Source organism: Acinetobacter tianfuensis (assembly GCF_003611465.1).
Taxonomy (GTDB): Bacteria; Pseudomonadota; Gammaproteobacteria; order Pseudomonadales; family Moraxellaceae; genus Acinetobacter; species Acinetobacter tianfuensis.
Window position 1 is genome coordinate 1 of sequence record NZ_RAXV01000016.1, and the last position, 57671, is coordinate 57671.

General features: G+C 44.6%; 48 protein-coding genes. 30 read left to right on the plus strand and 18 right to left on the minus strand.

From position 1 onward, the window contains the following. Nucleotides 1-209: hypothetical protein (locus D7V32_RS08555; protein ID WP_147394214.1), on the minus strand; the 209-nt coding region annotated here is incomplete at its 3' end. 146 nt (nucleotides 210-355) lie between these two features. Further along, nucleotides 356-613: a sulfurtransferase TusA gene (gene tusA, locus D7V32_RS08560; RefSeq protein ID WP_120402471.1), complete on the minus strand. Its 258-nt coding sequence runs from the start codon at nucleotides 611-613 to the stop codon at nucleotides 356-358. Between the two features lie 336 nt (nucleotides 614-949). On the opposite strand from tusA, the gene D7V32_RS08565 reads away from it, so the two are divergent. Together D7V32_RS08565 and lnt are read left to right on the plus strand one after the other, a co-directional pair. Further along, nucleotides 950-1789: an HlyC/CorC family transporter gene (locus tag D7V32_RS08565; RefSeq protein WP_120402472.1), complete on the plus strand. Its 840-nt coding sequence runs from the start codon at nucleotides 950-952 to the stop codon at nucleotides 1787-1789. Then, nucleotides 1786-3345, plus strand: coding sequence for an apolipoprotein N-acyltransferase (gene lnt / locus D7V32_RS08570; RefSeq protein WP_120402473.1), 1560 nt, complete (start codon nucleotides 1786-1788; stop codon nucleotides 3343-3345). The genes D7V32_RS08565 and lnt overlap by 4 nt, the downstream gene beginning before the upstream one ends. Before the next feature lie 59 nt (nucleotides 3346-3404). Here lnt and D7V32_RS08575 read toward each other — a convergent pair whose 3' ends face one another. From D7V32_RS08575 to gspF, 4 genes are all read right to left on the minus strand, one after another. Further along, entirely contained in the window at nucleotides 3405-3743 is a 339-nt protein-coding gene (locus tag D7V32_RS08575; protein ID WP_120402474.1) for a tRNA-binding protein, read from the minus strand. 185 nt (nucleotides 3744-3928) lie between these two features. Continuing rightward, nucleotides 3929-4264 carry a hypothetical protein gene (locus D7V32_RS08580; protein WP_120402475.1) on the minus strand — a complete coding sequence of 112 codons (336 nt, stop codon included), beginning with the start codon at nucleotides 4262-4264 and terminating at the stop codon, nucleotides 3929-3931. A 284-nt stretch (nucleotides 4265-4548) separates the two neighbouring features. Further along, nucleotides 4549-4986, minus strand: coding sequence for a type II secretion system major pseudopilin GspG (gspG, locus tag D7V32_RS08585; protein ID WP_120402476.1), 438 nt, complete (start codon nucleotides 4984-4986; stop codon nucleotides 4549-4551). 40 nt (nucleotides 4987-5026) lie between these two features. After that, entirely contained in the window at nucleotides 5027-6232 is a 1206-nt protein-coding gene (gene gspF, locus D7V32_RS08590; protein ID WP_120402477.1) for a type II secretion system inner membrane protein GspF, read from the minus strand. 149 nt (nucleotides 6233-6381) lie between these two features. On the opposite strand from gspF, the gene D7V32_RS08595 reads away from it, so the two are divergent. The 11 genes from D7V32_RS08595 (at nucleotide 6382) to D7V32_RS17770 (ending at nucleotide 16083) form a co-directional block, all read left to right on the plus strand. Beyond that, nucleotides 6382-8604 (plus strand): primosomal protein N', encoded by a 2223-nt coding sequence (locus D7V32_RS08595; RefSeq protein ID WP_120402478.1) that lies wholly within the window; start codon nucleotides 6382-6384, stop codon nucleotides 8602-8604. Between the two features lie 39 nt (nucleotides 8605-8643). Continuing rightward, the gene (locus D7V32_RS08600; protein ID WP_120402479.1) at nucleotides 8644-10497 is read left to right on the plus strand and encodes a monovalent cation:proton antiporter-2 (CPA2) family protein; all 1854 of its coding nucleotides are present in this window, start codon (nucleotides 8644-8646) and stop codon (nucleotides 10495-10497) included. A gap of 50 nt (nucleotides 10498-10547) precedes the next feature. After that, nucleotides 10548-11423: an Hsp33 family molecular chaperone HslO gene (gene hslO / locus D7V32_RS08605; protein ID WP_120402480.1), complete on the plus strand. Its 876-nt coding sequence runs from the start codon at nucleotides 10548-10550 to the stop codon at nucleotides 11421-11423. Between the two features lie 255 nt (nucleotides 11424-11678). Next, entirely contained in the window at nucleotides 11679-12134 is a 456-nt protein-coding gene (locus D7V32_RS08610) for a DUF2147 domain-containing protein (protein ID WP_120402481.1), read from the plus strand. A 304-nt stretch (nucleotides 12135-12438) separates the two neighbouring features. After that, the gene (locus tag D7V32_RS08615) at nucleotides 12439-12903 is read left to right on the plus strand and encodes a DUF2147 domain-containing protein (RefSeq protein WP_120402482.1); all 465 of its coding nucleotides are present in this window, start codon (nucleotides 12439-12441) and stop codon (nucleotides 12901-12903) included. Between the two features lie 176 nt (nucleotides 12904-13079). Then, nucleotides 13080-13541 (plus strand): DUF2147 domain-containing protein, encoded by a 462-nt coding sequence (locus D7V32_RS08620; protein WP_120402483.1) that lies wholly within the window; start codon nucleotides 13080-13082, stop codon nucleotides 13539-13541. Between the two features lie 141 nt (nucleotides 13542-13682). After that, entirely contained in the window at nucleotides 13683-14651 is a 969-nt protein-coding gene (locus tag D7V32_RS08625; RefSeq protein WP_120402484.1) for a DnaJ C-terminal domain-containing protein, read from the plus strand. A 10-nt stretch (nucleotides 14652-14661) separates the two neighbouring features. Further along, on the plus strand, nucleotides 14662-15000 hold the full coding sequence (locus D7V32_RS08630) for a chaperone modulator CbpM (RefSeq protein WP_120402485.1): 339 nt from the start codon (nucleotides 14662-14664) through the stop codon (nucleotides 14998-15000). A gap of 84 nt (nucleotides 15001-15084) precedes the next feature. Beyond that, complete coding sequence (locus tag D7V32_RS08635) at nucleotides 15085-15342, plus strand: YdcH family protein (protein WP_120402525.1); 258 nt, start codon at nucleotides 15085-15087, stop codon at nucleotides 15340-15342. 291 nt (nucleotides 15343-15633) lie between these two features. Next, complete coding sequence (locus D7V32_RS17765) at nucleotides 15634-15891, plus strand: DUF2147 domain-containing protein (RefSeq protein ID WP_322898857.1); 258 nt, start codon at nucleotides 15634-15636, stop codon at nucleotides 15889-15891. Beyond that, entirely contained in the window at nucleotides 15892-16083 is a 192-nt protein-coding gene (locus D7V32_RS17770; protein WP_322898858.1) for a DUF2147 domain-containing protein, read from the plus strand. A gap of 42 nt (nucleotides 16084-16125) precedes the next feature. Here D7V32_RS17770 and D7V32_RS08645 read toward each other — a convergent pair whose 3' ends face one another. The 6 genes from D7V32_RS08645 to D7V32_RS08670 form a co-directional block, all read right to left on the minus strand. Next, the gene (locus D7V32_RS08645; protein ID WP_120402486.1) at nucleotides 16126-17370 is read right to left on the minus strand and encodes a magnesium transporter CorA family protein; all 1245 of its coding nucleotides are present in this window, start codon (nucleotides 17368-17370) and stop codon (nucleotides 16126-16128) included. A gap of 140 nt (nucleotides 17371-17510) precedes the next feature. Continuing rightward, the gene (gene pnp / locus D7V32_RS08650; protein WP_171407624.1) at nucleotides 17511-19598 is read right to left on the minus strand and encodes a polyribonucleotide nucleotidyltransferase; all 2088 of its coding nucleotides are present in this window, start codon (nucleotides 19596-19598) and stop codon (nucleotides 17511-17513) included. Nucleotides 19599-19855: 257 nt separating this feature from the next. Beyond that, nucleotides 19856-20125: a 30S ribosomal protein S15 gene (gene rpsO / locus D7V32_RS08655; protein ID WP_120402488.1), complete on the minus strand. Its 270-nt coding sequence runs from the start codon at nucleotides 20123-20125 to the stop codon at nucleotides 19856-19858. Nucleotides 20126-20901: 776 nt separating this feature from the next. Further along, on the minus strand, nucleotides 20902-22611 hold the full coding sequence (gene recD, locus D7V32_RS08660; RefSeq protein ID WP_120402526.1) for an exodeoxyribonuclease V subunit alpha: 1710 nt from the start codon (nucleotides 22609-22611) through the stop codon (nucleotides 20902-20904). 90 nt (nucleotides 22612-22701) lie between these two features. Continuing rightward, nucleotides 22702-26808 carry a UvrD-helicase domain-containing protein gene (locus D7V32_RS08665; RefSeq protein ID WP_120402489.1) on the minus strand — a complete coding sequence of 1369 codons (4107 nt, stop codon included), beginning with the start codon at nucleotides 26806-26808 and terminating at the stop codon, nucleotides 22702-22704. Between the two features lie 3 nt (nucleotides 26809-26811). Then, the gene (locus D7V32_RS08670) at nucleotides 26812-30603 is read right to left on the minus strand and encodes an exodeoxyribonuclease V subunit gamma (RefSeq protein WP_120402490.1); all 3792 of its coding nucleotides are present in this window, start codon (nucleotides 30601-30603) and stop codon (nucleotides 26812-26814) included. A gap of 174 nt (nucleotides 30604-30777) precedes the next feature. Between D7V32_RS08670 and D7V32_RS08675 the strand changes: the two genes are divergently transcribed. Further along, complete coding sequence (locus D7V32_RS08675) at nucleotides 30778-31281, plus strand: hypothetical protein (protein WP_120402491.1); 504 nt, start codon at nucleotides 30778-30780, stop codon at nucleotides 31279-31281. Nucleotides 31282-31328: 47 nt separating this feature from the next. Here the strand turns inward: D7V32_RS08675 and pap are convergent, their stop codons facing one another. Continuing rightward, nucleotides 31329-32750 carry a polyphosphate:AMP phosphotransferase gene (pap, locus tag D7V32_RS08680; protein ID WP_120402492.1) on the minus strand — a complete coding sequence of 474 codons (1422 nt, stop codon included), beginning with the start codon at nucleotides 32748-32750 and terminating at the stop codon, nucleotides 31329-31331. Nucleotides 32751-32959: 209 nt separating this feature from the next. Here pap and D7V32_RS08685 point away from each other — a divergent pair, with 209 nt between their 5' ends. From D7V32_RS08685 to D7V32_RS08720, 8 genes are all read left to right on the plus strand, one after another. After that, a complete protein-coding gene (locus D7V32_RS08685; RefSeq protein ID WP_120402493.1) occupies nucleotides 32960-33664 on the plus strand; it encodes an FFLEELY motif protein in 705 nt (234 codons plus the stop codon). A gap of 168 nt (nucleotides 33665-33832) precedes the next feature. Next, entirely contained in the window at nucleotides 33833-34777 is a 945-nt protein-coding gene (gene ubiE, locus D7V32_RS08690; RefSeq protein ID WP_120402494.1) for a bifunctional demethylmenaquinone methyltransferase/2-methoxy-6-polyprenyl-1,4-benzoquinol methylase UbiE, read from the plus strand. Nucleotides 34778-34799: 22 nt separating this feature from the next. After that, nucleotides 34800-35468, plus strand: coding sequence for a ubiquinone biosynthesis accessory factor UbiJ (locus tag D7V32_RS08695; RefSeq protein ID WP_120402495.1), 669 nt, complete (start codon nucleotides 34800-34802; stop codon nucleotides 35466-35468). 18 nt (nucleotides 35469-35486) lie between these two features. Continuing rightward, on the plus strand, nucleotides 35487-37106 hold the full coding sequence (locus tag D7V32_RS08700) for an ABC1 kinase family protein (RefSeq protein ID WP_120402496.1): 1620 nt from the start codon (nucleotides 35487-35489) through the stop codon (nucleotides 37104-37106). 340 nt (nucleotides 37107-37446) lie between these two features. Further along, on the plus strand, nucleotides 37447-39000 hold the full coding sequence (locus tag D7V32_RS08705) for a hypothetical protein (protein WP_228200190.1): 1554 nt from the start codon (nucleotides 37447-37449) through the stop codon (nucleotides 38998-39000). A 67-nt stretch (nucleotides 39001-39067) separates the two neighbouring features. Next, nucleotides 39068-40171: a hypothetical protein gene (locus D7V32_RS08710; RefSeq protein ID WP_120402498.1), complete on the plus strand. Its 1104-nt coding sequence runs from the start codon at nucleotides 39068-39070 to the stop codon at nucleotides 40169-40171. Nucleotides 40172-40329: 158 nt separating this feature from the next. Further along, complete coding sequence (locus D7V32_RS08715; RefSeq protein WP_120402499.1) at nucleotides 40330-41412, plus strand: patatin-like phospholipase domain-containing protein; 1083 nt, start codon at nucleotides 40330-40332, stop codon at nucleotides 41410-41412. Between the two features lie 80 nt (nucleotides 41413-41492). Continuing rightward, nucleotides 41493-41810, plus strand: a complete 318-nt coding sequence (locus D7V32_RS08720; protein ID WP_120402500.1) for a hypothetical protein — start codon at nucleotides 41493-41495, stop codon at nucleotides 41808-41810. 51 nt (nucleotides 41811-41861) lie between these two features. Here the strand turns inward: D7V32_RS08720 and D7V32_RS08725 are convergent, their stop codons facing one another. Continuing rightward, nucleotides 41862-44225, minus strand: a complete 2364-nt coding sequence (locus tag D7V32_RS08725; protein ID WP_120402501.1) for a Tex family protein — start codon at nucleotides 44223-44225, stop codon at nucleotides 41862-41864. Between the two features lie 343 nt (nucleotides 44226-44568). On the opposite strand from D7V32_RS08725, the gene ompR reads away from it, so the two are divergent. The 3 genes from ompR (at nucleotide 44569) to D7V32_RS08740 (ending at nucleotide 48762) form a co-directional block, all read left to right on the plus strand. Beyond that, on the plus strand, nucleotides 44569-45333 hold the full coding sequence (ompR, locus tag D7V32_RS08730) for an osmolarity response regulator transcription factor OmpR (RefSeq protein WP_120402502.1): 765 nt from the start codon (nucleotides 44569-44571) through the stop codon (nucleotides 45331-45333). 244 nt (nucleotides 45334-45577) lie between these two features. Next, nucleotides 45578-47038, plus strand: a complete 1461-nt coding sequence (locus D7V32_RS08735) for an ATP-binding protein (protein WP_120402503.1) — start codon at nucleotides 45578-45580, stop codon at nucleotides 47036-47038. Nucleotides 47039-47244: 206 nt separating this feature from the next. Further along, nucleotides 47245-48762: an acetyl-CoA hydrolase/transferase family protein gene (locus D7V32_RS08740; protein ID WP_120402504.1), complete on the plus strand. Its 1518-nt coding sequence runs from the start codon at nucleotides 47245-47247 to the stop codon at nucleotides 48760-48762. 67 nt (nucleotides 48763-48829) lie between these two features. Here the strand turns inward: D7V32_RS08740 and D7V32_RS08745 are convergent, their stop codons facing one another. Further along, a complete protein-coding gene (locus D7V32_RS08745) occupies nucleotides 48830-49216 on the minus strand; it encodes a hypothetical protein (protein ID WP_120402505.1) in 387 nt (128 codons plus the stop codon). Between the two features lie 371 nt (nucleotides 49217-49587). On the opposite strand from D7V32_RS08745, the gene D7V32_RS08750 reads away from it, so the two are divergent. The 5 genes from D7V32_RS08750 to D7V32_RS08765 all read left to right on the plus strand — a co-directional run bounded on the left by D7V32_RS08750 (nucleotide 49588) and on the right by D7V32_RS08765 (nucleotide 54251). Then, the gene (locus D7V32_RS08750; RefSeq protein ID WP_120402527.1) at nucleotides 49588-50274 is read left to right on the plus strand and encodes a DsbA family oxidoreductase; all 687 of its coding nucleotides are present in this window, start codon (nucleotides 49588-49590) and stop codon (nucleotides 50272-50274) included. A gap of 454 nt (nucleotides 50275-50728) precedes the next feature. Beyond that, on the plus strand, nucleotides 50729-50902 hold the full coding sequence (locus D7V32_RS17280; RefSeq protein WP_171407621.1) for a hypothetical protein: 174 nt from the start codon (nucleotides 50729-50731) through the stop codon (nucleotides 50900-50902). A gap of 346 nt (nucleotides 50903-51248) precedes the next feature. Then, nucleotides 51249-51428 (plus strand): hypothetical protein, encoded by a 180-nt coding sequence (locus tag D7V32_RS08755; RefSeq protein ID WP_120402506.1) that lies wholly within the window; start codon nucleotides 51249-51251, stop codon nucleotides 51426-51428. A gap of 14 nt (nucleotides 51429-51442) precedes the next feature. After that, nucleotides 51443-53029, plus strand: coding sequence for a hypothetical protein (locus tag D7V32_RS08760; protein ID WP_120402507.1), 1587 nt, complete (start codon nucleotides 51443-51445; stop codon nucleotides 53027-53029). Nucleotides 53030-53120: 91 nt separating this feature from the next. Beyond that, entirely contained in the window at nucleotides 53121-54251 is a 1131-nt protein-coding gene (locus D7V32_RS08765; protein WP_120402528.1) for a hypothetical protein, read from the plus strand. A 128-nt stretch (nucleotides 54252-54379) separates the two neighbouring features. Here the strand turns inward: D7V32_RS08765 and htpG are convergent, their stop codons facing one another. The 3 genes from htpG to D7V32_RS08780 form a co-directional block, all read right to left on the minus strand. After that, on the minus strand, nucleotides 54380-56299 hold the full coding sequence (gene htpG, locus D7V32_RS08770; protein WP_120402508.1) for a molecular chaperone HtpG: 1920 nt from the start codon (nucleotides 56297-56299) through the stop codon (nucleotides 54380-54382). A gap of 100 nt (nucleotides 56300-56399) precedes the next feature. Then, complete coding sequence (locus D7V32_RS08775; protein ID WP_120402509.1) at nucleotides 56400-56741, minus strand: lysozyme inhibitor LprI family protein; 342 nt, start codon at nucleotides 56739-56741, stop codon at nucleotides 56400-56402. 157 nt (nucleotides 56742-56898) lie between these two features. Further along, nucleotides 56899-57501, minus strand: a complete 603-nt coding sequence (locus tag D7V32_RS08780) for an OmpW/AlkL family protein (protein WP_120402510.1) — start codon at nucleotides 57499-57501, stop codon at nucleotides 56899-56901. Between the last annotated feature and the right edge of the window lie 170 nt (nucleotides 57502-57671).

Consider the following 57671-nt stretch of genomic DNA (forward strand, 5'->3'; position numbering starts at 1 on the left):
GTACCAATAAATTGTTTCAGCGGAATGAGTGCATTGGTGGAAAGGCAAATCAGGGTTGCCTGCACGCCTTGGTTTAAGCCATGCTCACCATCAATACGCTGAATAAAGAGTTCTTCATTCAAAGCAGGATTGGAAAATTGCACATGTATGGCGCGTTTTTGGGCAGACAAACCCAATTGTTCTAAAATTTTAACAATCGTATTTAGCATTATTTCAATCTTTTCGAATTATTTTTGTATATTTAATCGGCAATATTCTAAGAGCTAGCGCCAACTTAAACTAGCTCTTATGCAAATAAAAATGTATCTGATTTAAAAATCATTATAAAAACAAATTATTAAATTACTCAAAAACTTTAGCCTTTCTGCACTAAGTAACGAAACTCTTTATTGCCATTCTCATCCAGTTTTTCTTCTTGCAGCAGCAGCTCATGCCCTAAGTGCATACAGAATTTTGGAATATCCCACGATGTCGAATTATCCGTTGCAAATACTTCAACAACATCCCCTGACTTTGATTTACGGATCGCCTGATGAAGCATCATCACAGGCTCAGGGCAGCGTAAACCGCGGGTATTTAACTGGATACTTGGCGTAATGGCTGAATCAGACATTGCAGGACTCTAAATAATAAAACTGGCCTAGTTTAACATAGCCCAATAAAATTCCAGCATGCGGTCTATTGGACACCGAAGGAGTATGCCTGATCCAGCAGGCCATCTTTCATTTCAAAGCAGTTCGTTTCAGCCTCAAGGCGTTTATCCGCGCAATTAAGCGCCCATTTTGCTGCTATTCTTTACTATTTTTCAGCATCCTAGCTGCATGTAACCATGCTGTAAAATTTGACCTCACCATTCTAAAATCGCAAGGAATATGCATAGACAACTGTATTTTCTACGGTATGATGAAATCACGTTTTTTTTAGATATTAAGAGTCTTCAGGAAAGATCATGCACGAGGAATCAGGCCCGTCGTGGGGCATGCGCGGCTTACGTAAATGGCTAGGCACTGCACCAGAGACACGCGACGAACTGTTAAAATTAGTACAAGATTCACGTCGTTTCTTAGAACCCGATACTGTCGCAATGATTGAAGGCGTTTTTGACCTTCCTGCGACAAAAATCCGCGAAGTGATGACACCGCGTACTGCAATGATCAGCTTGCAGGAAAATGATGAATTGCTGGATATCCTGCATGTGCTGATCGAATCAGCACATTCACGCTTCCCTGTATTCTCTGCAGATCAGCCTGACAACGTTGTCGGTATCTTACTGGCAAAAGACTTGTTGCCCTTCCTCACTGAACCTTCTGCCAAAGTAGATATTCGTGCGCTAATGCGTCAGCCGCTGTTCGTGCCTGAAAGCGCGCGTTCAGATCAGGTGCTGCGTATGCTGAAAAATACCCAGACACATATTGCAGTGGTTATTGATGAATATGGTACAACGTCAGGTTTAGTCACTTTAGAAGATATTTTGGAAGAAATTGTCGGAGAAATTGAAGATGAACACGACAATCTGGATGAAGAAGCAGACTATATTGTTCCAGATGCCGACCCTAAAACAGCAAATACTTGGCTGGTTCAAGCGCTTACACCAATTGAACACTTTAACAATGTTTTAGATGCTGATTTTTCAGATGATGAAGTGGAAACTGTAGGCGGCCTGCTGCTTCAGGAAATTGGTTTAGTCAGTGATTTGCAAGGACAAGTGATTGAGCTTGAAAATTGGGAGTTCACCATTTTGGAAGCAGATGCCCGCACTATTCATCTGATCCGAGCTGTCCGTAAATGAGAACCTATTTTCAGAAGCTGTTAACCCCTTCAGAACAACAAAAGCAGCTTCCGTTGATTTACCCGCTGTTCATTGCGCTGCTGGCAGGCGCAATTTTCAGCTTTGCACTTGCGCCTTACCACTACTGGTGGCTGGCAATCCTTTCTCCAGCACTGCTGTATGCCTGCCTGCATAAGCGCAGCGCAAAACAGGCGTTTGCCATTGGCTGGTCCTATGGCATTGGCTTATGGTTTGTTGGCGCTTTTTGGCTCTACACCTCCATTCATGTCTATGGCGATACCAGCGCTGTACTCAGTGTGCTGATGATTGCGGTCATGGCTTTGGTGATGGGCCTTTTTTCAGCAGTGCAAACTTGGCTCTACCGCCGCTTTTTCCCTGAAACACCGCTGACCTTTACACCGCTTTGGGTGCTGTTTGAATGGGCTAAAACTTGGGTATTCACCGGTTTCCCGTGGCTATTTGCAGGCTATGCATTCACTGAGCGTTACCTAGACAGCTATGCGCCGCTATTTGGCGTATTCGGCGTGTCATTTGTAGCGATTATCCTAGCCTGCGCACTGGTCGAAATTTTGCGTAGGCGTATATTTTGGGCAATTCCTTCAGCAGTCTTGCTGCTGGGCGCATGGGGAGCCTCACAGCTGCATTTTGTCGAGCAAAAAGCGGATAAGCCGCTGTCTGTTTCCTTAATCCAAGGCAACATCCCGCAAGATTTAAAATGGCTGACCGAATACCAAGTCAAAACCCTCATGATCTATGCCGAACTGAGCCGCAGCGAATGGGGCCGTGATCTGATTGTTTGGCCAGAATCATCTATTCCTATGTTCCAAACAGATATCGAGCCATTTTTAGATGCCATGAAGGCGCAAGCGCAGAAAACTGGCACTGCATGGGTCACAGGCATTCCTTATTGGGACTTGCCTGAATCTGAACGTGCTCAGCATCCAATGTACTACAACAGTATTATGGCAACGGGTGAAGACGCATCTGGCTTATATAAGAAACAGCGTTTGGTGCCTTTTGGCGAATACATTCCATTATCAGGCTTGCTCAGCTGGGTGCTTCCTGCTTTGCAAAATGATCCGTCTATGAGCGGCTTCAGCCGCGGCGCAAAGGATCAAAAGCCATTAGATATTAAGAGTCACCCCTTAGGCGCAGCCATTTGCTATGAAGTGGCTTACCCTAACCTCACACGCCGCAATGCTCAGCAAAGCGACTTCTTAGTGACCGTGTCCAATGATGCATGGTTTACAGGCACAGCAGGCCCATTGCAGCATCTGCAAATGGTACAAATGCGCGCTAAGGAAAACGGGCGCTGGTTTATCCGCGCAACCAATACTGGCGTAACAGCCTTTATTGATCACAATGGCCATATCGTGAAACAAGCGCCAATGGATAAAACCGCTGTACTGCGCGGCGACCTGCCTGCCATGCAAGGCGAAACACTCTATATGCGCTTAAGTGACTGGCCAATCTTAGGCTTCTCGCTTTTCTTATTGGCCTTGGGCTGGATGTACCGTCCGCGCAAAGTTGATGTCAGCTTCAAATCACGCCGTTAGAACAGCATCCGAATGCTAAATCACATCAACAAAAACCGAGCCTAGGCTCGGTTTTTGTTTTAAAGCAGTTTTGTCCCTAATGGCACTTCCATGTCTGGCACACAGAGTGCCACATGCCCTGCTTCATTATGAAAACCTGTGACCAAACATTCTGACTGTATAGGGCCTATTTGCTTTTTCGGAAAATTCAGCACGGCCACAACCTGTTTGCCCAGCAAACTTTCAGGTGTATATAACTGTGTAATTTGCGCACTGGATTTCTTCACGCCAAGTTCAGGGCCAAAATCGACATGTAAAATATAGGCAGGTTTTCTCGCTTGCTCAAATACTTCTGCCCTTACAATTTGGCCCACCCGCAATTCAACTTTAATAAAATCCTGCCACTCAATCTGATCCACTGCTTTTCACCTCTGCTTATTGTTTTAAATTCATCTTTAAATTACTCATCGATTCTATGCAGATTCAGTACGGTGCGCATATGCCGAAACAGACAAGTCATCCTGTGAAATAGACAAAATGCCACACGAAATACAGACCTAAAAAAACCGAGTCATCATGCTCGGTCTTTTAAAGATATTCGATTTTAAAATTGAACGGCTAAATAAGACAGCATTACCGCCAGTGACAGCATCGGTAAATAACGGTACACGTTCACAATGCCCTTTTCTAAAGGTGTACTGCGCTGCTGCTTTAATTTAAGCACCGTCGCCTGCAGTGCAGACCAGAAACTTAAGGCCAGCAAAGAACTCATCATGCTAATTGCAAAGAAACCCACCACAATCTGACTGCTGCCTTCTGTGCTTTGCCAAACATGCAAAATACCTTGGCTCATTGGCAATAGGCTTAAAATCAAAATCACAGATTTAAGCATAGACCAATGAAATTGGTTAATTTCATCCGTAAGTATTAATGCTTTCATACTGCTCTCCTCTGACTTCATTCAGTGCCATAAGAGATATTATGCAAGCTTTGATTTAAAATAAAAGCCTACATTTATTCATATTTTACGATAATTGTAATCAATAGTTTTGGGAATAATTCTTATTATAAATCTCAAACAAAATAAATCATATCTATTTATTAAAATTCAAACACTTATATATTTCTTTGTTATTAATAATAATTATCGCTTCGAGCAGTATTGATATAAGCAATGACTCGAAGCGATTTAATCTATAAACAACAGATTATAATGATTCTCAATTAATGCTGATAATAGATATCAGCGTCATTTCCTTCACCGCCAGACTGCCCGTCTGCACCAAATGAATATAAATCAAATGGACGGCCTTCTGTCCCTGGAATCACATATTGTACGTCATTATCCCAACTGTCTTTTGGATAGCCGCCTTTGACATAACCGCCCGGCAGCCAATTTTTCGCAGATTCAGGTTTATTCACCAATGCGCCTAAACCGCCATCCTGCATTGAAGGATATTTTCCATTATCCATTTTGTACTGATCCAAAGCGCCTGAAACACTTTTAAGTGTAATTTGCGTAGTATCAACTTTGGCCTTTTCACCGCGCCCCATAACATTCGGCACAATCAGCGCTGCCAGTACACCTAAAATAACAATCACGACCATGACTTCAATCAGGGTAAAACCCGCTTGTTTTCTATTTAATCCTTTAGCTTGCATGTATTTACTCTCGTCTACTTCATTCGCAGTGTGAAATGTTTTAAATCATATTATTCATATTAACAATTGGCAGCATTACGGCGATGACAATGACCAGCACAATACTGGCCATCAGCACCAGCATCAGCGGCTCAAGCAGCGCCAATAATGTTGAAATAAGGGTAGTCACTTCTCTGTCCTGCATCACAGATGCACGTTCCAGCATGCGGTCCAATTCCCCTGAAGATTCACCGCTTCGGATCATTTGTACCATCATTGGCGGAAAATAACTACTTCGCTCCAGCTGGGTTGCGAGGTTACCGCCTTCAGTCACTTTCTCTGCCGCAACATTGACTGAATCACGAATAATCCAGTTATTGCTGACCGCCGCGCCAATTTTTAAAGCATCGACTAAAGGCACGCCAGACTTGGTCAAAATAGACAGTGTACTGGCAAAACGCGCCGCATTAATACCGCGTGACAGCTTGCCGAATAAAGGCAGTTTCAGCGTTAAACGGTCAAACGCATAATGCCCAGCTGCAGTCCTTAAAAAACGGATAAGTAAAAATATCGCAAAAGCGCCGCCTGCCAAAACAAAAGGCCATGCTGCGCGGATAAAATCACTGGCCTTCATTAAAGCAACTGTAATCCACGGCAGCGCCGCTTTGTCCTGATCAAACGTTTTCACAATATCAGGTACAACGTAAGTCATCAGTCCCATCACAATTGCAAAAGACATCAGCATTAAAATAATGGGATAAATCATTGCCCCTTGGATTTTCTTTTGCATGGCAAAGCGGTTTTCGGTGTAATCCGCCAGCTGATCTAAAATCAGATCCAAATGCCCTGAACGCTCACCTGCAGCAATGGTTGCAATATACAATTCAGGAAACCGCCCAGACTGCTGCAGGCCATTCGCTAAAGAATGCCCTTCTAATACTTTGGAACGCACTGACATTAAAAGGTTTTGCACATGGGCTTTTTCACTTTGCTTACCGACAGCGCGAATCGCTTCTTCCAATGGAATCGCGGCTGCGACTAAAACCGAAAGCTGGCGTGTCATCAGCGCTAAATCGTAAGAGTTGATCCCTTTTTGAAACCAGCCAGACTGAGCATGTTTTTCTTTTTGCTCGACAGGATCAACCGAGACAGGAATTAAGGCTTTATCCCGCAGCTGCTGCCGGATTTGACGGGCTGAATCCCCTTCAAGCACACCCTTCTGCGGCTTCCCTGAAGCATCTATGGCGGTAAACTGATATGCTGGCATTGTTATGCTCTAATTTTTCCAAAAATCTGTCAGCGCAGTTGCGCCCAACCCTTAAAATCATTCATATTCTAGATATAAATTATTTGCTCACTCTAACACAATTGCTTTTCGATCACGACGAAATTTAATCAGGACCAAACTGCCTTTTTATGCAAGCTTCAAACTCCAATTCAGCGCCGATTTACCGCGTCCGCGTTGCTGTTCCTGTCTATCTGCATGACTGTTTTGACTACAGCCTGAGCGCAGAACAATATCAGCAAGCAGAAGCAGGCGCACGCGTTGCCGTATCTTTTGGCCGGCAGCATCTGGTTGGCGTAATAATGGAAAAACTTGCGCCTGATGCACCGCTTGATCCCAGCATAAAGTTAAAAGCAATCACAGAACTGCTGGATGAGCGCGCCATTTTAAGCCCTAAAGTTTTAACTTTAGTGACATGGGCAGCGCAATATTATCAATTTCCGATTGGCGAAGTTGTACATAGCGCTTTGCCTGCACTGCTGCGTCAAGGCAAACCCTATAACCTGCTGGCGCGCATGTGGAAATTGCTGGATGACAATGCCGAAGCTAAAGTCAAACGCTCCGAACGCCAGCAGGAAGCCTATAAAATTTTAAAGCTGCATCCTTCAGGCACTTCTGAAAATATTCTAAATTTAGCTGGTGTTGAAACAGCAACGTTAAAGGCGCTGGAAAAGAAAGAAATCTGTACCTGTGTTTTGGAAACGCAAGACTTCAGCCCCATGCCCGTCAGTTTGGCGCAAATGCCGTTAACTGCAAATGAAGAGCAAAAACATGCGATTAACAGCATTGTCAAAACACGCGGTAAATATCAGGCCTTTTTACTGGATGGCTTGACTGGAAGCGGTAAAACCGAAGTCTATTTGCAAGTGATGCAAGAGGTGCTGAAACAAGGCAAACAAGTTTTGGTGCTGGTCCCAGAAATTGGCCTGACTCCGCAAACGGTCAGCCGTTTCCAGTCCCGTTTTCATTGCAATATTGCGCTGCTGCATTCAGGTCTGAATGACAGCAAGCGTTTGCAGGCTTGGCAAGCCGCTGAAACAGGCAAAGCTTCAATTGTGCTGGGCACACGCTCAGCCATTTTGACACCAATGCCAAATTTAGGCTTGATTATCTTAGATGAAGAACACGACCTGTCTTTTAAGCAGCAAGAAGGTTTCCGCTACCATGCGCGTGATGTTGCACTATATCGCGGCCATCTTGAGCAATGCCCTGTCATCTTAGGTTCAGCTACACCCAGTATCGACAGTTATGCGCTCGTGCAGCATGGCAAAATGCGTGTACTAGAGCTGAACCAGCGGGCGGGCGCTGCCCTGATGCCTAAAATTCATCTTTTGGATTTAAAAATCGCAAAGAAACAGCACGGCATCAGCGAAAGCCTGCTGGAAGAAATGAAAAAACGGCTAGAAAAAAAAGAGCAGGTCTTGGTCTTTTTAAACCGCCGCGGCTATGCGCCTGTACTCATTTGCGAAAGCTGTGCATGGCAAGCCAAATGCCCGCACTGCGATGCCAACTTTACCGTACACCGCACACCGTACCAGCATTTGCACTGTCACCACTGCGGCACCATTCACCGCATGCCTGAGCACTGCCCGCAGTGTGCGCATAAAGAACTCAAACCTTTAGGCATGGGCACGGCGAAGGTTGAAGAACATCTGAATGAACTCTTTCCTGACTTTGATGTCATTCGTGTAGACCGCGACTCAACCAGCCGCGTTGGGAGCTGGCAAAAAATTTATGACAAAATTCAGCAAAGTGAGCCAGCTATTCTGCTTGGCACACAAATGCTGGCCAAAGGGCATCACTTCCCCTATGTCACTTTAGTCGCTATTTTAGATATCGATTCAGGCCTGCTCAGTGTAGATTTCCGCGCAACTGAACGTACTGCGCAGCTGGTGGTTCAAGTGGCTGGACGCGCTGGACGCGGTGAACGCAAAGGCGATGTCTACCTGCAAACACTGCGGCCTGATCATCCTTTGCTAAATACATTAGTGAAGGAAGATTACCGCCAGTTTGCCAAGCAAACCCTAAAAGAAAGACAAGCAGCCATGATGCCCCCATTTCGCTATGCAGCGCTCATCCGCTGTGAATCGAAGGAACAGCAGCTGAATACTGATTTCTTACAGCATCATGCGCAGCTGCTGAGGCAAAGCGCCGAGTTGAATGTCGATATCTGGGGGCCAATTCCAGCGCCAATGGAACGCAAAGCCGGCCGTTACCAATCTCATATGGCGCTATTGTCGCCAGACCGCGCAAGATTGCATTTTTATATCCGCAATTGGTGGCAAAATATGCTGCATTCAAAACCTTCCAGCATGAAGCTCACGCTGGATATTGATCCGCAGGAATTAAGCTGACAGCTGCCTGTATAAAATCATTAAGACTAGGACGGACACATGTCTTTACTGCTGCAGATTACTGTTTTTCTCGGCGCATCTTTACTGCTGGTGCCTTTGCTGAAACGTTTCGGCATTGCCACAGTTTTGGGCTATCTGATGACAGGCATTTTGCTTGGGCCCAGCGTATTTAATATTGCCAGCGATCCGGAAGCTATTCAGGAGTTAGCTGAGTTTGGCGTGATTCTGCTCATGTTCCTCATTGGCTTAGAACTTCGGCCGCAGCGCTTATGGTCCATGCGCTCATCTATCTTTGGCATGGGCAGCCTGCAAGTCGGTATCAGCGGACTGGTATTAGCTGTGATCAGCTTTATTGCCTTGCAGCAGGGCATTGCAGCCAGCCTTGTGATTGGTTTTGCCCTAGCGCTTTCTTCAACGGCCTTTGTCCTGCAGCTGCTGACTGAAAAACAACAGCTGAATACCACCTACGGCCAGCAGTCTTTCTCTATTTTGCTGTTTCAGGATATGGCGGCTATTCCGCTGCTGGCCATTATTCCGATGCTTGCAGGCACAGAATCCCCCCATCATGGCATCGCCTATTTTGCAGCCATTGTGGCCACCTTTACTGGACTCTATCTATTTAGCCGCTATCTGATGCGCCCCTTTTTCCGCTTTGTTGCCAAAAGCGGCGCGCACGAGCTGATCACCGCAGTCGGCCTATTCATTGTATTGGCTGTGGTCTGCTTAATGGATGTACTGGGCATCAGCACAACGCTCGGCGCATTTTTAACTGGGGTGCTGCTGGCAGACTCTGAATTCCGCCATGAGCTTGAAGCCAGCATTGCGCCATTCAAGGGCTTGCTGCTGGGTTTATTCTTTATGACCGTCGGCATGACCACTCAGCTGTCTTTATTTATCGAGATGCCTTGGCTGATCATTGGCGGCGCGCTGATTTTACTGCTGGTGAAAATGATCAGTATGGCGGCGATTGCGCGCTATCTAAAATACTCATGGCAAAACAGCCTGATGCTGGCAACCTGCTTGGCGCAAGGCGGTGAATTTGCTTTTGTCGTTCTTAATGTGGCGCACAGTGAAAAAGTGATCGGCCAAGCCATTATGGAACCGCTGACTTTAATTGTGACGCTGTCTATGGTGCTGACACCAATCCTGTACTGGCTCATGAGTACACAAATTCTGCCGCGCTTATTCAACAAAACCGCCATGCCAGAATATGATGATATCCCCGACCAGCGCCATCCGCTGATCATTGCAGGCTTTGGCCGTTTTGGACAAATTATTGCCCGTGTTGCGCATCTGCAGCACCTGCCCTTTACCGCAATTGACAGCAATTTAGATAAAGTTGATTTTGTACGCAATTATGGCGGCAAGCTCTATTATGGCGATGCTGTGCAGCCGGATATCTTGCGGGCTGCCGGTATTGAACATGCGCAGGTCTTTATTTTAGCGATTGATGATATTGAAGATTCAATGAATGTTGCGCGCCACATCCGGCTGAATTATCCAAACCTGAAAATGCTGGTGCGCGCACGGGACCGCCATCATGTGCATTTGCTGCGCGACTTAGGTGTTGAGCATATTTGGCGGGAAACCTATTTATCCTCTTTAGGCATGGCCTACCGCATGCTGCGCGATGTCGGCATCAGTGAAGAAGATGCTTATAAGAGCATTGAGCTGTTCCGCAGCTATGATGAAAAACTGCTGGAACAGCAGCAGCACATCTATACGGATGAACAGAAAGTCTATGAAACACACCGTAATGCTTTAGCTGAGCTGGAACATTTATTTGCCAGCGACATGCAGATCCGCCAAGAGCCGGCTGGTGTGGATTTACAGCGGGGCCTGCAGCGCAGCCGCATTGATGTGGCCCGTGACGAAAAGGATGAACTGAAATGACTTGTGTTTTACAATATTGGCACCATTAAAGCAGGGTTATGGAGAATTTTATGCCTGATTTACGTCAACGCTTTTTTATTGAAGACAGCCCTGTCCGCGGTGAAGTCGTGCATCTTGAAGACGCATTGCAAACCATTCTTGCACAGCGCGACTATGCACCTGCAATTAAAATTTTATTGGGTGAAATGCTCAGCGCGACTGCACTGCTGGCCAGCACTTTAAAAATTAAAGGCCGTATCAGCTTGCAAATCCAAGCAGCAGGGACATTTAAATGGGGAATGGCAGAATGCAACCATTTAGGTGAAGTCCGCGCATTGGCAGACTACGAAGAAGATCCTCACTTCACACAAGCAACAGATAGCAGCACAGTATTGCAGACCTTAGTGAATCCAGTGTTATTTATTAACATCGAGCCTGAATTTGGCGAGCGCTATCAAGGCATTGTACCGCTCGACAAACCGACCTTAGCAGGCTGTCTCATGCAGTATTATGACCTATCTGCACAAATTCCAACCCGTATCGTGCTTGCCAGCAGCCAGCAGCGTTCAGGCGGTATCCTGATTCAGCTTTTGCCCCGCAACAGTGAAGAAGAACAAAAACGTGTCGACGAAGACCTGTGGCCTCGCCTGACGATGCTCACTGAAACATTAAAAGCAGAAGAACTGACAAATTTAGAAGCGAACGAAATTCTGTACCGTTTATACAACGAAGAAGACGTACGCTTACCTGAAGCTGAAATACTGAAATTTGGCTGCACCTGCTCTAAACAGCGCTGTGCAGATGCACTGATTCAAATTGGCGCAGCGGCAGTACGTGAAACACTTGAATCACAAAACCCGATTGGCATGGACTGTCAATTCTGCAACAGCCATTACGAATTTACAGCCGAAGAAGCCCTTGGCTTATTTGGTGAGCATCTGAGCTAAATCTTACCGTTCTGGAAAAGCATCCATATGGATGCTTTTTTTATATCTGAATTACGGCACTCATTCAGCCTATCAATGCTCTGAAATGAGATAGGGCTATTCAACTCAGCCGATAAAGCCTGAAATTAAAATACGATGAACTGCGCTTGCGCTTTGCTTTTGATCTTGTACACTCTGCGGCGGACAGGTACAAAAAATGAAAAATCGCCTGTTTAAATCAATAAAAAATGACGCATATACGTATCGGATTTACATATGAATAAGAAAATAATTTTTGGAGCAATCGCGCTATCCATCAGCTGTTTCTTTGACGCTGCCGCCGCAGATTTAGCTGGACGCTGGAAAACCATTGACGACAAAACTGGCTATGCCCGCGCCGAGGTGCAAATCAACAAACTTAAGGATGGCAGCTACGCTGGAAAAATTGTTAAGGTCCATGCCATTCCTAACCGCCCTGCAATCAGCCGCTGTGAAAAATGTAACGGTAAATTAAAAGACGCACCGCTGATTGGCCTGCAGATTTTTTCAGGTTTCCATCAAAGTGATAACAATCAGCATGAATACATCGATGGAAAAGTCATTGACCCGCTCACTGGCAATGTCTATCAAGGAAAAGGCCAGCTGAATAGCCGCGGCAACGTGCTGACACTGCGCGGCTATTTAGGAACAACATTGCTGGGCCGTACCGTTTCTTGGATACGGGTTAATTAACAGCACATATAAATCATAAAAAAGACCGTATTTACTGTGCAGGCAACTCCAGAATCTGCACAGTAAAATCCAGCAGCATCTATTCTGCACTTTCCGATGCCCTAGAGTGTTTACTCTTAATGAGACCAAGTCTCCACTTCCTCATGCTTTTATATATTAATTCACTATTTATCTGAATTTTATTATCTTTTTTTGTTTTTTTAAGCTAGCCAATGATGCTGCTTTTCCCTTATATTAATTCCATACTTTTTTTATGTCCTTATTTTAAGGACATTATTCTCTCCAAAAATCAGGCTCCATTTTTATGAAAAATACGCTCTTTTCTGCAGTTCTTTTTAGTCTTGGCACAGCCTTAAGCACATTAACCTCCGCTGCTGCATCAGATCCTCTGGTTGGCACGTGGAAAACGATTGATGACCGTACAGGCTACTCATTGTCAGATGTTGTCATCCGTAAAAATAAAGATAATCAATATTCAGCGACAATTATCAGTACACGCAGCATTCCTGGCGCAAGTGAAATGACGCTGTGTGAAAAATGCGAAGGCGCTCAAAAGAACACCCCGCTTGTTGGATTAACCACACTGACTGGCCTCACAGCAAATCCGGGCAATAATAAAGAGTTTGCGGGCGGCAATTTACTTGATCCAAAGTCTGGGCAGCACTATAACGCCCGCGCTAGGCTCATGAATAACGGCAAACATTTAATTATTTACAGCAGCCAGCAAGGCGCTGCTGTTGGCCGAAATATCACTTGGGTCAAAGATTAATTATGAGCCCTTCGGGGCTTTTTTTAACCTTATTGTTTTATTGCAATCTTCAACCTGCATAACATTATGATGGTGTTTATGTGAAACATTTAACAATATATCTCATTGTTTTTTAAATACTTTACAATTAGACTATCTGCTCTAAAATTTAGAACTGCTCACATTAAGGACAGCCTATGACAGCGTATAAAGGACTACTGACCGGATTGGTTTTATCTCTGATCACTTCTTTCGGCTTCGCCGCTGAAAGTGACCCGCTGGTGGGCAAATGGAAAACCATTGATGACCGCACAGGCTACTCCCGTGCAGATGTAGAGATTAAAAAGAAGCCGGATGGCACCTATGAAGGCATTATTGTGGAAACCCGCAATATTCCAGGCACAGAAAAAATGGGCATTTGCTCAAACTGTCCCGGCCATCTAAAAGGTAAACCATTTATCGGCCTGCCTTTTATCTGGGGTTTTAAGGAAGACAAAGCCAATCCTCTGTTGTATATCGACGGCAAAGTGCTTGATCCAATTGGCGGCCGAGTTTATCGCGGCAAAGCGCGCTTAAATGCGTCAGGAAAACGTTTGACACTGCGCGGCTATATTGGCGTATCGGTTATTGGCCGCAGCGTTACTTGGGTAAAATACTGATTTTATTGCTAAATTTCAAAGCCTCTTCGGAGGCTTTTTTTATTGTCATAAATTGAAACAATATGGCGTAAATAATCACAGCCGAATTGTTCTGATCATCATAATATCAATCCAAATACGATCAAATTATATACAGTAACCATGCCGAATAGTACTAAAAAAAATTACTATGAAATTCTTGGGGTGAACAGAGATTCCACCTCCGAGCAGATAAAAAAAGCATACCGCAAATTAGCGCGTAAATACCATCCGGACATTAGCAAAGAAGCGGATGCTGAAACACGGATGCAAGAAATTAATGTTGCTTATGACACTTTAAGTGATGAGACTAAGAAAAAAGAATATGACTTCCAGCTCGATCACCCTGAAGAGTTTACTCATTTTTCAGGCGGACACGGCAGCCGCGGCGGCTTTGATGACGCTGCATTTTACCGTCAAAATGGCGGACAGCATGAACAAACAGATTTTCAAGGTTTTGAAGACCTATTTGGCCGTTTTGGCTCTGGATTTGGCGGCGGGCAGCAGCGTCAGTACAGACAGCAGCGCTTTAAAGGTGAAGATCAGCACGCCAGTATTGAGGCTGATTTAAACCTTGCCTATCACGGCGGAATACAGAAAATTACCTTACAAATCCCAACGTATAATAACTATGGCGAGCCTGAAGTACAGCGTAAAATATTAGAAGTAAAGATTCCAAAAGGTCTGAAAGACGGACAGCAAATCCGTTTAAATGGTCAGGGTCAGGCAGGAATCAATGGCGGAGAAAATGGTGATTTGTATATTCAGGTTCACTACCCTGCAACCCACCGTTACCGTGTAGATGGCGCAGATGTTTACTTCAATGTAGATATTAGCCCATGGGAGGCAGCCTTAGGGCAAAGTATTGAAGTTCACTTGCCTGATGGCAGCGCAGTTCAAGTTCATTTGCCGGCCAATTCACATACAGGCCAGCAGTTGCGTTTAAAAGAAAAAGGTATCCCGAATAAAGTGCCGGGGCATTTGTATTTAGTACTGAATATTGTACTGCCAGTCCCGCATAGTGAAAAAGAAAAACAGGCTTATCAGGCATTTGCAGAATCATTTAGCCAATTTAAGCCACGGCAATCCTAAGGAGAAGAATATGACAACTATTCATTATCGTGAAATTGTCTGCAATGGCCATAATCACACTGAAGTCGTTGATGAACAGCACACCTTCGACTTAAATCATTTTGCTGAAGCTTGCGGACAAAGTCCAGAATGGGTGCTGCAGCTGCTGGAATACGATATTTTGCAAGACAGGCCTGATGAACGCATACATCAGTTTTTTGGTGAAGATATTTCCCGTGCGCGCCGCGCCTACCGTCTGCAAAGAGACTTTAATGCCAGCTTTACCGCTGTAGCCATGATGATGGACTTAATAGACGAAGTCCAGCAGCTGCGCAAACAAGTAAAACACCAGCACTTTCAATCTCACTAAATAACAATACTGGCCTGCTTCCCTGCATTGAAAAATACTGGGGAGCAGCGGCTTTTTATTGATTATGGAGCACAGTTTAACGCTATGAAAACCAAAGACTGCAATAAGAAAGTTAAAAATATGTTTCCTGAATTTAGAGATCAAATTCAAGAGTTAAGAAACGAAAACCCTCATTTTGCCAGCATGTTTGAACAGCATGATGAGCTTGATAAGACCATCGGACAATTAGAGCTTGATCCGCTTAATCATCTGCATGAGGACATTGAAATACTCAAGCGGAAAAAGCTCAAACTCAAGGATGAAATGTACCGCTTACTAAAAAACAATCATGTTAAAGACTAATTTGCGTCCGATGAATTAAATGTATCCCGCACATTAAGAGACTTGATCATTTTGTTCCATTCATAGCGGCTCAAATAGATACATTTCAACAGTTTTTACAATTGTAAATACTGTGTATTTCAGCTCGCTTGCTTGAGCGCCAAACAATAAGCCTTTATTGCCGATGAAATAAATATAGAAAAAGTTTTTAACCTGGCAAAAAACATCATTGTTTACTGAAAAACCAATAAAAGACGCTCAAATACAAGTGCATATTAAATTTCACAACAAAAAAGCTTCAGGAAACTTATTATGCGATTCAACAAATTCATATTTTGTACGCTGCTCTGTTTCAGCGGTTCACTTTATGCCAACGACATTGTCGGTGTTTGGAAAACTATTGACGAACAGACAGGCGACTCTCGGGGGGATGTCACGATCAGTAAAAACAGTGATGGAAGCTATACAGGGAAAATTACAGCCATCCGCCCGCTGCCATATAAACCTTTGATATCTATGTGTGAAAAATGTAAAGGTCCGCTTAAAAATACAAAATTAGTCGGACTCTAAATTTTAAAAGGGTTCAAAGCTGACCCTAAACATGACAACGAATTTATCGGCGGCACGGTTCTAGACCCGCTATCTGGCAATGTTTACAAAGGCAAAGCCAAATTAAACCCATCTGGCAAAAGACTAACCATGCGCGGCTATATTGATGTATCAGTACTTGGCCGAAGCACAACTTGGATCCGAGCTGATTAACCTTTTCAATTTCAACCACGAAAACAGAACTGACAGCAGTAATTATGGCCTTGTGGTCAGTTTTTCAATTTCTTTTAAGGTTTTTTTGGTTCCCTTCACAGTTGCTTTAATCGGCTCATAATCCATAAACCACAATAAATTCATATGCTGATCACCTTGCTGCTGCGCCAGCATATCAATCACACTTCTTTCGCCGCGGCCGACCAAATGGCGGCGGTAGAAATAATAAAGCAGCAATAATGTTGTCATGCACATAATCGCCAGCATGATCCAGAAACCCGTTGGCGACTTCAGGCCGGGGATAAATTCAAAGTTCATGCCATAGATTCCTGTCAACAAGGTCAGCGGAGCAAAAATAGCCGTGATAATCGCTAAAATACGCATGTTTTCATTGGTCTGATTCGCTACTGCTGAAAAATGCAAATCAATTGCCGCCTGTACAGCGCCGCGCAGCCGAGTGGTATGTTTCTGAATCCGTTCAATATGGCTGCTTAAATCATCCACCCGGACCAGCATGATGTCTTGCTTTTCACTGCGTTTCTTACCTTTAAGATGCGAGTAGTTATCGACAATTTCATCACGCAGTTCCTGCATGGTTTCAATTTGTTCTTCACACAAGTTTTCAACCTGCTGAAAAGCCATATTCTCTTGCAGCAGCTGATGCCACTTAGTAAAACGGCGATGCCCCTGCAGCAGCTCTTGCTGCCAGTATTCAACCCGTTTAGTTAAAGGCACACGCAGGTCCAAATAGCCATCGACCATTGTATTTAATAAACGCAGCGATAAATCCAAAGGAGTAGACGGCAATTTACGCGGTTTATGATGTTCATCGATAGAACGCGTCAGCACCGTTTCGATACGCTGCAGATAACGCTCAATGTCTTTATTGCCCTGTTCCCTCACCGTGATCAGCAGCTGCGGGGTTAAAATAAAGCTGATTGGCGTTGTTGCCAAACCGAACATGCGCTCATGTTTTTCTACAGCGCTGCTGTCCAGCTTAATCTCATCATCAGGCGTAATCAGCTTGCGGAAAATCAGCAGGTCATAATCATCTAGAGTATCAAATGCGCAAGGATGATCTAAATTTAAAATATCTCTCAAATGGTATTCATTCAGCCACAGCTGAGCCGTATTAAATACCTCTTGCTGCCATTGCTCTGGCCGATTGACCACATCTTCACGTGTACAATCCAGCCAAATAAACTCTGGCTCAGCATCCTGCAGTTTTTGTTTTTGAACAAAAATATGCTGCGCTTCCGGATGAAGATAAAAATAATAGCTTTGCATAATTCAATTATTATTTTGTCTGATGATTTGCATCATGCCATAAAAAAAGCCCTGAGCAAGCCAAAGTCGATTGGCAATGCACAGGGCTTTTGAATATACAAATTCACAAGAGCGGACTCATGTGAATCTGCCAGCCAACATTAAGCTTGTTCGATGTCTTTCATTGTCAGTTTGATACGGCCGCGGTTGTCTACATCCGCAACTTGTACTTTCAATTCTTGACCTTCAGTCAATACATCTGAAACGTTCGCAATGCGCTCGTTTGAGATTTGAGAGATGTGAAGTAGACCATCTGTACCTGGAAGGATGTTTACGAACGCGCCGAATTCAACGATACGGATTACTTTACCTGTATAGATTGTACCTGGTTCGATCTCAGCAGTAAGCGCTTGGATTTTTGCAACAGCAGCCATCGCAGCAGCTTTCGTTTCACCGAATACGCGAACTGTACCGTTATCTTCGATATCGATTGCCGCTTTAGTTTCTTCAGTGATTGCGCGAATTGTTGCGCCGCCTTTACCGATGACATCACGGATCTTGTCTGGGTTGATGTTGATTACTTGGAATGTCGGCGCGTGCATAGAAATTTCAGGACGGGCGCGTGAAATGACTTGGTTCATTTCGTTCAAGATGTGCATACGGCCAGCATACGCTTGGTTCAATGCAGACTCCATGATCTCTTCAGTGATCCCTTCAATCTTGATGTCCATTTGAAGTGCAGTAATACCGTTTGCAGAACCTGCTACTTTAAAGTCCATGTCGCCAAGGTGATCTTCGTCACCCAAGATGTCAGAAAGAACTGCGAAACGCTCGCCTTCTTTTACTAGACCCATTGCGATACCCGCAACTGGCGCTTTAAGCGGAACACCTGCATCCATCAGTGATAGAGAAGCACCGCATACAGAAGCCATTGAAGATGAACCGTTAGATTCTGTAATATCCGATACGATACGGATCACGTACGGGAAGCGGTCAGCTGCAGGAAGAACTGCTTGAACACCGCGGCGCGCTAGACGGCCATGACCGATTTCACGGCGTTTAGGACCAGATTCACGGCCAGTTTCACCTACAGAGTATGCAGGGAAGTTGTAGTGAAGCATGAAGTTATCAGTTTTCGTACCTGCAAGCGTATCCACCATCAACGCATCACGCGTATTACCCAAAGTGGTTGTTACCAACGCCTGAGTTTCACCGCGTGTGAACAATGCAGAACCGTGAGCGCGGCCTAAAACGCCAACTTGAACGTCGATTGCGCGGACAGTTTTCGTATCACGGCCATCAATACGCGGCTTACCAGATAAGATGTTGTCACGTACTGTACGGTATTTGAGGTCTTCGAATAATTCGTTTACTTCATCAGCAATGCCAGTTTCGTCTTCTTCAGGAACAAACTGCGCAACGGCTTCAGCGTGAAGTGCATCAAGCGCTGCATAGCGGTCTTGCTTAACTGCAATGGTGTACGCGTCAGAGATTTTCGCTTCGAATGCTTCTTTCAGCTTAGCAAGAAGTTCTTCGTTTTTAACTGGAGCAACCCAAGTTGACTCAACTGCGCCAGCAGCAGCTGCAAATTCTTTGATCGCTTGGATCGCGATTTGCATTTCGTCATGACCGAACAATACAGCGCCAAGCATTTGGTCTTCTGAAAGTTCTTTCGCTTCAGATTCAACCATAAGCACTGCAGATTCAGTACCTGCAACCACTAGGTCAAGGTCAGATTCTTTCAGCTGTTCGTGGTTCGGGTTAAGAATATATTCACCGTTGATTAAACCAACACGTGCGCCGCCGATTGGACCGCGGAAAGGAGTACCTGCGATAGAAAGCGCAGCAGATGTACCTAACATTGCAGCAATGTCAGCATCCATTGTTTTGTCAGAAGAAATAACCGTCGCTGTAACTTGGATTTCGTTGAAGTAACCTTCTGGGAACAACGGACGGATTGGACGGTCGATTAAACGTGAAATGAGAGTTTCAGCTTCAGACGCACGGCCTTCACGTTTGCCATAACCGCCAGGAATACGGCCAGCAGCATATTGTTTTTCTTGGTAGTTAACAGTCAATGGGAAGAAGTCTTGACCTGCTTTTGCTTTAGGCTGCGCAACAACAGCAACAAGCACCTGCACGCCGCCCATTGTGATGACAACTGTGTTTGCTTGACGCGCAACGCGGCCGGTTTCAAGCACGACATTGTGCTGACCGAATTGGAATTCTTTACGAACAATATTAAACATAGACATGTATTTTTTTTCCTCGTTCTTTTGAACAATTATTCTAGTGGAGACCCCTAAGGTTTGGCATTCACAACCAAATTTGATTGAGTAAATGACAAAGCTTAGAAGCCGACCTCACTAGAAACACGAATTTTAAACGCAAAGAAGGAGCGAATCATCGCCCCTTCTCAGGCTTAGCAAAAAGCTAAGCTGACTTTAGTTTTCAGTAATAAAGCATTAACCATGCAATAAACCCGAAAATAAAAGTTTAAATCGAATTAACGACGTAAACCTAAAGCACCGATCAATGCAACATAACGACCGTGGTCTTTACCATTTAGGTAGTCAAGAAGCTTACGACGCTGGTTAACCATACGGATAAGACCACGACGGCTATGGTGGTCGTGTTTGTGCTCTTTGAAGTGACCTTGCAAGTCATTGATTTGAGCAGTTAAAAGAGCTACTTGAACTTCTGGTGAACCAGTGTCGTTTTCAGCGCGAGCGAATTTTGCAACGATCTCTGCGCGATCTGCGTTAGTTAAAGCCATTCGATTTCTCCGAGATGCTTAGATTAAATACATTTTGATACGAATCAGCCAATCGCTCAGCTGACTGCCGTGCATCACTACAGCAAGTCCAACATTCTAAGCGAAAACAGGCTCGATTGCAAAAAAGATCGCAGCAAACTGCAGCATCATCCTGCTTATGGTTTAGACAGTTTTATTTTCAGGAGTTAAAACAGCCGAGCAGCTGAATCCGCTGCTGCCGGCTGAACAGACCGCATTAAAAAACAGATCAACATTGCAAATTTTACATAGAAAAAAGCCCGAGCAGAGCTCTGGCTTTTTTTGCGCTGTAGTTTCTTCTTTTTTCATTATAGTTTTATTATTTATAGTTTTATTTGCGCCTTTACGGCGTCTGTTATGCCAAACATTCCATGTTTTAAGCTGTACTTCCTTATGTGGTAGATTTTGTCATATTCCGATTGTGAAAAAAGTCGCATTTGTCTGAACTATATGTAAGCTATATCGTACATAATACGTTCAGCTTCAAATATTTTAATTTTCACCAAAAAATAAAAAAGCCCTGCAGTCTCTCCCAAAACTGCAAGGCTTAGCGGCTGTAAGTTTCCTCTTTACTTACTTCACTGTAAGTTCGCTGTCTTCACGACGTTATTGTTATATTTATGCGATTTTACCCAACCTTCCATGTTGAGTGTTTTATTGTTCGAAGCCATCTTCTCAAAAAGAGCTGCAAAGCTCTATGCGTCAATTTCTCGAATCAATGTAAGATATTTCGTACAAAATTAAGAACGTTTCAGTCATCACAAATTGATCGCTTTGGCCAATTTATAAGCTAAACCGCTTTGACGGCGTGTCCTCACACTCATTGCAGCGGATAAAGATGAGCGGGCCGCCAATAAACTCACCGCCTTCTTTGCACGAGTAATTGCTGTATAAATCAATTCCTTACTTAAAAGCTGCTGGGCATATGCGTCCAGCACCACAGCCGTATGGCTAAATTCCGAGCCCTGTGATTTATGAATCGTCATGGCATAAGCAGTCTGAATGCTTTTCGGCAATCGGGCTGCCGGCACCCATTTTTTTAAACTCGGAAAATAAACCGCAAAAATTTCCCGTCCTTGCTGCTTCTGCTTGAAACAAATACCGACATCGCCGTTTGACAGCCCCAGCTGATAATCGTTATAGCTCATCATCACTGGCCTGCCTGCATACCATTCTCCCAGCTTGATTTGCTGTGTGGCTTGCAGCAAGCGCAGTTCAATTTGTTCATTCAGCACATGCAGACCTAAATTGCCATGACGGATTGCGCTTAAAATACGGTAGTCATCAAAATGCATCATCACATCTTCAATTTCATCAAAATGGCCTTTTTCCAAATAGCGCCGCAATGCAGCTGCATAGCCTGAAAATCCGAGCATTAGCTGATCATAATACGCAGCCCACTGTGCAGCGCTAATTTCTTTCTCCTGTTCAGGCAAATACTGCAGCTGAATGACATTCTGCAGTTCTGTTGTTAAAGGCACAGCCTGTATAACTGATGCTGCAGCAATCTGCTGTTCAAAACGCTCCAGCACCCCCTCACTGCGGTCATTGGCCTGAATAAAAGCAGCCATGCGTCCAATCAGCTGTTCACCGTCAAAACGGCGGCTGGTGACTAAATTGACAGTGTTCTTGGCTAAACCTGCAACCTGCTGCAAGTCTGCCAGTACAGAGCCGACATCCACAGATGCCAGCTGATTGGCATCACCCAATAAAATTAAGCGGGTTTGTGGCGCAACGGCGGCAAATAACATTTGCGCCAAACTTAAATCCAGCATCGATGCTTCATCGACAACAATGACATCAAAAGGCAGCGGACGCTTCGCATGAAAACGCGGCTGCTGCGTTTCCCCCAACCCCAGCAAACGGTGAATCGTAATCGGGGTTAAACGCTTTAAATCATCACTGACTAAACTTGCTAACTTCCGATCATCAAAGGAATTCTGCAGCGCTTCTTTCATCCGCTGAGCAGCCTTTCCTGTCGGCGCCGCCATAGCAATCCGAATATCTGGCAGCGCCTGATTCAAAACAGCAATAATCCGCGCCAAAGTATAAGTCTTGCCTGTTCCCGGACCGCCAGTAATGATGCTGAGCGCCTCTGAGGTGACCATTTGCATCGCTTGTTTTTGCTGAGGATCTTCCAATAAAGCTTCGTGCTGTTCAGTTAGCGCAATTGGCTGGATGGGCTGCCGTTTGAGACGCGCCGCATGCTGCGCCAGCTGCTGTTCCTGCAGCCAATAACGGTACAGATATAAATACTGCGCATCATGTATAAAGGGCGCAATTGGCGGGTTTTCATCCTGCACCTGTACTGCAAGCGTTTGCAGCTGCTGTGCCTCCTGCCAGCTGCAAGGCACACAGCTGTCACCTTGCTCAATGGCCTGAAAAACTTGCTGTATCAGCGCTGCAGCCTGCTCACGTGATTCAGGCGGAATATGCTGTACAGATAGATAATTGATCCAGCCCTGCATCAGCAAGCGGTTTTGATCATTTTCCACACGGTTATCCTCAAACTTATCCACAGGATAATTTATTGTTTATCTATTTGTTTTCTGAATTATTCAAGCAATATTGCGCAGTTTGTCAGCAGCAAAACTGCCGAATATTGCATCTAACTGATGAATAAATTCCGCCTCTGGCTGCCAATGGCACAAGCCATATTGGCCATCACCATTCATGCCGCGCAAATATAAATAACTCGCGCCGCCCAAGTGCTGCTCAATGGAATAACCTTGTAAACGCACTTGTAAATAGCGGTGCAGCGCAAGCAAATAAATAGCAGCCTGCAGCCAATAGCTGGATGAACTCATCCCTTGGCGTATAGCCGGCAGAGCATAATCCTGTTCCGCTTTGCCTAAGAAATTACTCTTATAATCTGCAATGTGATAGCGCTGTCCATCAAAGTAGACTAGGTCAATTGCACCTGTTAAATAGCGCGCCGAATTAGCTTCATTTAGCGCTTCAATCTGAATGCCATTCTGCTCAAATAAGCGCTGGATTTTCTGAACTTGCACAGGGCGGTCTGACAGTGACAAATGAAATGGAAACTCTGGCAAACGCTTTGCAATGGACAGCTGGGCTAAACCAAACCCGTTATGCATTGGCGTATTGACCGCTTGCCCAATCCACTGGCACATCAGGGCATACAAAATATCATTCACCAACCCTTCAACCAGTACACCAAAGCCAATATTTTGATAAAAATCTGGACTTCGGGGCATTTCTAAAGCAGGGCTGATCCTGTGCTGCTGCGACTGCTGTACAAAAATCTGATGCACAGCCGAAGTATCTGCCTGACGGATAAAGTCAGACAAAGGTTTAATGCATTTCAGCAGCGCAGCACTGTCATACCGCGCTGGGTCTGCAAAAATTTGTGTCCACTGCTCAGACAGATCTTGAGCCTGCAGCATCTGCTGCAGTATTTGACTATTTAGGTCTAAATACATGCTGCGCACCTGCTTATGCTGCTCCTGCGTTGCAATGCCCGCACCATAAACCTGCTGCACTGTCTGGTGCAAATGCGCAGTCAGCTGCTGATAGTCATTTTTCCAAGCCTGCGCAAAAGTTTTCCAAACATCAAACTGCGCTTGAAACTTTTCACGCAGTTCCGTCAGCAGCTGCGGGCCATCATTTTTAAAACGGCGCAGCACTTCCAAATGCCAGCCGGCAGGCTCTTGAAAATCAATCTGTTCATAAATGCTATGTAAAAACGTACCCGCGACTGTGCCTTTCGGAAAGTTCTCTTTGATCCAAGAAATACCTTGAGCACTCATAGTTACAACAGATTCACTATCCAGCTCATCATCGGCGCTGTCATGTATATCAGCTTGAGCTGACAGCTGATCCTGCACTTGGCTGCGGTGCGCCAAATGCTGTGACAGCCCCGTAAAACTGGTATTGCCGCGCGGATAAAAACGCGCTTCGGGCAATGGCAGCGCCGCCAGCTCAGGTATCTGCTGCTGCTTCGACGCTATTTGCAGTTCAGGCGCCGCCTCAATAAGAGGCTGATCCATGCTGGATGGATGGACAAATTGGTGTTCCCCTTTGCCGCGCCAAAACGGCAAGCTATAAACCGACTTATGATCTTGAGTACGGAACATGGCATAAATACGGTAGCTGGCGCGGGTCAGCGCCACATACCAAAGGCGGTGCTGCTCTGCGATACGGCGCTCATCACTCTGTGCTTTTTCAGCATCTTCTGCATGACCGCTGATGTTCACCACCCGCTGCTTTTCTGTACCCTGCCCATCTGGCAGGGGTTTTTCTTCATAAGAAAAAATTAAGATGTTATCGACTTTTGGTGCGCCATCTGCATTCAGCAAGAAGACAAATTTAAACTCCAGCCCCTTAGACTGATGGATGGTCATCAGCTGAACGCCTTCTGCATTGGTCAATGCCCGCTCCAGCTCCCACTCACGCTGCTGCGGTGACTGCAGCTGTTTCAAATACCAATGAAATAAATGCTGTGCGCCTTGCAGCTGCTCACTCTGACCGCTCAGCAGTTCCGTTAAATGGCGCAGGTTCACGACATCCCGCTCATTGTCTCGGCTTTGCAAAGCAACAATACGTTCCCAAATTTTGAAATAATTCAGACAATAATGCCAAGCCGGTAAAAAGCCCTGATTCAGCCACAGCTCACGGATATGATCAAACTGCGCAATATAATGGCTCAAATCCAGCATCTGCATGTCTTCACGCCACAAGTCCTGCAGCTGCAAACCCATCAAACGGCTGAGCAAAGCCCGCTTGACTTTGCTTTCCTGATACGGCGTCAGCACTGCGCTTAAAATCGCCGCCACATCTTGAGCAATATCACTGCTGAATACACTGCGTTTGGCCGCACGGTTAACTCGAACACCTAAAGCCAAAAGTTCCTGCTGCACTGCAGTCAATGCAGCATGACTGGTTGCCAGCACGGCAATATCATTGTCTTCGACAGCCCGATGCTGCGCTGACTCACTTTGCTGAAAATACAGCTGACCATTGGCAGACTGATTCAACAAAGTACAAATTTGCCATGCTGCTTGCTGCGCTTCATCTGCACTATTTTCCAGCTGCACCCAGCGCAGCGGCGCAGGATTCATCTGCCCGTCATCCATTAATGGCGGATGTGATGCGCCAGCGCTAATCGGCACATAATGCACATCTTCACCAAAGTCCATTTGGCGCTGAAATAAAGTATCTACCGCATCGACCAGCGGCGCAATTGAACGGAAGTTTCTGGTCAGCTGATAAAAACAGCCCTGCTTGCGGTAAACATCATTGCGCGCTTTTAAGAAAGTCAGCATATCGCCGCCGCGAAAACCATAAATCGCCTGTTTGCGGTCACCGACCATAATCATGCAGCCTTGCTGCAAACGGGCAGGATGACGCCAAATGGCGGCCAGCATATTGTCCTGATCTAAATTGGTGTCTTGAAATTCATCGACTAAAATCAGCGGATAACGTGCATGGACATAGGCAGCAAATTTTTCGCCCTGCTCGCCTTGCAGCGCTTCTGACAAGGTACGGATCTGCTGTGCAAATGTAGTTTCACCTTTGCTTTGCAGCATTTGCGGCAACTGAAGTTTCGCTTGCTGTGCAATGTAATATTTTAAATAGGCTTCAAGCCCATCCAAATCTGCAGCGCACTGCTCAAGCGCATTCAATAATGCCTGAATGGCCTGCATAACCAGATGCTGCATAATTTGCGCAGCTTCAGCTTCGTCAATTTTTTTCTTGCCCGCAGCATTTCGCGGGTCTGGCTTGACAATAAATTTTTTCAGCAGCGCCAACTCGTCATGATTGCCTGTCAGCAAACTGGCTGCGCCTTTTTCCTGCGCCAGAAGCAATAATGCAGGCAGCTGCTGGCTCACCATGTGGACAATAGAATGCTGTGACCACGGCTGCAGCAGCAATTTGCTGTAACTGCCCTCAGGCGTGAAATTGGATAAGGAAGCAATACTGTCTAAATCGATAGTCTGCACATGTGCCAGCGCCTGTTCAACTGCGTCCAAATTAAATTCAGGCAGCGGCGCTTCCAGCAATTTTGCTGAACTGAAATTCAGACTGGATGCAATCAGATCTGCATATTGCGCTACGGATTTTATTTTCTTGCGTTCCAGCAGCAGATTGACCGCCGCCTGCGGCTGCTGCTGCAGCCATGCACGCAACGTATCATGCACCAGCTGCTGTATATAGACAGCATCATCATTGGTAATTTCAGCACGTTCAATCTTGCCGCTTTCAAAGGCAAACTCACGCAGCAGCGTCTGACTGAAACTGTCCAATGTCCCGACAAACAGTTCATCCAGCTGATCCAATACCAACTGCAGACGGTCACAGGCAAAGCCAATCTGATGCGCATTGCGCTCTAAAATGACCTGCACCAATTCATCTTTTTCTGCAGCCGCCCTCTGCTGAATCTCGCTGACTTGCTCACTGCGCAAGGTTTCCAGCAGCGCTAAAATATTATACAAGCGCTGACGGATACGGCTTTTCAGCTCCGCAGCCGCTTTACGGGTAAATGTGGTCGCAATAATTTGGCGCGGCAAATATTTTTCCAGCAAAATACGCACCATCAGGCTCGACAGCGTAAAGGTTTTGCCTGTCCCTGCAGAAGCTTCTATCCAATGCAGGCCTTGAAAATGCATATTGCGGATCGGCTGTTCAATTTCCTGAATATTCATTGCTTACTCCGCATGCTGATGGTCATAAATCGGCTGATACAAGGTATAAGCAAACAGCTCACAGCAATGTTCCAGCAGCTGCGCTGCATTTTGATCTCTTAAAATAAAGGCCCAATCCAGATGCGCCTGATTGGCTTCGTCATAACGGATATCAAAACCTGAATAATCACCTGAGGCCGTCCACTTGCTGCGCAATTTATCAAACTGTTTCAGCACCCTCATGCCCTGCCCATTTTCAATCCACTGTACGCTTGGCTCTTCACCTTTCGCACCCTCATGCAAAGTCAACGAACCATTTTTTTCAGTACTCAGCAGCAGCGCCGCCGGCAGCACCAGAGGACGCTGCTGGCCATAGCGCCATGCTTCCATCCACTTCTGTAAATAATTCCGCGCATCTGCAGGCGTCAGACCGCTGCAGCGGATGACCGTATCGCTGCAGACTTCTATCCGTTCATAAGCCTGCATATCTTGTTCAGGCAAACTGTTCAGCCACAGCAAATATTCCAGCCAAATTTGCGCTCTGCGCCGCCCGCGCGCACTGGATGCGGTTAAGCTGATCCAGCAAGCCGTTTCAGCTGCAGGCACAGTAATTTGCATTTGAATTTTTTCATCAATTTTTAAAATCCGCTGCGTGACTGCAGTCAATTGCGGCGGATCTGTCTGCGTCATCTCTTTCACAATTTCAAGCAATGCTTCATGCTGCTGCAAGCTGCTTTGCCATGCGGCTTCTTTTAATTTACCCACTGGCAGCTGATCCAGCAGCAAATCTGGCGGCACCTGTTGCTCTGCCTGCATAAGCGTATTGCGCACTGCATATTTTTCTAAGCCATCCAGCATCAGCGGCTCATCGGTCGCCAAACCATCGGCCAATTTAGGATTAACAATACTCAGTGTTTTTAAATACAGCTCTGCAGGGAAAGTCACCTGTTTAATCCACTGACTGCTGTCCAGCTGCAGTTCATCAGCTGGCTGCGCTGCCAATGCTTTGCCTGCCCATGGCAGGCGTACACCTTTACCTTGCTGCAGCTGTTTCGCCACATAATACCAATGGTCTTGATAGCTGATTTGACGCACATTCGGAACATCGCTAAAGCGCTGCTGTTCAAAAGGCTGCAGACTATGCACCGCATACAAAGATGCTAAATTTTCCGGCACTTCGACACCGCCAGCCAGCTCAGCCAGTTTTGGCAGCACTGCGCTGCTGTCTGCGCCACTGACAATCACAGCCAAATGACGGATAAATTCCTGCACCACACTTGAAGGCTCACGCACCTCGCCATCACTGACATCAAAGCCATTATAAAACAGCCAAAGATTTTCTTTCGCCAGCAGCAAAGCATCTAAAAAAGCGCCTTGATCATCATCTAAACGCGAACGGTCACCCAAATGCGATTTCAGCACATCCATCAAATCAAAAGGCAGCCGCACTTGACGGCTGGGAAATTTCCCGCTGTCCAAATTCAGCATCACAATAAGCTTATAAGGCAGCGGGCGGATTTGTCCCATCTGACTGAAGGTAATTTGTCCTGTCGGCTGCGCCTGATCCATCTGACTGTCAATGCTGTTTTGGATTTCCTGCAGCAGATACGGCAGCGGCAGCTGCATGTCTTTTAACAGCTGCGGCGCATCCTGCTGTATCTCATCTTCTTCACTGTAGTAAGACAGCGTCAGCATGGTAATCAGTTTACGCAGCACTTCGCGCACCGTTTTCAGCGCCGTTACACCGCTGTTCTGATAGGCATCCAAATCTTTCAGCAGCAAATGCAGCCATTCTTCTACATTGCGCTGAATACCCATCTCATGCTCCACCAGCCAATGCTGGCGTTCAGCAAAATTCTGATAAATCTCAATTAAAATATTCACCAGTTCAAAGTCTTCAGGCTGCACAAATGCATAGCTGAGCGTGTCCTGCAGCATGACATGCTGCGGGACAGCCACCCCCAGCACCAGCCGGTCTAAAGCAAATTTAAAGCTATAGCGGTAGTCTGTATCATTAGGCGCTAACGTCCGCTGTAAATGCGCTTCATCTAAACCGCGCTTAAACTTCGCTTCGCTCAGCAGCTCAATCATGCGGGCAGTCTGATCATGATTCAGCCCATAACGGGTCTGAACCGCAGCTAAATTCAGCCAGTCCGCCACATCTTCCAAGGTCAGACGGCCTTGTGCGAGCTGAATGGGGCCAAGTACGGCGCGCCATGCATTTTGCGTATCCAGCTGCGGCACACCAGCTATTTTGACTGGCAAATACACACTGTCTTTTCTTATAGCCTGCGGCGCAGCATCAAATGACTGTTCACGCGGCGGCGGCGCAAACACACTGCGGATTAAGGGCTCCAGCTCTTTCAAATTCGGGCTGAGCACTAAAATATCGCTCGGCGCGCGCGGCTGCGCTGCTGTGGACTGCGACAGCCAGAAAGTCAGCTGATCCTTTAACACTTCCAGCTGACGCTGAGCAGAATGGCAGACATGGATCTGAATAGAGTCATCATCTTCGGACAGCCCAAACGAAGCCCGTTCAGGCTCTGCCAAATTTAAAATGTCATATTGAATTTTGCCCAGCAGGTGCGCATCATAATCCATCGGGAAAATGTCATGCCACTCTTCATCATTGTCGCCAGATGCTAAATTGACCAGCAGCGAGAAATGATCCCGCGCCTGCTTACCGAAACGGGTCAGCAGCGGATGGCGCGAATCTTTTTGCTGGCCATATTCCAGCGTATATTTTTCAAAAAAGGCTTCAATTTGCGCAGTGGTCGCCTGCGGATTCTTTTCTTTAAAACGCTGCTTCAGTTTGACGTCATACTGCTTTTTCCAATTCGCATCAACCGTATCCGCCCAGTATTCCTGTGAAGGGTTAAAGTGCAAAATCAGCACATCTATGTACTGCCCTAAACGGCGTAAAAATGACAGCTGATTCGGCGGCAAATCCAAAACGGTAAAAAGCACCACCTGTCTCGGCAGGGCTTTCAGCGCACTTTGGCGCTGTTCAGGATCATCTAAAATCGTCCAAAAATCATCATCAATCGTCTGCATCAGAGCAAAGTCTTCATGAAATTCACTATGCCACAGCCAGCGCTGCCATTGTTCCAGCTGTTCTGCCTGCGCTTTGGCAAAACTCGAAATCTGCGCTTGCTGTTCCTGTTCTTCTTTACTGTCTAAACCTGGGAAAAGCGGTCGCGGCATAAAGAACTGCTGCTCCAAATCCAGCGGCTGATTTTGTCCCCACAGCGCCAGCCAATTATGACTGCAGCGGCAAGCCTCACCTGCCTCATGCTGTTTCATGCAATGACCGCGGTATTCCATATAGTTGCTGAACAGGCGTGACACCTGCTCCGACACCCAATACAGCATGCCCTGCTTTTTCAGCTGCTGTTCCGTGCTATTGCTCAGACGTTCTGCGCTGTCATAAATGCGCTGCACAATGCTATGCAAAGGATGATCCAAAGCCAGCGGATTAGCCGTCTGCTGAATATATGGCTTTAATGTTTGATACGTACGCCATTTTAAAATTAAGCGCGGAATATTGGCTTTACGGACTTTTTCTTTATCATCCAGCACGGCCTGATAGGCAAACCACTGAAAAGCGCGGATCCGCTGATGAAACAAATGATTGGCGCTAATGCCCTGATATTCAGACAGCCGAACCGTCAGCCATGTCTGTACAGCCATGCTGGGAACAATGAAATGCTGTGTTTGCAGCGCATCCAGCGGGTTCTGCACAGGCTGGCGGCCAGCCTGCAGCATCGCCTCAAGCAATACTTCAATTCGTTGACTCTGTATGACGCGAATAGCCATTGCTTCCCCTAAACCTCAAAACCGCGCTGCAAAACAATAAAGATTATTTACTATACTTCCTAGACTGTCTATGCGAAGTTGGCAACAATATTCAGTATAAAAATTAAGTTGAAACAAGTATCTTAATTAGATTCAAGCGAAAAAAACCAATTCAGCACCGAAGGGTACCCATATATGAAAATAGACAAAATCCCAGAATCAATTGACCCAAATTTGAATTTGGAAAGCATCCGCCAAGAATGCTTAGATATTGTCAAAAAACGCGCTTATATTTCGGCTGGTGTTGCCATTGTTCCTGTACCGTTTTTAGATGTTGTCATTGATGTCGGTATTTTATCTCAGCTGATTCCAGAAATTAATGCGCGCTTTGGCTTAGCGCCTGAACAAATCAGCGTATTTGACCCAGCAACCAAACAAGTGCATTGGTCTGAACTGCGCAAACGCGGTATTGAATTTTCAGGACTTGTGGTTGCGCGTACAGCAATGAAAAAGTCTTTAAATAATGCAGCAGCCAAATACCTAACGAAACAGGTCACCAAATTTATCCCGCTTGGCGGTCAAGCCATTGCCGCGTCACTGGGCTACATTGTCATGAAAAAAGTCGCGGAAGCGCATGTAGAGGAAAGCTATAAACTAGCCAAAGGCATTCAGCAGAAGCAGCATGCAAATCTAGTCTAAATTTGCATGCTGCCTTCCTGCTGCTGCCCCCTGCTTATGCTCAGGGCTTATTCGGCTTTGAGCTGTTTTAAAATGGCCCGCAGCACGTCTAAACGCGCTGTTTTTTTATCATTTGTCGCAACAACATGCCATGGCGCATAAGCTGTATGTGTACGTGAAAGCATATCCGCCGCCGCCTTCAAATAATCATCCCAGCGTTCACGGTTGCGCCAGTCTTCAGCCGTAATTTTAAAACGTTTATGCGGCGTTTCCTCACGGGCTTTAAAACGCAGTTCCTGTTCATCTTTAGAAATTGCCAGCCAAAATTTAATGACAACGGTATTGCTATCACTTAAATCACGTTCAAAACGGTTAATTTCATCATAAGCGCGCTGCCACTCAATCTCATTGGCAAAACCCTCAATGCGTTCAACCAGCACACGCCCATACCATGTACGGTCAAAAATCATAATTTTCTCATCCGGCTGGATTTTATTCCAAAACCGCCATTGGTACGGCCGGCTCAGCTCATATTTTTCAGGCGCACCAATGGTATAAATTTCATATTCACGCGGGTCAAGCTGTTTCACAATGCGTTTTATTGCACCGCCTTTTCCAGCGGCATCCATCCCCTCAAAAGCAATCACCACATTTCTGCGGTCCATGCGCATCGCTTCTGACACTTTTTTGGTCAGCCGTTTCAGCTCTTTTTTATACTCTGCATCATCCTGCTGCGCTTCGGCTGCCGGCTGGAGCAGCGCTTCTGGCACAGCTGCCTGCTGCCAGCGCCCTTTAGCCTTGCTCAAATGTACAGGACAGTGCTGAATGGCGCGTAAAATTTGCTGTGCAAACAGCTGATCGCGCTCCGTTTCATCTTCGCCATCAATAATGATCCAATCATTGCTGAAGCGCTGACGCAGCTTTTGCAAACTGTCGTACTGCTTTTTATTGCGCCAGTCCAGCCCATGCAGCTTATGCCAATGCACCTCACTTGGGTCCAGCGTGTCCAAACGTTTTTGCAGCGACCTCCACGACAGATCAAACCAGAACTTCACCACCTCAACATTATTATTTTTCAGATCTTGTTCAAAACTGCGCATGTTCTCGACATATTCATCAAACATGGTTTCATCCATCGGCTGCGAAACATGCATCGCGGTACTTAACAGGTCACTGTACCAGTTGCCGAACATCACCATAATTTGACCTTCAGCAGGAATAGAACGCGCATATGACTGCCAAAAGGTTTCCTGATGATTAAACATGCGCGGCGGATCTGCCTTCACACGCAAATAGCGCGGATCCAGCCATTCACGCAGCTGCTTCACCGCTTCACCTTTACCGGCCAGCTCTATGCCGCTCACTAAAATAAGCTGGCTTTTGGCATTGCTTTTGCCGCGGCTTTCCTTCAGCGCGTACTGCGCTTCAATCAGCTGCAGCGACAGCTGCTCTTCATCTATAAGTTGAAATTGATTTTGTTTCGCCGTCATTTTTCTATTCTTTGCATTATCATCATCCAAGTCAGTATAGCCTGTGTTTTTATTTTTTCTGTAACATCAAAGCTGCTTTTCAGCCGCCTCAATTCGCCTTTTAAACCGCCAACTGACCCAATGAAGCAGCATTTCTGAAAATTTGTCATAGCAGGCAGCGCTAAGTGCAGCTAATATTTCCATAACTTCAAAAATAATTGAGACAAATAATGTCCAAACTTGCCGTTTTAGATGATCTTTTAGAACTCTATTTTCAGCTCAATTATCATAAAAATGCGCAAATTTTACAGCGCCTGCAAGATGTTCAGGCATGGCAAAAAACGCGCATGCAGCGTACCCATGCCCAGCATTTTGCAGAAAAGCAAAATACTCTCATGGCAGAATATTTCCTGAACCGCCTATATGGCGGACCTGATTTTGACGCGCTGGCCGAACAGATTGCCCGCTTAACCAAATATGCCCACAAAGCCGAAAAACTGATTCCGGATAATGCAATTAAAACAGGCACCTCTGGCGTCGCTTTGGCTATTTTGGCGGTACAGCTGGATGAGCAGGTCGCAATACAGCTGCTGAAAGACTATCATCCCAATGAAGCGCTGACGGATGAAATGATGCGGCAGGCCTATTTACAGCTGGATCAAGGCGAAGAGCGTCTGAAACAGCTGTCAATGCTGGATGAACTGGGCAAAAGCCTAGATAAATACATGCGCTCATTTGTGGTCTATACCGCCTTTAAAATGTGTAAAGGCGCAGCAGCCAAATACCGCTTTGATGTGATGTATGATTTTATGCAAGATGGCTTTTTAGCCATGAAACCGCTAAAGTCAGCCGAAAAATTCGTGAAAGAGTTCACTGCTGTTGAACGCCAAATTGTGGCGAAAGTACATGCTGGCGATCTCAATCCATTTCAATAGCTCCGTGTCCTGACCCGCTATTGCAAACAGTATGGCGCAGCCGTTTTACGCAAATATTTCTGTATATTATTCATAACAATTGCGTGATGATTGCTGTACAACGCCAAAGAATCTGTCATCATGCATGCAATGATGAATTAACCCTATTTTGAAGTTAGGAGTGACTTAATGTCTAATGAAAATCAAAAGCCTGCACAACCTGAAACAGCGGCACAAAACACAGACAAAGTCAGCCCATTCTTAACCGAACCGCTTCCGCAAGGCGCGCCGCAAGGTCAGCAGCAGTCACTTGAACAGCCTCTGACAGATACGCCTGCAACAGGTTCAGTGCCTAAATATAACCTGCCGCGCGGCGCAAATACCGGCAATGTCGGCGCAACAACGCACTTTGGCTACCAAACTGTAAACAGTGAAGATAAAGCGCAAAAAGTCGCTGAAGTGTTCCATTCAGTGGCTGCAAAATACGACATCATGAATGACTTAATGTCATTCGGCATTCACCGTTTATGGAAACGCTTTGCCATCAACATGTCAGGTGTACGCCGCGGTCAGCATGTACTGGATATTGCCGGCGGTACTGGCGACTTAGCGAAAGTATTCAGCCGCGAAGTGGGTCCGACTGGCCATGTGGTATTGTCAGACATCAATGAATCGATGCTGAATGTCGGCCGTGACCGTTTAATTGATGCAGGCTGCACCAATGTCGATTTCGTTTTGGCCAATGCTGAAACTTTAGAGCCATTTGCAGACAACAGCTTTGACTTGCTGACCATTTCATTTGGTCTACGCAACGTGACAGATAAAGATGCAGCGCTTGCAGCGATGTACCGCGTACTTAAGCCAGGCGGCCGTTTATTGGTATTAGAATTTTCTAAACCAGTATTTGAACCGTTCTCTAAACTTTACGATTTATACTCGTTCACGGCACTGCCAATCATGGGCAAAATCATTGCCAATGACTCTGAAAGCTATAAATACCTTGCCGAATCAATCCGCATGCATCCAGATCAGCGCACGCTGAAAGGCATGATGGAAAATGCAGGCTTCCAGAACTGTGATTACCACAACCTGACTGGCGGCATTGTTGCTGTTCACCGCGGTTTCAAACTGTAATTTAGCCCCATAGGTTTCTATTATGTGGTCAATCCTTGCTCTTGGCGCTGCCGAACGCATCATTCACCGTATCATTGATTTGGATGCCATCTCGCGCATCCAGCTCAATGCGCTGCAAGGCAAAATGCTCCGTGTAGTCATTGGGTCTCCGCAGCTGTCTGTTGACGTCTGTTTTGATGATGGCAAAGTCCGTCTCGAACCGACGGCAACAGGCCATACGGAAGCGCCTTCTCTCTTTGAACAGCGCCCTTTTGAACAGAGTCAAGCACCAACAGAAGCAACAGCAACACTCAGCGTAAAAAGTATAGTTGAGCTGCTTAAACTGCTGATGGCTGATGATGTCGGCAACATCCCGCTGCAAGGCGATTACCGCTTGCTGCAGGAAATTCAGCGCATTATGCAGCAGGCTGAGCCTGATCTTGCATCACAGCTCTCGCCATGGATCGGGCCTGCTTTAGCGCATGAAATTGGCAAAATCCAACTGGCGCCGCAGCAGCTGAAACGTTCACTGCAAAGCCATTTATTTTTTGCACAAGACGCATTAAAAGAAGACTCTGGCTTATTGGCCCCGCGCTGGCAAATGGATGATTTAAATCAAGACACCCGCATTTTAAATCAGAACCTAGACCGCGCTGAAGCCAAGATTCAGCAGCTTCAAGCTCAACTCAACTCACTTAATACATCTCTTTAATTTCAGGTATTTGCTCTTATGATTCCGCACCTTAGACGTTTAATCGACCTCTGGCGCATTGCCGCGCACTATAGACTCGACACGTTATTTCCTGCGGAAGAGCTGCCTGAAAAAGCCCGTCACGTTTTGGGCTTAATTCGCATGCACCCTGCTGCATGGTCGAGCCGCGAACGTAAAAACCCGCTGAAATTAAAAGAAGCGCTTGAGGAAATGGGGCCGCTTGCCATTAAACTTGGCCAGCTGCTGTCTACCCGCCGCGACTTGATTCCGCCTGAGGTGCTGCAGCAGCTGGTTTTACTGCAAGACCGTGTTAAGCCTTTTGACAATGACGTTGCAAAAATGCGTATTCAGCAGTCACTCAAAGCAGATGTAAACACCCTATTTTCTCGCTTTGATGCACAGCCGCTGGCTGCAGCGTCTATTGCGCAGGTGCATACCGCTGCCTTGCATGATGGCCGTGAAGTCGTGGTGAAAGTCACCCGTCCAGATATACGCAATCAAATTCTGCAAGACTTTGAAATTTTAGAGTGGCTAGGCGCTTTCCTTGAAAAACGCTTAGAAGCTGCCCGCGCCTTGCACTTGTCTGAAATCATTCAAGACTACCGTCAAATCATTTTAAAAGAACTGGATTTGACACTTGAGGCAGACAATACACGCCGCATGCGCCATTACTTCACAGGCTCAAGCATGATGTATGTGCCTGAAGTCTATATGGACAGTAAAGATGTGATGGTTGCTGAACGCATCACAGGTGTGCCGATTTCAGATATTGCGACCTTTGAACGTCTAGGCATGGACCGTAAAGATTTGGCGGAAAAAGGGCTGACGATCTTCTTTACCCAAGTCTTCCGCGATAACTTTTTCCACGCCGACATGCATCCGGGCAATGTTTTTGTAGAAACCATTAACCCAGCCAATCCGCGTTTTATTGCGCTGGACTGCGCAATTATGGGCGAGCTGTCTAAACATGACCAAATGACTGTAGCGCGTATGCTGCTGGCAGTTATGAACAGCGATTTTATGCAGCTGATTCAAGTGGTTCATCAAGCTGGCTGGATTCCGCCGGGCACAGACCAAGATGCGCTTGCACGTGAAATGCGCCGCACTGTCGGACCGATGGTGTCTAAGCCAATGCACGAGCTGGATTTCGCGGGTATTTTAATTGAGGTCATGGACGTTGCTCGCCGCTTCCATTTAGAAATTCCGCCGCAATTGATGCTTTTGCTAAAAACTTTGGTGCATGTTGAAGGTCTAGGCACAGATTTATACCCTGAACTGGATATTTGGAGCCTTGCAAAACCAATCCTAACCGACTGGATCAAAGCGCAAATGAATCCGCAGAAGAACATCAAGGAATTAGGTCAAAAAATTCCAGACTTGCTTTTGGGTGCTCAAGATTTGCCAACGCTGCTGATTGATAGCTTAAATGGCCTCAAAAATCAGTCTGCGTGGCATGCTAAACAGCTCAATGAGCTGCAAAGCATACGCCTGCAGATGGAACATCAGCAAAAGCGCAGCTGGATTTTCGGCAGCTTCATGGCAATTTTCCTTGCCATCGCCGTCATATCGCCTTGGTATATTTCTATTTTACTGATTGCCGCAGCCTCTATTTTATCGCTTTGGCGTATTTTTAAATAATTTTTAAAATTTAGCAGACCAATACTGGTCTGCCAAAATATTCAATATAAAATATATAATTGACATATATGGATTTTAATTAATATATACAATCCTATTATAAAAAATTTTTCACCATAATTTTCACTATTTATTTCGCTTATTATTTTCCCGAAAAAATCTAGACACCCTCAAACTTTAAAGACCTTGAAGCGCACATATATTTTATATTTCACAAATATAACAACAACCACAAACCCTTAAATAAATTCACTTTTCTCTTGAATGTTATTCTTTGTTATTTTTTGTGTGTTTTTTTTGCTATAAGTTTCGAAACGTAAATGAGTTTGAGATTTAAATAATGAAACATAAATCATTAAAATTTTCTGTCCTATCTATTGCATTAACTTCATTATTAACAGCTTGCGGCGGCGGCAGTGGCGGTTCTACTGAAACTCCATTTACGCCAAAAACTGTTTCAGGTACAGCTGTCGACTTTTATTTAAGCGGTGCAACAGTCCAATTCGACAACTGTAAAAATACCGATGGTTCTTTTGTCACAGTTCAAACAAATGCAACAGGTAAGTTCAGCTTTGAGACCACTGCATCATGCCAAAATTCGCCGCTGACCATAACAGGCGGTATTGATATTGCAACAGGTCTGAATTTCACTGGTACACTTAAATTAAAAGCAACTGATCTTCAAGCTTTGGGCAGCGGTAAAGTTGTGGTGAGCCCGCTAACAACCTTACAGGCTTATGCTGGCTCAGCCGATATCCCAACTCTGTTATCAAATCTAGGGCTATCTCCTGAAACGCTTAGCAAGTTGCAAACTTCAAATTACGATCTTTCAACATTTGATCCTGTTACAGATGCCAGCGCCAAAGACATGGCAACTATTTTTGTGATTCAGCAGCTGGCAAACCAAATAGAAGACAGCCTGCAAGCAGTCAATAACGCTGATGGAACTCCAGCTCTTGACGTCAGTAAAGCAACTGAGATTGCATTTGGCGCACTTGCTAAGCACCTCGAAACTAATACACTATTTACGGCTGGCACTGCACAAATTTCTCCAGCAGCATTAACGACCATTCTGAATACTGCCGTTGCAAATGCTAATACCATAATCAATGATCCAGAAACTGAAATCGATAACAGTGTGATTACTCAGGTCAATAGCAATATCACCACTGTTTCAAATTTAATGAATGCAGTCGTTATAAGCGGTGCGAATTTGACTGCTGAAGAATTGCAAACAAAACTTCAAAATAATGAAGGCAATATTCAAGACAATCTGCAAGAACAGCTCAAAACCCCTGTGTATAGCGGTTTAGAACTTGCAAGCTACACATTAGATCAGTTAAAGAATTCATCTAGCGCAAACCCTCTTAACATTGGGCTAAGCCAGCTGACAAACAATTTAAGCGTTGCATTTAAACTTGAAAATGCAAAAACTGAACTTAAAGATACAATTAAGCTTGCTTTCAAACTAAATGGAACACGCGGTACAAAACAAGAAAGCCTCAACGTTACAGTGAATAATATTCTGACAACATTCAATGTAGATGGGTCTATTAAACTCGCAACAATTCCTCAAGGTGCTGTTGTCACAATTACATCAACACTGAACAATACAAACAATGCAACATTTACACTCGATAATAATATTGATGTTAGTGCAAGTAATGGCGCGATTTCTTTACAAGCATTAATTGACAGCAACGCAACGCTGAAGGGTTACTACAATCAATTCTATGGCCAATTAGCCACAAATGATGCAGTTACAGCAACAGCATTTGTTCTGCCTATTACTTATGTCGTGGACAGCTCTCTAGGCTTAAGTTCAGCAACAGTTGACTTTAATGGCGAAAGTTTCATTGGCCCATCTGTCACAGCATATTTCAAACTGAATTAATTCAGCAAGAAAAGAGCCAGTTTTCGAACTGGCTTTCTCTTTATTATCTGTCAAGCTTCGAGCCATTATGTACATCAAACTAGCAGTACTTAGCGTATGTATTGCGCTTACAGGGCACGGTTTTGCTGCGCCTAACGATCCGTTTCTTACAGCAAAAGACTTTAATGCACCTTATAAATCCGCATTAAATATGACCTTCGCAATAGATGCTGTAAATGACACCATTGATGTTTTGGACATGCGTGAAAGCGAAGGAATTACCGACTCCTCTGCCGGCGACTATCAAGGACTGCATCTGGCTGCGGCATATCAAATCAGCCCGCAATGGTCTATAGAAGGCATCTATTGGCATCGTGAAATTGAATATACACAAGATACCAACAAGTTACAGAGTGCGCTCATTGGAGCCCGCTATACGCCAAACTTAAACTTACATAAAAATGACGCTTTAAGTTTCCGCGCCAGCATTTGGGGAAATACAGCAAATACCTTAACCAAATCTACAGCAACCAAAGTGAATCAACGCACGTTTCAACAAGTACATGTTGAAGAGCCTCAAGATTTTCAGCTTCAGCTAGATGGTATTTTTTCACGTAAACTGGACCCAATGAATCAGCTCAATGCTTTTGCAAGTCTTGGCTACAGTAAAGTTGAAGTAAATAAATTACAGCTCCAAGCCATGCATCAAGGCTGTTTAATGAATGTCAGCATTGACAGCAGCAATACTTACACAGGCAATCTTGCCAAACCGTGTAAAACTGGCAATATCACAATCACCGATTTGGCCATAAGCGGCAATGCCAATGAATTTGGTTTAGATATACAAAAAGATCTGAACTATGACAGTTATTTTGCCAGTATCGGCGGCTCATGGAACTGGCGCCATAAAGCATTTGAAAGCCAAATCGGTTATCAATATCAACGATTATGGCGTGATCAAATTGATGACCGTGTCAGCAGCTTCGGCAGCACTCCAATCAAGGATAATCATACTCTCAGCCTAAAACTCAGTTATGATTTCACCCCTCAAATAACAGGTTTTGTACAAGGCGATATGTATCAAAATAACTTTGTCGGCTACATTCCATTTCTTTATAACGGCGTAACCGCCTCCCGCCTAGATAAGCGCTATGGCTTAGCGTCTCTGGGTATTCAAGCACGCTTATTCTAAAATTGACCATTCAGCACAGCCGTCCAAATCCGTATCTTGTTTTAAGATGCGGATTTTTTAAGGCTGACTTCTGCGTCACACACTGATCATTCACGCCATTGAGCCTGATTCTGCTGCATTTAAAATAATGCCGATTCTTTTATTTTTATCTTATTGCCATGACACAAATATTGCAGCGGCGCTCTCCCGCCCTCACCTTCCGTGCTGGCAGTCTTGCCCGCCAGCTTATTGAAAAAGAAGGCTTGCAAGCCGCTCAGATCGATATGATTCCTGGCGCAGCTGGCGGTCCAAAAGGGATTGGACTGACTGGTTTAGACCAAGCCATTTTCAGCAATTTTTTACCGCAGGCAAAACAGCGCCGCTTTTTAATTGGCTCATCTGTAGGAGCTTGGCGTTTTGCAGGCATTACAGCCCAAGGCGGAAAACTTGGCCCTGAAAAACTGGCTGAATTGTATATCCATCTCCCCTTTCAAAAGGGTATGAAAACCCTAGAAATTGACAAAATCTCACGTGAAATGCTTGCAGGCATTTTGACGGATCAAACACAAAAGCTGGTCACTCACCCAGATTATCACCTAACGATTATTGCGGCCAAAGCAGCACATTTATTTCAAAGTGATCAGCCTTTAGCGCTCTATAGCTCATTGCTGAGCATTGTGGGCGCAAATGCCATTTCCCGTCATCATTTAAATAAATTTATGCAGCGCGTGATTTGCCAGCCAGAGCAATTTCCACAATTTAAAATACAAGATGATGCCTTTAAAACTCATTATCTGAATTACACAGCTGACAACGTTGCTGACTGGCTAATGGCATCAGGATCTATCCCAGGTGTCACGCCTGCTGTTAAAAATATCGCAAATGCGCCAGCTGGCGCTTACCGTGACGGCGGCCTCATTGACTATCACATTGATCTCCCCTTTGAGAGTAAGGGCATTGTGCTTTACCCTCATTTCAGCGACAGCATTATTCCCGGCTGGTTCGACAAGATGTTTAAATCCCGCAAAGCCAATGCACAAAATCAGGCGCGGACTTTACTCATTTCGCCTTCAGCGGACTACCTCAAAAGCCTGCCTTTAGGACGCCTGCCAGACCGCAAAGATTTTGTGCTGAAAGGCTTAGAGCCTAAACAGAGGGTTCAGCTATGGCGGCAATCTGTCGCAGAAAGCCAGCGCCTAGGCGACGAATTTTTAGAACTGGTGGAAAAACAGCAGCTGCCGGCACACATGCAAAGCTTATAGCATGCAGCGGTTTCATCTCTTGCCAAGCCTTGTATAATCGGCAGCAGATATTTAAAAATGTATGAATTGAATCGAGTGTTATGCGTATTTTTCTGATTGTGCTGCAGTATGCCTGCATTGCCTTTGCTTTATTTCTCAGCTATCAAGTCATCACAGCGCTAATGTCGCAAGACTTTGTATTAATGGATCTTGTCGCTGACGTCGGAACCATTTTAATCTGTATTGATCTGGCCGTGTTCTTGTTTAGCAGCAAAATTAAACATAGCGTCAGCTTAGATGAATATGCCAAACAGCTGGAACAGCCGCCGTCAAAACTGGTGTATGTGACGCGCAAGCTTGGCCACTTGGGTATTTTATTAATTATTACCAGCTGGATTGTGCCAATAATTAATGCATAAAACTCAATAAAAAACCTCCCGATTGGGAGGTTTTTTATTGAGAGATAAAGATTACTTCGAACCTTTAATCCCTGCTTGAAGCAATAATGCACCTAAACCGCCAATTTTATTTTCCTGCGGTTTTGCTGCTTGAGGCTTCTTGTTCGATTGCGGACGCTCACCATTTGGACGCGCTTGCTGCGGGCGTTTGCCTTGCGGCTTACGTGCAGTACGCTGTTCAGTTTGACCTTGTTCACGGCGCGGCTGACGCGGCGCTTTAGCAGGCGCTTCAGAACCTTCAGGGCGCATAGACAAGTTCACGCGGTTACGTTCCGCATCTACCGTTAAAACACGCACCTGAACGATTTGACCCGGTTTCACGACTTTGTGCGGATCAGAAACAAACTCATTTGCCAGCTCTGAAATATGCACTAAACCATCTTGATGCACACCGACATCTACAAATGCGCCAAAGTTGGTTACATTGGTCACCACACCCTCAAGTGTCATACCTTCTGCAAGCTGCGCCACTTCTGTGATATCTTCACGGAATTTCGCAGTACGGAACTCTGGACGCGGGTCACGGCCCGGTTTTTCAAGCTCAGATAACACGTCTTGAATTGTTGGCAGACCAAACTGCTCATCAGCAAATTCTTCTGCATTGACTTGGCGGATAATTTCGGTGTTGCCAATGATGTCTTTTACTGTCATTGCTTTCGCTTCAACAATTTTAGAAACCAATGCATAAGATTCAGGGTGAACCGCAGATGCATCTAATGGTTCTGAACCATCTTGAATGCGCAAGAAGCCAGCCGCCTGTTCGAATGTACGCTCACCCAAGCGAGGTACTTTCTTCAAGGTCTGACGGTTGTCAAAACGGCCATTTTCCTTACGGAAGTCAACAATTTGCTGCGCGATAGACTTATTCAGACCTGCGATGTAGCCCAAGATTGCCGCAGATGCAGTATTGACATCGACACCCACTGAGTTCACACAGTCTTCAACCACTGCTTCCAGTGTTTTTGCTAAGCCAGTTTGGTTTACATCGTGCTGGTACTGGCCTACACCAATTGATTTTGGATCAATTTTAACCAATTCAGCCAATGGATCTTGCAAACGGCGTGCAATAGATACTGCGCCGCGGATAGAGACATCCAGCTCTGGCAATTCCGCAGATGCTAATTCAGATGCTGAATATACCGATGCGCCTGCTTCTGAAACCGAAACACGTGTCAATTTCAAATCGCTGTTGGCAGCCATCATTTCAGCCACAACCGCTTCTGTCTCACGGCTTGCTGTACCATTGCCTACCGCAATCAGGTCAACATTAAATTCACGGCATAAGCGAGCAAGTTCAGCAATTGAACCTGCTTTGTCTTCTTTTGGCGCAAACGGATAAATCGTGCTGTGCGCAACCACATCACCAGACTGATTTACTACAGCCAGTTTCACGCCTGTACGGATACCAGGATCTACCCCCAATGTACAGCGCGCGCCAGCTGGCGCAGACAGCAATAAATGACGCAGGTTTTCTGCAAATACATTCATTGCTTCAGCTTCAGCCGCCAAACGCTTTTCCGTCAATAATGAATGCTCAATGGCAGGACGCACCTTGCCGAGCCAAAACAGTTTCGCTGTTTGCTTTAAATAATCTTGACGGCTTTGCGGCTGAGCTGTTTCCAAATCATATTCCGTTTCAATACGCGCCAGAGGAGACGCATCTTCGCCATCCACTTTTAAGCCCAGTACATTTTCCTGACGGCCGCGCAGCATTGCCAATAAACGGTGTGACGGCACTTTGTTCAGATTTTCTGAAAAGTCAAAATAGTCACGGAATTTCTTGCCGACTTCTTTTTTCTCATCAGACGCCACTAAACTTTTTAACACTGCAGTTTTTGCAAATGTTTCTTTCAGCTCAGCCGTCAGCGCAATATTTTGCGCCCAGTCATCAATCAAAATGTGCTGAACTGCATCCAATTGGCTTTCTGTATCTGGATAATCTTCATGGCTAAAACCGTTCAGCGCCTCAGCTGGATCAACCGCTTCTTTGAAAATTTTCTCTGCGATCGGGCCTAAGCCGGCTTCTTTGGCTTTAAACGATTTACTCGTACGTTTAGGACGGTACGGCGCATAAAGCTCTTCTAATGCATTTTTGGTTTCAGCAGCAATGACTCGCGCCAATAAATCGTCTGATAATTTATCTTGTTCTTTCAGCGATTCAATCACTTTTTCACGGCGATCAAATAAATCACGCAAGTACGCAAGACGCGTATCGAGCTGGCGTAACTGCGTATCGTCTAAGCCTTGCGTTACTTCTTTACGGTAACGTGCGATAAAAGGAACGCTGGCACCTTCGTCAATAAGCTTGATGGCAGCTTCAACTTGATTTGGACGTACGGCAAGTTCTTTTGCCAACTGCTGAACTAAGTCAGTCATCGTGTATGATCCCACAAGGATAAGTACTAAAAGCCATGATTATAAAGACCAAGTGTATAAAATCCACAATTGTTTTTATTAATTTTCCCGCTGTATCGGCTGCAAATTCACCGCGCATTCACAAAAATGAGCTAAAGTATTCAATACACATTATTTTTAGATTGGCTGCCGCCTCACACATTTCGCCAATCCCTGTATATATTTGGTATCTATGTCTTGATTTTAACTGCAATATTTGTTGCTTTAGAACATAGCAAACAGATATGAATGAATCGTATACTCAAGTGAAGACACTCATCCCAACTTTTGTTTACGATGACTATAAAGAATAAAGGAGCACATCATGAGTTTAGTTGTACCTGCTGAAAAGACAGATACCGTACAAACCGATACTGACCGCGTTGAACGCATCTTAGTTGTCGATGATGATGTGCGTTTACGTACGCTTTTACAGCGCTTTTTGGAAGATAAAGGCTTTGTTGTAAAAACTGCGCATGACGCAACTCAAATGGACCGCCTGCTGCAGCGCGAACTATTTTCTTTGATCGTCCTCGACTTTATGCTCCCAGTCGAAGATGGCCTGAGCATTTGCCGCCGTCTGCGCCAATCCAGCATTGATACGCCAATTATTATGCTGACAGCCCGCGGCAGCGACTCCGACCGTATTGCAGGGCTAGAAGCTGGCGCAGATGACTATCTGCCGAAACCATTTAACCCGAATGAACTGCTGGCGCGTATCCGCGCTGTATTGCGCCGCCAAGTGCGTGAAGTGCCAGGTGCGCCAAGTCAGCAAATGGAAGTGGTGTCTTTTGGCCCTTGGTCTTTAGACCTGTCTACACGCACTTTAACGCGTGAAGGCCAAGTCGTGACCTTAACAACAGGGGAATTTGCGGTACTTAAGGCGCTAGTCCAACATCCGCGTGAGCCCTTAACCCGTGATAAGCTGATGAATCTTGCCCGCGGCCGTGAATGGGGCGCAATGGAACGTTCAATTGACGTTCAAGTTTCCCGCTTGCGCCGTTTAGTAGAAGAAAACCCTGCCCGTGCGCGCTATATCCAAACGGTTTGGGGCGTGGGTTATGTTTTCGTTCCAGATGGCGCTGAATAAATAAAGATAGGCATGAGAGTCAAATCACGGGATCCCATGTCCGGAAATGCCATTCGCTGCTGTTTGAGCCGCTTGAAATTGAATTTATAAAAGTAGAGCGCGCGAGTTCAGCGAATGGCAAAAATTTTGGTTACTTTTTTAAAAAGTGACATAACGAACTCCTTCCAAAGAACGTTCCAGCAGTAAGATTCCATCGCAAAGAATAAAAACTGCATTTCAAAAAATTGGCTTAAAGGATTTCTGCGTGAAACTCGAACCCATCGACCCACAGGAATTTACCGACTACGTAGCCTACTCCGAAAAAAAACGGACACCGTGGGAACGCTTCTTCGATAAAATTAAACCCCGCTCTGCAGCCATGCGCACAACCGTACTGGTTTTATTTGTGGTGTTTTTTAGCCTGTTCATGTCGTTATGGTTCTTTTGGCGCACGCTCTATTTGCCAGAAATTCAGCAGCATGCCCGCTATTTAGCCGTAGAGCTGGAAATCATCAATAATCCTGACTTGCGTATTTTTCATAATAATGCCGAAGTCGATGTCGATAACTGGATGAAAAACCGTGTCGGAATCGAATATGTGACCGACCCGAAAGAGTTTCCTAATGTAAAAGACAAAGTGATTGCAGAGTTTTTTACCAATCAAATTGAAAAAAAACTCGCTAAAGAAATGCGCATTGATAATGCGACTGTATATTTTCAGTTTAAGCCCGACCCGCGTATTTGGATTCAAACGCCTGAAATGAATGGCAACTGGGTCCGTGAACCTTTAAAAACCTATGCCAACTATAGCGCAGAACTCATTATTGGCTGGCTGCTGGGCATTCCGCTGATTGCCGCCATTATTATTTTAACCTTAGTGCGCCAGCTCAACCGTCCGCTTGCCCGCCTACAGCATGCAGCCAACAGCTATAGTAAAACTGGCACCGCACCCTACTTAGAAACCAACCATGGGCCGCAAGAAATCAGAGAGGTCAATCAGGCCTTCAATCATATGATCTATACCTTAGATCAAACTGAGCGTGACCGCCGCATCATGCTGGCAGGAATTTCTCATGACCTGCGCACACCGCTGACCCGTATCCGCCTCAGTGCAGAAATGATGCCTGATGATGATTTTCTGAAGGAAGGCCTCATTTATGATGTAGAAGATATGGATGCGATTTTAAATCAATTCATTTCTTATATGCGCGACGGTTCCGATGAAATGCCGCAAGATACGGACCTAAATGCATTGCTTCAAGAACTGATTATTCAATTCAAACCGCTAGATATTCGTTTCGAAGCGCAAGATCTGCCTATTATTCAAGCGCGCAGCCTGTCATTAAAACGGCTGATTGGCAATTTGATTAATAATTCTAAACGTTATGGCGCAGAACCGATTAAATTGGCCACAAAGTATGAAGGTGACCATATCCTGATTAGCGTTGCAGACAATGGTGAAGGCATTCCAGAAGATCAAATTGCAGACTTGATGCAGCCTTTTGTCCGCGGCAATGATGCCAGAACGATTCAGGGCAGCGGACTTGGACTGGCCATTGTGAAACGTATTGTGGACATCCATTCTGGACAGCTTTTAATCCGTAACCGGCCAGAAGGCGGACTGGAAGCCATCATTTCTTTGCCTTTGCAAAAGCTGGAAAATGATGAAAGTTTAAACAGCAGCCCTTTGGAAAAAATTAAGCAAACAATCACGGAACGCTTTTAACAAGCGTTCAAAAAACAAACAAACAGTTTCGCCCAAAGAATGACCACTATGATTTTTAATTAATAATTTCAAATAGATAAAGATCATAAATATAATTTATACCCTCATTTTCTCAAAAAATTAGACCTTAGCCTAAAGGGTATGCAAAATGCCTTTTTTGATCGGTACAATCCGTATCAGTTTTAGAATTTTAATGAGAGTAAAAGATGTCTTTAGATCGCATTCGTTTAGCTTCACTTCATGACAAAGTGATCAGCGCTAAGCAAGCTGCTGAATTTATCAAAGATGGCATGACTGTGGGCATGAGCGGCTTCACCCGCGCAGGCGAAGCAAAAGCTGTTCCATTGGCATTGGTTGAACAGGCGCAAGCAAACCCGCTGAAAATCACTTTGATCACAGGTGCATCTCTAGGCAACGATCTAGACAAGAAGCTGACTGAAGCTGGTGTACTTGCACGCCGCCTGCCTTTCCAAGTCGACAACACTTTACGTAAAGCCATTAACAAAGGCGAAGTGATGTTCATCGATCAGCATTTGTCTGAAACTGTTGAACAAATGCGTAACCAACAACTTAAAAAGCCAGATGTAGCCGTAATTGAAGCTGTTGCAATCACTGAAGATGGCGGCATCATTCCAACCACTTCTGTAGGTAACTCTGCAAGTTTTGCAATTTTTGCTGAAAAAGTGATTGTAGAAATCAACACCAATTTAAGCCCTGCTTTTGAAGGCTTGCACGATATTTATATCCCAACTTACCGCCCAACTCGTCAACCAATTCCGTTGACGCAAGTTGATGAGCGCATTGGTACTCATGCAATCAATATCGACCCTTCAAAAATTGTCGGTATCGTATTTAACAACGAATTGCATGACTCTCCATCGACTGTAACTGCACCTGATGATGAAACTCAAGGTATTGCAAACCACCTGATCGCATTCTTTGAAAAAGAAGTTGCTGAAGGCCGTTTACCGAAAAACCTGGGTCCATTGCAAGCAGGTATTGGTTCAATTGCAAACGCAGTATTGACTGGTCTTAAAGATTCTAACTTCGAAGACTTGATCATGTACTCTGAAGTACTTCAAGACTGCACATTTGAGTTGATCGACGCAGGCAAAATGAAATTCGCTTCAGGTTCTTCAATTACGCTTTCTGCTAAATATGGCGAAAAAGTATTTAATAACCTTGAACAATACAAAGACAAATTGGTACTTCGTCCGCAAGAAATTTCGAACCATCCTGAATTAGTACGCCGTTTAGGTATCATCGGCATCAACACTGCACTTGAGTTCGATATTTACGGTAACGTAAACTCTACTCACGTTTGCGGTACAAAAATGATGAACGGTATCGGCGGTTCAGGTGACTTCGCACGTAATGCGCACCTTGCAATCTTCGTGACGAAATCAATTGCGAAAGGTGGCGACATTTCTTCTGTTGTTCCATTTGCTTCTCACATTGACCACGCAGAACACGACGTTGACATCCTTGTCACTGAACAAGGCCTTGCTGACTTACGCGGTCTTGCGCCGCGTGAGCGCGCTCGCGCAGTGATCGATAACTGTGCTCACCCAATGTACCGTGATGCATTGAATGACTACTTCGACCGTGCATGTGAAAAAGGCGGTCAAACACCGCATCTTCTTCGTGAAGCATTGTCTTGGCACGTGAACTTCGAAGAAAACGGTCACATGCTTGCTCTAAATGCAGAAGCTAAAACCGCTTAATTCGTAAGAAACAAAAAAAGCGCCTTTAAAGGCGCTTTTTTTCTGACTGCATCTTAGCTGCATGGTCTTAATAAAATTTAATTTCGCTCATTAAGGCATCTCCAAACTGCCTTAAACCATCAAAACTGAGTGAGCATTCTATCGTACCGATAGAGATAGCGCCGCGCTGTACACTCATCCACACTTCGCCATCCTCATTGACCTTAAAAATCTGATCAAAGCTGCTGGCACTTCCCGCTGGCCCAGAATCCAGCCGCGTCAAGCGCTGGATATTAAAACGGAGCTGATCCAATCCAAGATGATAAGGATCCGCCGTCATCGCTGCAGATGCAGCCTGTCCAACCACCATACTCAAATCATCATTACCCAATGACTGCATGGTCGGTGATGAATACGCATATACAGATTCCAAAGAAATGCCTAAAGCAGCTGCAACAAATATTGACCGTTTCATTTGCTAAACTCCCGGTATGATTAAATGGAAGACATACAGCAATGCTCTGCTGCTTGACCAGTATTTACGGCTCGCCTTATTTATTGGCTTTATTGTTTAGTTTTATTAAATTTATTTTTATGCAGTCATTAATTTTTATACAAAAATACTCTGATTTAGAAGCACTTTCAGACAAGATACAAACCAAAACTTGATACTTAAACCAACTTAAAGTGAAGTTAATATTCATTATTACTTAACAAATCCTGTTAATCTTTGTCCTTATTAAAGTTACATTTTTCCCATCCAAAATACCTATTCAGCACATGGCCGCTTTAAAATTTAAATGCCGCCCCCATATTTTCCCTCAAGAAACACTTAGAGATAAAAACATGCGTGTAGATATTTGGTCTGATGTCGTTTGCCCTTTTTGCTATATCGGCAAGAAGCGCTTAGAAGCAGCAGCTGAAGAAGCTGGTGTTGAACTGGAAGTGCATTGGCACAGTTTTCAGCTGGATGCAGAAGCGCCCATTCGCCAGCAAGTATCAAACTCTGAACGGCTTGCGCAAAAATATGGCCGCAGCTTAGATGAAGTTGAAGAAATGCAGCGTAATATTGCGGTGATGGCAAAAGAAGAAGGGATTGAATTTAACTGGGAACATGCAAACTCAGGCAATACATTCAATGCTCACCGCCTGATTCACCTTGCACAAAGCAAAGGCTTAGGCAATGAAGCAAAAGAAGCTTTATTCTACAGCTACATGACCCAAGGCCTTGCAATCGGCGAACGCGAAACGCTGGAAGATGTTGCTTCTCGTATCGGGCTTAACCCTGTTGAAGTTGACGACCTGCTGGATTCAGATGAATTTGCAGATTTTGTTAAATTTGATGAAGAAGTTGCGCGTGAACAGCTGAAAGTGACTGGCGTGCCCTTCTTTGTATTTGATGAACGCATTGCGCTGGCTGGCGCACAGCCGCGTGAAGTATTTATGCAAGTGCTAGAAAAAGCTGCAGAAGCGCCTCAGGCATCCGCTGCGCCAAATTGCAGTGAAGATCGCTGTGAAACACCTGAAAAGTAATTATTCTTTCATGTGATTATATCACCAATAAAAAGCCATACCGCTTGTCAGGTATGGCTTTTTATTTGATCTGTGATTTTTTCATCCTCTATCTTCCTCCGAGCAATTTGCTTTCAGCAGTCTACCGCAAATCCAGCCGCTAAAATCAAAACTCAACTGCAGCCTTTTGTCCTTATACGCCCCGCAGCATCTTTTTTACAGCCTAAAACCCGCCTTAAAAAAGTAATAAATTCTATTTCCAATTCAAAGCCCAGAACCGTACCCAAAGCTTAAAACGCCTAGAGCTATTACTCTAACAATATGTTTTATAATGTAAAATTATTTTTATTTTTCAGTAATGCTGCCGAATTAATCATTTTCTATTCAGGTGATTTTGATATTATTTTCAGGAAATTTAATTTTGAATATTTCTCCCCCAATCTTTCTTCAGAAAGATCTTTGAAAGGAAATTGTGATGAACGCAATGAAATCTGTTTTGGCTATTTCTATTTTAGCGCTATCTTCTGCTGTATCTGCACAAATTGTTTATATTCCAGACTTCCCGACAAAAAAAGCAGTCAACACAGAAACCGCTGCCGAAACTCAAGCACCTGCTTCTGAAATAGCGCCGGCAGACAAAACCGCTTAAATGCCTCGCTGAATCCCCGTTCAAAAAGCAAAAGCGATATACTGCTTTTGCTTTTTTTATGGCTTCTTTTCAATCTGGCATAGTAAGCCAACTGACCGTAAAAGTTTAAAATACGCTTATTCACATATCCCATCTGATGCATTATTCAGGACACTTTTTGTCATTCAAAAAACACCGTGTCCTGACAATAATGACAACAAAATGACATTTTTTCTTGATTTCACTCATTTTTTGACCTTTTTTTGCATTTTTTTCTCGCTAAAATACCAAAATCACCTGCCGTTTTTCTGCAGGATAACTATAATCAAATGACCTATCCTCATTGTCTTGTCCATCAGGCGGGCCTATGCAAAAATTGCAAGCATTAATACAAGGTAAGATTTCTCCTCTGGCTTTCAATTTGGATTATTTAATTGAAATGGCAGAAAAATATCCTGAGCCGCAAACGGCCGAATATAAATTAATAGAACTCGCAGCAAATTTAGTGCTCAGCGCTTATTTAGAAAAAACTCAAAAATATTTTTAAGGGGCATCTGTACAATGAATGCGTTAGATAAAGCGCTGCTCATTAAAGAATTGCACGGTCTACTCATTTATCTCGATAACCGTTCACTGAACTTATTTGAAATTGCAAAAACAAAAAATCGGATTAAAGAAATTTTCAGCCTTTGTGATGATCCTATTTTCCAAAAGCAGCAGCTTGAATTTAAACTGCGCTTAAATCCTAAAACGATATCTGCTGAATTTGCTAAAAACAGCTTGTACGCTTTAAGCTTTCTCGGCTATTACACCTCTGAAGAAGAACTGTATGAACAGCATGCTTCTGTATACCGCAGCATCGGCTGGGCCTTTTTGCATTTGCCTCATAAAGGCTGGAAAATTTGTGTCCACACACCGCAGATAGAAGCGCCGTGGCATACTAGCTGGGGAACATTAGATGCAGCCTATGCTCAAATGCTGCATAACCAAACCTTACATGGCTTACTGATTGACAGTGAACTGCTGAAAAGCCAGTCAGCAGCGCCAAATATGATTCAAGCCAAACAAGCCGTTCATATAGCAGACCCTAGATCTCCTTTGATCTTTAACGAAATACCTGCACAGCCAGAAACAGAAAGCACAGCAGAGACCAGTTCCGTCAATCATGAATCGGAACATGCAGGATCAGCGGCAGACCAAGATGATGCGCCAATCATGAGTGATAATGATCAAACTGCAATAAACACAAAACAGCATGTACAGCCTGCAAATAGTGCTGAAAATTTACAGCCGAATATCCTGCATGCCGACCTGTTTGAAATTGAAGTCAAGCAGGCATCCCATGCTGCTGGTCCTGTTGCAGCCATTGAAATTACAGCTGCCGATATGCCAGTGCATGAAGATAAAGAGGAGCCGGCTGCATCAGCTCAGCCAATATCACTGGAAAGTATCAAACTCTTTAATTTAACTGCTGATGTTACGGTATTGCTCAACGACGCTGTCAAAGATGAAACACTGTGCTTATTAAGTTTGCGCGGCATGCCTGAAGTGTCTCAACATGTTGAAATACTGATGCTCTTAGCCTGTATAGAAAGCTGGCAGCACATGCCTGTGATTATTGCAGAACTGCTGAGTGCCAATGGCCAATTTTTCAAATATGCCCTGCTGTTTGGCGCAAATGAGCAAAGCCATGCAATGCGGATACTGAACCAATACTGCCGGCAGCAAAATCTCAGCCTGGCAGCAATTAAGCAAATCAGCCTGAGCGGCTTAGGCATGGACTTTACAGATGAGCATCTGCTGTTTCAGGCCTATCAGCAGCGGGCCAAATTATTCTGGTCTATAGAGCCTTATTATCCATTTATTTCATCCTATCAGCTCCAATCACAAAAGTTTATTCTGTTTGATGAAACACCTGCAGAACTGCAGACACCTATTCTGCTCTTGCAAGAAAGGCATAAAATCCGTGTCATACACGGTGAAAACCGTATTGCGCTCAACCGCTCAGAAAGGGCTTACCCTTATTTAATGCTGCACCGGCAGCACAATATGACTTGGCAGCGCATTCATGCGGTCATTTTAGAGCTGCCTCAGCCAATTGATGTCCTCACGCTATACCATGCGCTTACTCAAGATAAAGACAGCTGATTAGTGGTTTTTTTGTAGTTTTTCTTGCCTTTTTACCCAATTTTTAATCACACTGCAATAGAGTAGAATAATGATTGGGGGCACAATAATTATGCAAAAAATAAAAAGTTTTTTAGTCAAAGGCTGTTCTATTTCCGTCTTAAGCCTCTTAGGTATGTGCGCCTTTGCACAAACACCTGCACAGATAGAAACTGCAAAAGAAACCGAAGTACCTGTACCCCAAATAGAAATGAATGCTCCATGGCTGTTTTATACCATTCCATCTTGGATTGATGCCTCTCCGACACTATTTCCGCCGCAGTCTGATGAAAGCATTGTCCTGCCGGCAGAAAGTACTGAAAATAATTCATGGGTGGACCACCAGCAGAAAAATATCCGTACTTGGGCAGATAAAAGCGCCACAAAAATTAATAACTGGTTTGGCGAGACAGACCCGAATGAACCCGCTACAGCGACCTTACGCATCCTCATTGACAATGAATGGAATAAACACGATAACTTTGAAATTAAGCCCCGTATCCGCGGTAAAATAAAATTACCCACGCTTGAGCGTAAGCTGAGTGTTGTTTTCGGTGACGACTCTTTAGACAATGAACTGGATAATAATGTCGGCATCACTAATGAAAATCCTGTCGGCAGCAGTGACAAAAACCTCGACAGCAAACAAACCCGCCAAGACAACGGCTCTTTAGCGCTGCGCTGGTCAGACTTATCAAAAAGACTGCCTTTCGAAACTGATTTTGATCTCGGTATCCGTTCAGGCGATGACATTTACGCACGCTTAAAAGCCTCTAAAGACTGGGCGCTGGAAAATGATTTCGCCTTCTATGCAGAACAAATTTTCCGTTATGGCATCGACAGCAAAAACTATTTGCGGACAAACTTAGAATTGACTCATGCCCGCCCCAATCATCCAATTTTATCAAACCAATTTAACCTGACCTATGCAGACTCCCAAGAAGATGATGTAACTTGGGGCAATTTTCTATTCCGCAAACATCAGTTTTTTCACGGCAATGCCTTCAGCTATGGCTTATATACCAATGGCTTCTATAACAATCATGACCTGCGCCTCAACAGCTATGGCCCTTTTGTCTCTTGGCGCCAGCCTTTCCTGCGGGATTGGTTTTTTATCCAAGGCGATCTAAACTATTTAAATGATCACCGAAATAACCGCAGCCACTTTATTGGCGCTCTCGTTCGGCTGGAAGCTCTTTTCTAAACAGCGCAAAATGCTTCTACAGCAGATATATAACATTACGGCACTTCCTTAAGCCCGTCCTTATCAAAATAGGAAAATGTATAGCAGAATATAAAAAAGCCCCGATTGGGGCTTTTTTAACAATTGAATTACTTCAACAACAAACTGTTAATACGCTTTACATAAGCTGCTGGATCATCTGGCAAACCGCCTTCCGCAATCACGGCCTGATCGAAAATGACATGCGCCAAATCATCAAATTGTGCAGAGCCATCCAGCTTTTGCACCAAAGGATGCTCAGGATTAATTTCTAAGATTGGCTTGCTTTCAGGTACAGGCTGCCCTGCCTGCTTCAGCATGCGAACCAGCTGCGGTGAAAGTTCCCCCTCACCTGTCACTAAACAAGCTGGCGAATCGACCAAACGTGTTGTTACACGCACTTCTTTCGTTTTCTCTTTTAAAGAACCAGACAGCTTTTCAACCACTGGCTTAAATTGCTCAGCTGCTGCCTCAAGCGCCTTTTTCTCCTCAGCGTCCTGTAAATCACCTAAATCTACTGCGCCTTTAGACACATTTTGCATTGGGGTACCGTCAAACTCCTGAACAAATTCCATTGCCCATTCATCGACACGTTCAGCCATCAGAAGCACTTCAATGCCTTTTTTCTTAAATAGCTCCAACTGCGGTGAATTTTTTGCAGCGCTTAAGCTGTCAGCAGTCACATAATAAATCGCTTTTTGACCCTCTTTCATGCGCGCTTTATAATCCGCTAAAGAGGTCTGCACCTCATCGTTTTCCGAACTTGCAAAACGAAGCAATTTTAAAATACGCTCACGATTAGTGAGGTCCTCGCCTAAACCTTCTTTTAAGACAGAGCCGAACTCAGCATAAAATGCTTGGTACTTCTCTTGATCTTTTTCATCTTCCGATTTAGCAAGGCCATCTAAAACAGTCAAAATACGGCGAGTATTGCCCTCACGAATAGTCTTAACATCACGGCTTTCCTGCAGCAGCTCACGGCTGACATTCAGCGGCAAATCAGCGCTATCGACTACACCCTGCACAAAACGTAAATAGTTCGGAATCAGATTATCCGCTTCATCTAAAATAAACACGCGTTTCACATACAGCTTAATACCTGCTTTTGCTTCACGGGTGAAAATATTGCTTGGCGCTTTGCTTGGAATATACAGCAGCTGTGTATATTCGGTGCTGCCTTCCACACGGTTATGCGCCCAAGTCAGCGGCGCCTCAAAATCATGGCTTAAATTTTTATAGAACTCGATATACTGCTCTTCTGTGATCTCATTCTTATTGCGTGTCCACAGCGCGCTGGCCGAGTTAATCGCTTCCCACTCATCTGTTTTGACATACTGGCCGCCTTGAGGCTCTTCACCTTCTGCTGCTGTTTCTTCCTGCCAAACTTCTTTTTGCATCTCAATAGGCAAACTAATGTGATCTGAGTATTTATTAATAATTTGCTTAACTTTATATGACTCTAAATACTCCAGGGCATCATCACGCAAATGCAGAATAATATCTGTTCCACGTGAAGCCTTATCGATCTGCTCAACTTCAAACTCCCCCGTACCGCCGCTGATCCAGCGTACGCCATTTGCCGCATCTTCACCTGCACGGCGCGATTCTACGGTAATTTTGTCAGCAACAATAAAGCCTGAATAAAAACCTACACCAAATTGACCAATCAGCTGTGCATCTGACTTCTGATCGCCAGTCAGCTTAGACATAAAATCTTTGGTACCTGATTTTGCAATTGTACCTAAGTTATCAATGGCTTCTTGCTGGCTGAGGCCAATGCCGTTATCCGAAATAGTCATCGTCTTATTTTCTTTGTTCAGACTGACACGGACATGCAGATCAGGATCATTTTCGTAATATTCAGGATGATTAATGCCTTCAAAGCGCAGTTTGTCACATGCATCTGACGCATTAGAAATTAATTCGCGCAGAAAAATTTCAGGATTTGAATAAAGAGAATGCGTCACTAAATGAAGCAATTGAGCCACTTCTGCTTGGAAGCTGTGTTTTTGTGCGTTTTGCTCGCTCATCGGTTACTCCTAAAATTCAGAACAGTGTTTTTTATTAACTGCTTATATGAATGGAGTGACTTCTTCTTTTTTCAATGTTTCATTGTATGAATTTTATGCATCAAAAAGGGCCTTGCTTATAAATACGTTCCATATGCAAATCCAGCTTCCGCTGACGCATGTTATAAACGTCGCTTAAACAGCTGACATTATTCATGCATTGATCACGCAGCTCCAGCCATTTAAACTGTTCATGCTGAATTGTCCCTCGGGTTCCCATGGGTACTAAACGCTTAAGAATTGCATACGTCGCGGCCATCTTTACATCAGCATCATTTAAAGCCCGATGCTCACAGACAGTATGCTCTGTTTTTGACTGCGCTTTGGCGCAATCAAAACTGGCTGCCTGTAAAGCACTTGCCAACAGCAAGCCCAAAAATAAAATAGAGCTTTTAAATTTCATTCTAGCGCCTGTTTATTAGCATCAAAAAATAGCTTTAAGTCTTGTATAGACTGACGTTTCCGCCTCTTAATTTGCTGATTTTTTTTGTAAAAAACAACCAAAAAAATAAAAAAAGCCCCATCAATATGATGGAGCTTTTTTCAACCAATACTGATTATCAGAACTTATAGCTATAGCCAATTGTGTACACGATTGGATCGATATCTAAATCGAATTTAGATTTACCAACTGCTGCGGCTGTTGCATCATCTAAAGTTACTTCTGGACTTAATTGCGCATAGCGTGCATCGAAGTAAACACCCCAATTTTTCGCATCAGCTGGCTGATAGTTAAAGCCGATTTGGCCTGCAACACCAAAATCCTCTTTTACATCTTTAGCTACACCTTCTTCGTCCCAAGCAATAAATGCTGTCCCTCCTACACCAATATAAGGTGTGAAACGAGTATTATTTTTAAAATGATACTTCGCCGTGATAGTCGGCGGTAAGTGCTTCAACTTAGCAGACTTTACACCATTTACCAGCACATCATGATTAAAAGGAGTTGCCAAAAGAAGCTCAGCAGAAATATTGTCTTTAAAGAAATATTCAATAGAAGGTGTAAAGCCATATTCCTGATCAGCTTCAACAAGAACCCCAGGAGCAACCATCGTATCACTTGATGGTGCTAAAGATGAAGCTCCGACTTTTACCTGCCATTGACCAGCCATTGCTGAAGCAGACATTCCCAATAATGCAATAAGAGCAGCTTGTTTTAACATTTTAAACAACCTTCTAGAATGAATAATTAAATATTAAACATGAGTAATATTAATATGCAACAGCATTATTTAACATTCTAAAATATATTATATAAAATATTGTTTTTTATTATAATTTATTTTAATCATATTATTTTGGTTGGTTTTAATAACCAACCAAAATAATTAAT

Coding starts and splice junctions, on each gene's coding strand:
- tusA (WP_120402471.1), bottom strand. CDS start 613: ATGTCTGATTCAGCCATTACGCCAAGTATCCAGTTAAATACCCGCGGT.
- D7V32_RS08565 (WP_120402472.1), top strand. CDS start 950: ATGCACGAGGAATCAGGCCCGTCGTGGGGCATGCGCGGCTTACGTAAA.
- lnt (WP_120402473.1), top strand. CDS start 1,786: ATGAGAACCTATTTTCAGAAGCTGTTAACCCCTTCAGAACAACAAAAG.
- D7V32_RS08580 (WP_120402475.1), bottom strand. CDS start 4,264: ATGAAAGCATTAATACTTACGGATGAAATTAACCAATTTCATTGGTCT.
- gspG (WP_120402476.1), bottom strand. CDS start 4,986: ATGCAAGCTAAAGGATTAAATAGAAAACAAGCGGGTTTTACCCTGATT.
- gspF (WP_120402477.1), bottom strand. CDS start 6,232: ATGCCAGCATATCAGTTTACCGCCATAGATGCTTCAGGGAAGCCGCAG.
- D7V32_RS08595 (WP_120402478.1), top strand. CDS start 6,382: ATGCAAGCTTCAAACTCCAATTCAGCGCCGATTTACCGCGTCCGCGTT.
- D7V32_RS08600 (WP_120402479.1), top strand. CDS start 8,644: ATGTCTTTACTGCTGCAGATTACTGTTTTTCTCGGCGCATCTTTACTG.
- hslO (WP_120402480.1), top strand. CDS start 10,548: ATGCCTGATTTACGTCAACGCTTTTTTATTGAAGACAGCCCTGTCCGC.
- D7V32_RS08610 (WP_120402481.1), top strand. CDS start 11,679: ATGAATAAGAAAATAATTTTTGGAGCAATCGCGCTATCCATCAGCTGT.
- D7V32_RS08615 (WP_120402482.1), top strand. CDS start 12,439: ATGAAAAATACGCTCTTTTCTGCAGTTCTTTTTAGTCTTGGCACAGCC.
- D7V32_RS08620 (WP_120402483.1), top strand. CDS start 13,080: ATGACAGCGTATAAAGGACTACTGACCGGATTGGTTTTATCTCTGATC.
- D7V32_RS08625 (WP_120402484.1), top strand. CDS start 13,683: ATGCCGAATAGTACTAAAAAAAATTACTATGAAATTCTTGGGGTGAAC.
- D7V32_RS08630 (WP_120402485.1), top strand. CDS start 14,662: ATGACAACTATTCATTATCGTGAAATTGTCTGCAATGGCCATAATCAC.
- D7V32_RS08635 (WP_120402525.1), top strand. CDS start 15,085: ATGAAAACCAAAGACTGCAATAAGAAAGTTAAAAATATGTTTCCTGAA.
- D7V32_RS17765 (WP_322898857.1), top strand. CDS start 15,634: ATGCGATTCAACAAATTCATATTTTGTACGCTGCTCTGTTTCAGCGGT.
- D7V32_RS08645 (WP_120402486.1), bottom strand. CDS start 17,370: ATGCAAAGCTATTATTTTTATCTTCATCCGGAAGCGCAGCATATTTTT.
- pnp (WP_171407624.1), bottom strand. CDS start 19,598: ATGTTTAATATTGTTCGTAAAGAATTCCAATTCGGTCAGCACAATGTC.
- rpsO (WP_120402488.1), bottom strand. CDS start 20,125: ATGGCTTTAACTAACGCAGATCGCGCAGAGATCGTTGCAAAATTCGCT.
- recD (WP_120402526.1), bottom strand. CDS start 22,611: ATGCAGGGCTGGATCAATTATCTATCTGTACAGCATATTCCGCCTGAA.
- D7V32_RS08665 (WP_120402489.1), bottom strand. CDS start 26,808: ATGAATATTCAGGAAATTGAACAGCCGATCCGCAATATGCATTTTCAA.
- D7V32_RS08670 (WP_120402490.1), bottom strand. CDS start 30,603: ATGGCTATTCGCGTCATACAGAGTCAACGAATTGAAGTATTGCTTGAG.
- D7V32_RS08675 (WP_120402491.1), top strand. CDS start 30,778: ATGAAAATAGACAAAATCCCAGAATCAATTGACCCAAATTTGAATTTG.
- pap (WP_120402492.1), bottom strand. CDS start 32,750: ATGACGGCGAAACAAAATCAATTTCAACTTATAGATGAAGAGCAGCTG.
- D7V32_RS08685 (WP_120402493.1), top strand. CDS start 32,960: ATGTCCAAACTTGCCGTTTTAGATGATCTTTTAGAACTCTATTTTCAG.
- ubiE (WP_120402494.1), top strand. CDS start 33,833: ATGTCTAATGAAAATCAAAAGCCTGCACAACCTGAAACAGCGGCACAA.
- D7V32_RS08695 (WP_120402495.1), top strand. CDS start 34,800: ATGTGGTCAATCCTTGCTCTTGGCGCTGCCGAACGCATCATTCACCGT.
- D7V32_RS08700 (WP_120402496.1), top strand. CDS start 35,487: ATGATTCCGCACCTTAGACGTTTAATCGACCTCTGGCGCATTGCCGCG.
- D7V32_RS08705 (WP_228200190.1), top strand. CDS start 37,447: ATGAAACATAAATCATTAAAATTTTCTGTCCTATCTATTGCATTAACT.
- D7V32_RS08710 (WP_120402498.1), top strand. CDS start 39,068: ATGTACATCAAACTAGCAGTACTTAGCGTATGTATTGCGCTTACAGGG.
- D7V32_RS08715 (WP_120402499.1), top strand. CDS start 40,330: ATGACACAAATATTGCAGCGGCGCTCTCCCGCCCTCACCTTCCGTGCT.
- D7V32_RS08720 (WP_120402500.1), top strand. CDS start 41,493: ATGCGTATTTTTCTGATTGTGCTGCAGTATGCCTGCATTGCCTTTGCT.
- D7V32_RS08725 (WP_120402501.1), bottom strand. CDS start 44,225: ATGACTGACTTAGTTCAGCAGTTGGCAAAAGAACTTGCCGTACGTCCA.
- ompR (WP_120402502.1), top strand. CDS start 44,569: ATGAGTTTAGTTGTACCTGCTGAAAAGACAGATACCGTACAAACCGAT.
- D7V32_RS08740 (WP_120402504.1), top strand. CDS start 47,245: ATGTCTTTAGATCGCATTCGTTTAGCTTCACTTCATGACAAAGTGATC.
- D7V32_RS08745 (WP_120402505.1), bottom strand. CDS start 49,216: ATGAAACGGTCAATATTTGTTGCAGCTGCTTTAGGCATTTCTTTGGAA.
- D7V32_RS08750 (WP_120402527.1), top strand. CDS start 49,588: ATGCGTGTAGATATTTGGTCTGATGTCGTTTGCCCTTTTTGCTATATC.
- D7V32_RS17280 (WP_171407621.1), top strand. CDS start 50,729: ATGAACGCAATGAAATCTGTTTTGGCTATTTCTATTTTAGCGCTATCT.
- D7V32_RS08755 (WP_120402506.1), top strand. CDS start 51,249: ATGCAAAAATTGCAAGCATTAATACAAGGTAAGATTTCTCCTCTGGCT.
- D7V32_RS08760 (WP_120402507.1), top strand. CDS start 51,443: ATGAATGCGTTAGATAAAGCGCTGCTCATTAAAGAATTGCACGGTCTA.
- D7V32_RS08765 (WP_120402528.1), top strand. CDS start 53,121: ATGCAAAAAATAAAAAGTTTTTTAGTCAAAGGCTGTTCTATTTCCGTC.
- htpG (WP_120402508.1), bottom strand. CDS start 56,299: ATGAGCGAGCAAAACGCACAAAAACACAGCTTCCAAGCAGAAGTGGCT.
- D7V32_RS08775 (WP_120402509.1), bottom strand. CDS start 56,741: ATGAAATTTAAAAGCTCTATTTTATTTTTGGGCTTGCTGTTGGCAAGT.
- D7V32_RS08780 (WP_120402510.1), bottom strand. CDS start 57,501: ATGTTAAAACAAGCTGCTCTTATTGCATTATTGGGAATGTCTGCTTCA.